50 protein-coding genes and 1 pseudogene (1 of these 51 only partly in view) are annotated in these 57,671 nt (G+C 32.0%); 7 read left to right on the top strand and 44 right to left on the bottom strand.

The genetic code is table 11. From position 1 onward, the window contains the following. Positions 1 to 142, bottom strand: the 5' portion of a protein-coding gene (sfsA, locus tag HNR33_RS07935) for a DNA/RNA nuclease SfsA (protein WP_429082046.1). 563 nt of this gene lie to the left of the window's left edge; 142 of the gene's 705 nt are visible here — the first part of the coding sequence; the start codon lies at positions 140 to 142; its stop codon lies off the left edge, out of view. Between the two features lie 254 nt (positions 143 to 396). Between sfsA and HNR33_RS07930 the strand changes: the two genes are divergently transcribed. After that, on the top strand, positions 397 to 1,311 hold the full coding sequence (locus HNR33_RS07930) for an ABC transporter ATP-binding protein (protein WP_429082044.1): 915 nt from the start codon (positions 397 to 399) through the stop codon (positions 1,309 to 1,311). Continuing rightward, positions 1,311 to 2,546, top strand: coding sequence for an ABC transporter permease (locus HNR33_RS07925; RefSeq protein WP_429082042.1), 1,236 nt, complete (start codon positions 1,311 to 1,313; stop codon positions 2,544 to 2,546). The genes HNR33_RS07930 and HNR33_RS07925 overlap by 1 nt, the downstream gene beginning before the upstream one ends. A 142-nt stretch (positions 2,547 to 2,688) precedes the next feature. Here the strand turns inward: HNR33_RS07925 and HNR33_RS07920 are convergent, their stop codons facing one another. The 6 genes from HNR33_RS07920 to HNR33_RS07895 all read right to left on the bottom strand — a co-directional run bounded on the left by HNR33_RS07920 (position 2,689) and on the right by HNR33_RS07895 (position 6,937). After that, positions 2,689 to 3,228: a DUF5698 domain-containing protein gene (locus tag HNR33_RS07920; protein WP_429082041.1), complete on the bottom strand. Its 540-nt coding sequence runs from the start codon at positions 3,226 to 3,228 to the stop codon at positions 2,689 to 2,691. Positions 3,229 to 3,656: 428 nt separating this feature from the next. Next, positions 3,657 to 4,223, bottom strand: a complete 567-nt coding sequence (locus HNR33_RS07915) for a hypothetical protein (RefSeq protein WP_429082038.1) — start codon at positions 4,221 to 4,223, stop codon at positions 3,657 to 3,659. Further along, positions 4,224 to 5,114 (bottom strand): hypothetical protein, encoded by an 891-nt coding sequence (locus HNR33_RS07910; RefSeq protein ID WP_429082036.1) that lies wholly within the window; start codon positions 5,112 to 5,114, stop codon positions 4,224 to 4,226. Positions 5,115 to 5,260: 146 nt separating this feature from the next. Further along, on the bottom strand, positions 5,261 to 5,950 hold the full coding sequence (locus HNR33_RS07905; RefSeq protein ID WP_429082033.1) for a YjjG family noncanonical pyrimidine nucleotidase: 690 nt from the start codon (positions 5,948 to 5,950) through the stop codon (positions 5,261 to 5,263). Between the two features lie 89 nt (positions 5,951 to 6,039). Next, complete coding sequence (locus HNR33_RS07900) at positions 6,040 to 6,504, bottom strand: DMT family transporter (RefSeq protein ID WP_429082031.1); 465 nt, start codon at positions 6,502 to 6,504, stop codon at positions 6,040 to 6,042. A 10-nt stretch (positions 6,505 to 6,514) separates the two neighbouring features. Then, positions 6,515 to 6,937 (bottom strand): DMT family transporter, encoded by a 423-nt coding sequence (locus tag HNR33_RS07895; protein ID WP_429082028.1) that lies wholly within the window; start codon positions 6,935 to 6,937, stop codon positions 6,515 to 6,517. A gap of 92 nt (positions 6,938 to 7,029) precedes the next feature. Between HNR33_RS07895 and HNR33_RS07890 the strand changes: the two genes are divergently transcribed. Beyond that, a complete protein-coding gene (locus tag HNR33_RS07890; RefSeq protein ID WP_429082025.1) occupies positions 7,030 to 7,719 on the top strand; it encodes a cyclic nucleotide-binding domain-containing protein in 690 nt (229 codons plus the stop codon). A 47-nt stretch (positions 7,720 to 7,766) separates the two neighbouring features. Here HNR33_RS07890 and HNR33_RS07885 read toward each other — a convergent pair whose 3' ends face one another. The 6 genes from HNR33_RS07885 to HNR33_RS07860 all read right to left on the bottom strand — a co-directional run bounded on the left by HNR33_RS07885 (position 7,767) and on the right by HNR33_RS07860 (position 13,633). Continuing rightward, on the bottom strand, positions 7,767 to 8,663 hold the full coding sequence (locus HNR33_RS07885; protein WP_429082023.1) for a transglutaminase-like domain-containing protein: 897 nt from the start codon (positions 8,661 to 8,663) through the stop codon (positions 7,767 to 7,769). Between the two features lie 461 nt (positions 8,664 to 9,124). Next, positions 9,125 to 10,321 (bottom strand): winged helix-turn-helix domain-containing protein, encoded by a 1,197-nt coding sequence (locus HNR33_RS07880; protein WP_429082021.1) that lies wholly within the window; start codon positions 10,319 to 10,321, stop codon positions 9,125 to 9,127. Positions 10,322 to 10,380: 59 nt separating this feature from the next. Then, on the bottom strand, positions 10,381 to 11,310 hold the full coding sequence (locus HNR33_RS07875; RefSeq protein ID WP_429082019.1) for a DUF3795 domain-containing protein: 930 nt from the start codon (positions 11,308 to 11,310) through the stop codon (positions 10,381 to 10,383). Between the two features lie 71 nt (positions 11,311 to 11,381). Next, positions 11,382 to 12,305: a helix-turn-helix transcriptional regulator gene (locus tag HNR33_RS07870; RefSeq protein ID WP_429082017.1), complete on the bottom strand. Its 924-nt coding sequence runs from the start codon at positions 12,303 to 12,305 to the stop codon at positions 11,382 to 11,384. 291 nt (positions 12,306 to 12,596) lie between these two features. Then, positions 12,597 to 12,914, bottom strand: coding sequence for an AzlD domain-containing protein (locus HNR33_RS07865; protein ID WP_429082014.1), 318 nt, complete (start codon positions 12,912 to 12,914; stop codon positions 12,597 to 12,599). Further along, positions 12,908 to 13,633, bottom strand: coding sequence for an AzlC family ABC transporter permease (locus tag HNR33_RS07860; RefSeq protein ID WP_429082012.1), 726 nt, complete (start codon positions 13,631 to 13,633; stop codon positions 12,908 to 12,910). The genes HNR33_RS07865 and HNR33_RS07860 overlap by 7 nt, the downstream gene beginning before the upstream one ends. A 223-nt stretch (positions 13,634 to 13,856) precedes the next feature. On the opposite strand from HNR33_RS07860, the gene HNR33_RS07855 reads away from it, so the two are divergent. Further along, positions 13,857 to 14,429 carry a helix-turn-helix domain-containing protein gene (locus HNR33_RS07855; RefSeq protein WP_429082010.1) on the top strand — a complete coding sequence of 191 codons (573 nt, stop codon included), beginning with the start codon at positions 13,857 to 13,859 and terminating at the stop codon, positions 14,427 to 14,429. A gap of 264 nt (positions 14,430 to 14,693) precedes the next feature. On the opposite strand, the gene HNR33_RS07850 is transcribed toward HNR33_RS07855, so the two are convergent. The 15 genes from HNR33_RS07850 to HNR33_RS07780 form a co-directional block, all read right to left on the bottom strand. After that, positions 14,694 to 15,473, bottom strand: coding sequence for an EFR1 family ferrodoxin (locus HNR33_RS07850; RefSeq protein WP_429082008.1), 780 nt, complete (start codon positions 15,471 to 15,473; stop codon positions 14,694 to 14,696). Between the two features lie 244 nt (positions 15,474 to 15,717). Continuing rightward, positions 15,718 to 16,806 carry a helix-turn-helix transcriptional regulator gene (locus HNR33_RS07845; RefSeq protein WP_429082006.1) on the bottom strand — a complete coding sequence of 363 codons (1,089 nt, stop codon included), beginning with the start codon at positions 16,804 to 16,806 and terminating at the stop codon, positions 15,718 to 15,720. Positions 16,807 to 17,419: 613 nt separating this feature from the next. After that, positions 17,420 to 17,590 (bottom strand): hypothetical protein, encoded by a 171-nt coding sequence (locus tag HNR33_RS07840; RefSeq protein ID WP_429082003.1) that lies wholly within the window; start codon positions 17,588 to 17,590, stop codon positions 17,420 to 17,422. A gap of 73 nt (positions 17,591 to 17,663) precedes the next feature. Beyond that, positions 17,664 to 18,422, bottom strand: coding sequence for an SAM-dependent methyltransferase (locus tag HNR33_RS07835; RefSeq protein ID WP_429082002.1), 759 nt, complete (start codon positions 18,420 to 18,422; stop codon positions 17,664 to 17,666). Further along, positions 18,419 to 18,868 (bottom strand): hypothetical protein, encoded by a 450-nt coding sequence (locus tag HNR33_RS07830; protein WP_429082000.1) that lies wholly within the window; start codon positions 18,866 to 18,868, stop codon positions 18,419 to 18,421. The genes HNR33_RS07835 and HNR33_RS07830 overlap by 4 nt, the downstream gene beginning before the upstream one ends. Positions 18,869 to 18,947: 79 nt before the next feature. Then, on the bottom strand, positions 18,948 to 19,931 hold the full coding sequence (locus HNR33_RS07825; RefSeq protein WP_429081999.1) for a helix-turn-helix transcriptional regulator: 984 nt from the start codon (positions 19,929 to 19,931) through the stop codon (positions 18,948 to 18,950). A gap of 266 nt (positions 19,932 to 20,197) precedes the next feature. Beyond that, positions 20,198 to 21,175 (bottom strand): GNAT family N-acetyltransferase, encoded by a 978-nt coding sequence (locus HNR33_RS07820; protein WP_429081998.1) that lies wholly within the window; start codon positions 21,173 to 21,175, stop codon positions 20,198 to 20,200. Beyond that, positions 21,172 to 22,218, bottom strand: a complete 1,047-nt coding sequence (rsgA, locus tag HNR33_RS07815) for a ribosome small subunit-dependent GTPase A (protein WP_429081995.1) — start codon at positions 22,216 to 22,218, stop codon at positions 21,172 to 21,174. The genes HNR33_RS07820 and rsgA overlap by 4 nt, the downstream gene beginning before the upstream one ends. A 666-nt stretch (positions 22,219 to 22,884) precedes the next feature. After that, entirely contained in the window at positions 22,885 to 23,265 is a 381-nt protein-coding gene (locus HNR33_RS07810; RefSeq protein ID WP_429081994.1) for a nuclear transport factor 2 family protein, read from the bottom strand. A gap of 54 nt (positions 23,266 to 23,319) precedes the next feature. After that, entirely contained in the window at positions 23,320 to 23,592 is a 273-nt protein-coding gene (gene rhuM / locus HNR33_RS07805) for a RhuM family protein (RefSeq protein WP_429081991.1), read from the bottom strand. 399 nt (positions 23,593 to 23,991) lie between these two features. Next, complete coding sequence (locus HNR33_RS07800) at positions 23,992 to 25,467, bottom strand: sensor histidine kinase (RefSeq protein ID WP_429081990.1); 1,476 nt, start codon at positions 25,465 to 25,467, stop codon at positions 23,992 to 23,994. Beyond that, a complete protein-coding gene (locus HNR33_RS07795) occupies positions 25,464 to 26,159 on the bottom strand; it encodes a response regulator transcription factor (protein ID WP_429081988.1) in 696 nt (231 codons plus the stop codon). The genes HNR33_RS07800 and HNR33_RS07795 overlap by 4 nt, the downstream gene beginning before the upstream one ends. A gap of 16 nt (positions 26,160 to 26,175) precedes the next feature. Further along, positions 26,176 to 27,402 (bottom strand): hypothetical protein, encoded by a 1,227-nt coding sequence (locus HNR33_RS07790; RefSeq protein WP_429081987.1) that lies wholly within the window; start codon positions 27,400 to 27,402, stop codon positions 26,176 to 26,178. A 786-nt stretch (positions 27,403 to 28,188) separates the two neighbouring features. Further along, positions 28,189 to 29,283 carry a DUF5643 domain-containing protein gene (locus HNR33_RS07785; protein ID WP_429081986.1) on the bottom strand — a complete coding sequence of 365 codons (1,095 nt, stop codon included), beginning with the start codon at positions 29,281 to 29,283 and terminating at the stop codon, positions 28,189 to 28,191. After that, a complete protein-coding gene (locus HNR33_RS07780) occupies positions 29,270 to 29,836 on the bottom strand; it encodes a sigma-70 family RNA polymerase sigma factor (RefSeq protein WP_429081984.1) in 567 nt (188 codons plus the stop codon). The genes HNR33_RS07785 and HNR33_RS07780 overlap by 14 nt, the downstream gene beginning before the upstream one ends. A 501-nt stretch (positions 29,837 to 30,337) precedes the next feature. Here HNR33_RS07780 and HNR33_RS07775 point away from each other — a divergent pair. Further along, positions 30,338 to 30,634 (top strand): IS3 family transposase, encoded by a 297-nt coding sequence (locus HNR33_RS07775; protein ID WP_429081982.1) that lies wholly within the window; start codon positions 30,338 to 30,340, stop codon positions 30,632 to 30,634. Here HNR33_RS07775 and HNR33_RS07770 read toward each other — a convergent pair. Together HNR33_RS07770 and HNR33_RS07765 are read right to left on the bottom strand one after the other, a co-directional pair. After that, positions 30,609 to 31,172, bottom strand: coding sequence for an HD domain-containing protein (locus HNR33_RS07770; RefSeq protein ID WP_429081979.1), 564 nt, complete (start codon positions 31,170 to 31,172; stop codon positions 30,609 to 30,611). The two genes, HNR33_RS07775 and HNR33_RS07770, sit on opposite strands and share 26 nt — an antisense overlap. A gap of 229 nt (positions 31,173 to 31,401) precedes the next feature. Next, complete coding sequence (locus HNR33_RS07765) at positions 31,402 to 31,950, bottom strand: hypothetical protein (protein ID WP_429081977.1); 549 nt, start codon at positions 31,948 to 31,950, stop codon at positions 31,402 to 31,404. Positions 31,951 to 32,536: 586 nt separating this feature from the next. Between HNR33_RS07765 and HNR33_RS07760 the strand changes: the two genes are divergently transcribed. Together HNR33_RS07760 and HNR33_RS07755 are read left to right on the top strand one after the other, a co-directional pair. Further along, positions 32,537 to 32,695 carry a DNA-binding protein gene (locus HNR33_RS07760; protein WP_429081975.1) on the top strand — a complete coding sequence of 53 codons (159 nt, stop codon included), beginning with the start codon at positions 32,537 to 32,539 and terminating at the stop codon, positions 32,693 to 32,695. Between the two features lie 71 nt (positions 32,696 to 32,766). Further along, positions 32,767 to 33,744, top strand: coding sequence for a helix-turn-helix transcriptional regulator (locus HNR33_RS07755; RefSeq protein WP_429081973.1), 978 nt, complete (start codon positions 32,767 to 32,769; stop codon positions 33,742 to 33,744). Positions 33,745 to 34,139: 395 nt separating this feature from the next. On the opposite strand, the gene HNR33_RS07750 is transcribed toward HNR33_RS07755, so the two are convergent. From HNR33_RS07750 to HNR33_RS07685, 14 genes and pseudogenes are all read right to left on the bottom strand, one after another. After that, positions 34,140 to 34,295: a hypothetical protein gene (locus tag HNR33_RS07750; protein ID WP_429081971.1), complete on the bottom strand. Its 156-nt coding sequence runs from the start codon at positions 34,293 to 34,295 to the stop codon at positions 34,140 to 34,142. 50 nt (positions 34,296 to 34,345) lie between these two features. After that, a complete protein-coding gene (locus tag HNR33_RS07745) occupies positions 34,346 to 34,585 on the bottom strand; it encodes a hypothetical protein (protein WP_429081969.1) in 240 nt (79 codons plus the stop codon). A gap of 315 nt (positions 34,586 to 34,900) precedes the next feature. Further along, the gene (locus tag HNR33_RS07740; protein ID WP_429081967.1) at positions 34,901 to 35,230 is read right to left on the bottom strand and encodes a RidA family protein; all 330 of its coding nucleotides are present in this window, start codon (positions 35,228 to 35,230) and stop codon (positions 34,901 to 34,903) included. 258 nt (positions 35,231 to 35,488) lie between these two features. Beyond that, complete coding sequence (locus tag HNR33_RS07735; protein WP_429081964.1) at positions 35,489 to 35,758, bottom strand: CD3324 family protein; 270 nt, start codon at positions 35,756 to 35,758, stop codon at positions 35,489 to 35,491. Positions 35,759 to 36,480: 722 nt separating this feature from the next. Then, positions 36,481 to 38,958 carry a S8 family peptidase gene (locus tag HNR33_RS07730; RefSeq protein ID WP_429081962.1) on the bottom strand — a complete coding sequence of 826 codons (2,478 nt, stop codon included), beginning with the start codon at positions 38,956 to 38,958 and terminating at the stop codon, positions 36,481 to 36,483. A gap of 3 nt (positions 38,959 to 38,961) precedes the next feature. Next, positions 38,962 to 39,921: an AAA family ATPase gene (locus tag HNR33_RS07725; protein WP_429081959.1), complete on the bottom strand. Its 960-nt coding sequence runs from the start codon at positions 39,919 to 39,921 to the stop codon at positions 38,962 to 38,964. A gap of 327 nt (positions 39,922 to 40,248) precedes the next feature. Then, on the bottom strand, positions 40,249 to 44,682 hold the full coding sequence (locus tag HNR33_RS07720; RefSeq protein ID WP_429081956.1) for a DEAD/DEAH box helicase: 4,434 nt from the start codon (positions 44,680 to 44,682) through the stop codon (positions 40,249 to 40,251). A 233-nt stretch (positions 44,683 to 44,915) separates the two neighbouring features. Continuing rightward, positions 44,916 to 45,119, bottom strand: a pseudogene (locus HNR33_RS07715) (TatD family hydrolase); the annotation flags it as partial. Positions 45,120 to 45,321: 202 nt separating this feature from the next. Next, positions 45,322 to 48,210, bottom strand: coding sequence for a DEAD/DEAH box helicase (locus HNR33_RS07710; protein ID WP_429081955.1), 2,889 nt, complete (start codon positions 48,208 to 48,210; stop codon positions 45,322 to 45,324). A 630-nt stretch (positions 48,211 to 48,840) separates the two neighbouring features. Continuing rightward, positions 48,841 to 50,106, bottom strand: coding sequence for a recombinase family protein (locus tag HNR33_RS07705; RefSeq protein ID WP_429081952.1), 1,266 nt, complete (start codon positions 50,104 to 50,106; stop codon positions 48,841 to 48,843). A gap of 90 nt (positions 50,107 to 50,196) precedes the next feature. Beyond that, entirely contained in the window at positions 50,197 to 51,558 is a 1,362-nt protein-coding gene (gene rlmD / locus HNR33_RS07700; RefSeq protein ID WP_429081950.1) for a 23S rRNA (uracil(1939)-C(5))-methyltransferase RlmD, read from the bottom strand. A 150-nt stretch (positions 51,559 to 51,708) separates the two neighbouring features. Further along, the gene (locus tag HNR33_RS07695) at positions 51,709 to 53,100 is read right to left on the bottom strand and encodes a diguanylate cyclase domain-containing protein (protein ID WP_429081948.1); all 1,392 of its coding nucleotides are present in this window, start codon (positions 53,098 to 53,100) and stop codon (positions 51,709 to 51,711) included. Between the two features lie 131 nt (positions 53,101 to 53,231). Next, positions 53,232 to 55,823 carry a sulfatase-like hydrolase/transferase gene (locus tag HNR33_RS07690; protein WP_429081945.1) on the bottom strand — a complete coding sequence of 864 codons (2,592 nt, stop codon included), beginning with the start codon at positions 55,821 to 55,823 and terminating at the stop codon, positions 53,232 to 53,234. Between the two features lie 315 nt (positions 55,824 to 56,138). After that, a partial coding sequence (locus HNR33_RS07685; RefSeq protein WP_429081943.1) for an S-layer homology domain-containing protein occupies positions 56,139 to 57,671 on the bottom strand: 1,533 nt, incomplete at its 5' end.

Raw genomic sequence — 57,671 nt, 5'->3', positions numbered from 1 at the left:
TAGCTCCTGATGTCAATAATTCCTTGCATCTTCCAGTATTCTTTACATGCACAGTTTCTTCTTTTCCATCTATTAACACTTGTGCAACAAATCTATTAGGTCTTTTTAGGAAAATCCCTTGTATTGGTTTTTTGTATATCATATTTTATCTCCTTTATTTAACAAAAATCTTTTATGTTTATACTTTTTCAGATACCCTATTCTTATTCAAATAATTCTCTATTATATAATATCATTTCCTACGAGTCTGTTTTTTGTAATATACTTCAATTTATATTTTTTTATTTCACAGTTTACATAAAAAGGATAGAATAATCTCTTGATTCATCTAGTTGAATAAATTATTATAATATGTATATTATTGACTATTAAAATCACCTAATTAAGGAGGACAATATGAAACTTGAAGTAAAAGAAATTCATAAGAGTTTTTCTGCTAAAGAGATTCTACATGGCATTTCTTTTTCTGTTGAAAGTGGTAAAGCTTTGGGATTATTGGGAAGAAACGGCGCAGGAAAAACCACTACCATCAGAATACTTATGAATTTATTTAATGCAGATAGCGGTGAAATTCTCTTAGACGGAAAGAACTTTATGTCTCAAAATTATCAAATTGGATACTTGCCAGAAGAACGAGGATTATACCCAAAGAAAAAAGTTATGGAGCAATTGGTTTATTTAGGTCAGCTTAGAGGATTAACTAGTAAAATTGCTAAAGAAAATGCCTTGTTTTGGTTAAATAGATTAGGAGTAGAAGAGTATAAGAATAAAAAACTAGAAACTCTGTCAAAAGGAAATCAGCAAAAGGTACAATTAGCAGGGACATTTCTTTGCAATCCAGAAATAATCATCCTAGATGAACCCTTCAGTGGATTAGATCCTGTAAATTCTCAAATTTTAAAGGATATCATCAGAGAATTAATCAGAGATAATAAATTATTAATTTTTTCTAGCCACCAAATGAACTATGTAGAGGAATTTTGCGAGGAAGTGGCTATAATTAATAGGGGAGAAATAGTTTTAACAGGAAACTTAAAGAATATCAAGAAGCAATATGGTATGAATAGATTAACAATAAGTGAAGTTAGACTTTCACCTAAGGAACTAGAGCATGTTTTTATATCCAAATTAAATAGCATCGCTACAGTAGTAGGCATAAAGAAAAATCATCTTATAATAGAGCTAATGCATAGTAAAACAAAGAATGATTTGCTTAAAGCAATAGTAGGATTAGACTTAGACATTGAGAATTTTTCTGTATATGAACCAACTTTAGAAGATATTTTCGTAAAAAAGGTAGGTGATAGCTAATGAAAGATTTTTTTATTGTATTAAAATTTGAGCTCATGAATTATTTAAGGAACAAAGCTTTTATAATATCTACTTTAGTTATTTGCTTGTTATTAAGCATTGGTTTATCTATCCCTACGATAAAAGATACTTTTTCTTCTAAAAAGTCACAGTCTACAGAGGAGCTAGATAGTACAGTCAAAGCCTATGGATATATAAATAGAGATGGAGCTTTATCAGATACTTCGCCCCTTAAATCAGCTTTTAAATTAGGTAAGTTAGTAGAGTTTGATGATGAAAAGGAATTAGAAGATAGTGTAATTTCTAAACAAATAGAGGCAGGCTATATTATAGAATCTCCTACTAAATATCAGTATATAGTTGAAAACAACGAGATTATGGATTCAAGCAGAGCTTATTTCGAAGAAGCACTAACAGAAACATATAGAATGACTGGTCTTGAAAAAAGAGGTATATCATATGATGAAGTAAAAGATTTGATTTCACCAAATATAGAGTATGATACTAGGATTTTAGGTAAAGATAGTGCTAGTAATTATCTTTATACCTATATTTTGATATTCGGTCTATACTTTATGATCATTCTTTATGGTCAATTAATTGCTACTTCAGTGGCAAGCGAGAAAAGCAACAGAGTCATGGAGATTTTAATTACAAGTACCAATAGCGGCAACTTAATATTTGGAAAAGTTCTAGGTGGTGCTTTAGCTGGAATAATACAATTTGGACTGACTATTCTCACAGGTAGAATTGCATATGATCTAAATTCCGTAGCATGGAATAACAAGCTAGATTTCATCTTTAAAATACCAGGAAATGTACTTCTTACCTTCTTTATATTTGGAATCCTAGGATATCTATTCTATTCATTTATATTTGGAGCCCTTGGAGCCTTAGTTTCGAGAACAGAAGATGTGAGTTCTAGTTCTACGCCAGTAACTATAATGTTTATAGTAGTATTTTTCATTGCAATTATGGGTATGCAAAACACGGAAGGAGTTTTGCTGAAAGTTACTTCTTTTATCCCTTTTAGTTCTTTTATGTCAATGTTTGTAAGAGTATCTATGGGAACTGTTTCGACTGTTGAAGTAATGATTTCTCTATTTATCTTAGCTATATCTACAGTAGTCATTGGGCTTTTAGCTTCAATGATTTACCGCATGGGCACGCTTATGTATGGCAATCCTGTTAAACTAAAAAGTGCTCTTAAATTATTAAAGAAAAACAAGATATAGACTATCTTATATTAGTATCCTTTATAAAACAAAGCCCCTTAGAACGGTTAAAACAAAAAAGCTATACATATATTAATCCTATAGTATAGCTTTTTTACTTTTATGAGAAAGCAAGGTAGAAACAATCCCTTCTTATTTTAGATTAAATAGCCTTAATTCTTGTAGTAGTAATTTTACCTTCTACTTTATTCAGATTTTTAATCTTTAAAGTTGGGTTTGTTATACCGCATTCATCCATAATATCTCCAAGTACTTTGAATTCTTTTCTTCTTATAACCACCTCTACCTTGTATCTTTTATCACCATTGTTTCCTCTAGCTAAAAAGTTATTAACTGTATAGCCTTCTTCTCTAAGTTTTTCTGCTATTTCGATCATCTTATTCTTATTATTTAAAAAAACATCTACCTCTAAAATACCTAAGGCAAGTCTATCTTCGATTTTATTACCTATAAAAACTCCTAATGTTCTCCCTAATGCATATGCGATTGCAAAATGAATCCCTTCTGAACTAGTCACTTTACCAACTACTGTTGCAAAAATAATAGCATCTACAAATACTAAAAAATATACTGGATTCATAATCTTCTTTGCCATCAATATGCTCTTTAATGTTGCCAAAATATTCGTAAGTGCTGTCACTAAGAACAAGCCGATAAGCGTTAATATTATATCTTGTGTCATAAACATATCTCCTTTTAAATTTAAAATTGTACTTTAGTATAATTGAATATATTTGTTTACGTTTTGTTTCTGCAGTATAAGTATTACATAACAAAAAAAAGCTAACATACCATTATGTTAGCAAATATCCTATACAAAATTCGTGAGATCAATCATGTATTTTTTATTTTAATAATTTATGTTGAAAATTCAAGAATAGAATAAATATACTTTCATCATTAAATATTTAGAAATCTCTGATATGGGCTAATGAAAAGCATCTTCATAGTAATTTTGAAGCTAACGATAAGATTATTGTAAAAATAATTAAGATATACATTAATAAAATTTATCCAACTAACAAATGAACCTATTTATTATACCATATATCGAAATTGTTTACAAATTAATTTTTCAAAAGTAACTAATTTCATGAAAAACATTGACTATTACTTCGGATTTGATTTATTTTCAGTATCGGTAACTTTTTTTAAATGATTTATCATAATCATAAACCAGATACGTAGTATAATTGCTGCTATAGCACCAAATATAATCAAATATCCAGCATTAAACGTTAGTACAAAACACAAATATATTTCCATCACTATGAAAAGTATAATGTAAACTCTTATCTTTTTTGTATATTCTTCTGCAATATCCATATATAAATAAGCACTTAAATATTCTACTGATCCTTCAAGAATCTTATATACCATAAGAAGCTCAAAAATCGAGAAAATTACTGGCCAAATTTGTATAAGAATAAAATTAGCTTCTCTGTATCCAATTATAAAAGATGCACTTTCTCCTATAAAAGATAATGCAATCAGCAATCTTGCAAAAGTTTGTGCTTTTTCAAGTGTTTTTGATGGATAATCTTTTAATAAATAGCTTATTCCACTAGAGACTATTATAAACGCGATAAAACTTGGTAAAATTTTTATGGAACCTAGCTTGATATTGAATGTGGCTAGGAATATACCCCAAAAAATCTTTTGATATCCTTTATGCATTTAAATCTCCCCCCTTGCCTTCAAATAAAGTATTATCTCTTTAGTATTAAATCTATGAGGGGAATAATCTATATTATAGATTCTCTGAGTATATATATTTCCATCGTCGTCTTTATAGGTTAGTTTTGGATTAATGTCATAAAATGTATATTGTGACAATATGTCTTTTGGCCTATAGAATATAGAATTAATTGTCAGTTTATCTTCTTCTTTATATTTAACACCAGCGACATTCTTATAATTATCCTTACCTACATTCATATCAAATAAATTTTGTTTGCTTTTTAATAATGGAGAATCCACACCTATAAGAGTAATTGCCTTCTTGACAATAATATCTATATAAGATGTGCCATCAGAAGAGCTTCCCGAACTAGTAAACTCTATGCAATCTTTTGAATTTCTTTCTCTATATAAAATGATATTTCCAAGGTTTACATTCATAATGTCTCCGTTATTAAACTGTACCTTAGCCTTACTTAGTTTTAATTCTTCAAGTGGTTCGTCTATGCTTTGCATGTCCATTGTAATATAAACTTCTCGAACAATATATCTCCCATAAATATTTTCTGAACTATCGTTTGAATTAGAATCAAACATATTAGAAAAATATCCTGAGTGACCATGTTCACTGGCGTAAAATATTAAGTTTGGTACTTCTTCAAAAGAGATATCTACTACTTTTCTCTTATCTGTAAAATTCGTAATATACTTGATAGTAAATGCATCCCACATGTAGTTATCATCATCCATAGGAATATTGCACTCACAATAATTTTCTAAAAACACAGGATTATCTAGCTTCAGATAATAGGCTAAACCAGTACTTAAAATGACTACTAAAATTACAAGAGCTACCCCAATATTTAGTATCTTCCTATTTGTTTCCATCTACATCCCTCATTGATTTTATAATGCATATCTTTTTATCTATTATAACATGTTTCCTAATGATTATTGTAATAATCAAGGGAGCAGGGACTTTTCTACTATACCTACTTAACAATAAATAAAATTGTAAAAAAATCAATTTTTGTCTACATCTCAAGTATATCCTTAAGCTCCATCAAATTAGAAATCTCATAAGTAGGCTTTATTCCAGTTTTATTAACAATTTTATTTGGATTATACCAGCACGTATCTATACCGGAATTTATCCCACCTTGTATATCAGAGGTTAAGCTATCTCCTACTATCAATACCTTACTCTTGTCAGTATGCTTTATATTGCTTAAAGCATGTTCAAATATTTTGGGGTCTGGCTTTGATACCTCAACTTCTTCAGATACTACTATATCCTCAAAGTATTTTGCTATAGTAGATTTTCTTATTCTATTATTTTGAACATCCTTAAGTCCATTAGTAACTATAGTAAGTCTATAATCTTTATGGAGACTTTCAACAAGCTCTATACTATCATCATATAAAAAAGACGCGTTACCTAAATGTTTCATATATAATTTTGAAAACTGTTCCTCATCAAATCCAGCATTTAAGCTGTCTGATAGCCTTTTAAATCTTTCTACCTTTAATTTTTTCTGAGTAATAAGACCTTCTTCAAACTCTTTCCATATAGCCGTATTTATGCCCTGGTATATTTTCAAATGATGATTTTCATCATACTCTATATCATATTCAAGCATAGTGTTTTTAAAAGCATCTTTTTCAGATTTCTTGAAATCAAATAAAGTCTCATCTGCATCAAATATTATAACTTCGTACTTCATAATATCTCCTCCATATAGCTAGTTTTTCCAATTATAACATATATACTTTTTTATTAAAAAGTTTTGGACTATTTAATATTCAAATACCCTTAAGTATTCTCACATAGTTTGAGGCTTTCTTGTTTATACTTGTTATCAACCTTTGCATTAATTATAAGACCTATAAGAAATAATACTCCTCCGATTACCTTGCCTTTTGAAAAAATATTTAAATATATATAATCTATAATCGCACTCGTAAGCATTTGACCTATAAAACGAAGTATAACTACATATACCGTTGGTATTTTAGGAACTACAACGTTAAACAAGCAGGTTGTTAGAACTCCTATAAAACCACCTAAAAAATAGGGTATGGGAACGGACCTTATAGCTGAATACGATGGCATAGCATTTATCATAGTAGCACATAGCATAACAGAGGATATAGAAGCCATTAAATAGTTTATAATAATTCCATTTATCATACCTTCTCTTTGAGCAAGCTTTCCATTTAACATCATGTTTATAACTATATTAATACCGGTTAGAAATGATAAGAGAATATAAAGCATTTTATCCCTCCTACATAGTAATCATAACTATTATTCCAAGTGAAATTATTGAGAATCCTAATATTTTTTCTTTCTTTAACCTATTAGCTGCCATTCCAAACAATCCAAAATGTTCTACCAAGCTAGACAATACAAGCTGCCCAAATAAGCCCACTCCTACAGCAAGTGTTACGCCTATTTGAGGTATGGATATATTGTTTAAGAGTATAGTTATAACACTTAGTATGCCTGGTAAGAATAACATAAGTGGTACTTTTTTTAAATTTGAGAGCCTGTTTTTCTTTATTATGGATATGATTATAATCAACACAAGTCCTAGTACGTGATATATTAATGTACTCATATAAGGTCCTATTTTACTGGCCAGTACCCCGTTTAAAAAAACCATTATGGCAAGTATAGCACCATTTATAAGAGCTAAGTTTTTATACATGATAAATCCCCCTATTCTTTACAATCCTTTATAAATAAATTACTATATTTATATAAACTTGCACATGACATATGTCATGTTTAGGAGGAAAAATGAAAAGAATTTCAAACAATACCCTTTTAGGCCATTATATCGATAAACATAACATTGAAAACATATTGGATAAGGATGTACTAAAATATGCTCAACTTCACTTTTTTGAAAAAGAGGAATATATATTAGAAGCAGAATCTAACCTTGAATATTACTATTTGCTTGTAGATGGAAAAATCAAAATCTCTTATCTTTTTGAAAACGGTAAATCAATGCTTTTAAAGTTCTATAAAGGGTTTAATTCAATAGGAGATTTAGAGCTTTTAAAAAATATTCCTATACTATGCAATGTTGATGCAATAGAAGACACTTATTTGATAGCAATACCTTCAGACATACTCAGGGAAAAATGTCTGGATAACAAAAAGTTTTTACATCATTTAATAAATTCTTTAAGTGAAAAGCTCTATGCAACTATTAATAATAGCTCATACAATTTTGTATATCCCCTTATAAATAGGTTATCTAGCTATTTGATTGAGCATATAACAGATAAAAACTATATAGTTCTGAATTCATCATTTTTAGAAATTGCTCAATTTCTAGGAACAACCTATAGGCATTTAAATAGAACCTTTAAAGAGCTTGAATCGAAATCAATTATAAAATGTGAGGATAAAACAATATATATATTAGATGAGAACAGACTTCGAGAGCTATCTAAAAACTTGTATATAAAATCCCTCTAATACTAAAAAGATATTTCAAAAGCAATATCTGCTTTTTTCGTAACAAATTAAACTAAGGATTCCATGATACATTTTTCTATTTGCAAACTTTCTAGCTTATCTGAAAGAGTATTTTGTGTTAAGTCTCCATAAACTAAAAATTCCGCTATTTCATCCAGGAATGCTAACTCTCGATCCTTTATATCACTATTTTCTCTCCCCATAATTCCCCAACAATCCCATGGCAGCGGTTCTAATTTATTTAGACATAATAGATCACGAATCATATTATCTCGAACAAACCAATTCCCTTTCAAAAGATCACCATAAGTTCCATAATTGTCTGCATTATGCCCCTTTTTTCTACAATTAATCCAAGCTTCACCTCCTGTTATAAAAAACTCATTTTTTACATCATATGGATTATAATTTAGTTCTAGTAATCCTTTAAATAATTCAATAGGTAATAATTCTTTTCTATACTGTATTTGACTCATCCAAGGGTCAACCTTAATCCAACGTTTCTCTGACTTGTCCCAATATTCACAAACCCAGTGATCAAAATACTTCTTTTGAAATGGGTCAAAAAAAGTTGCAAAGCCTGATCTTACTCGAGCTGGAATCTTGTGATTTCTCAATACCGAGCACATTATAAGCGATAAATCTCTGCAATTCCCTAATAAAAGTTTCTCATAACTTCTTGAATTCAATATACTTGAATTGTCTCTATGCGCTATCTTTCCTAATTTTTCTTCAACTCTTCTTATGTTATTATCATTTGAATGCTCTTTTGGAATTGAAACTAATTCCATAGTTGCTAATAAGTCAATTAACGTGATTTTGTGGATGCATTCACACAATTTAGGAATATCTGTAGGAAGCTCAGCAAGCAAGTAATGATATGAGCAAGGGGATGTAATTAAGCCTTGTTCAGAATAATACTGTAATAAACTATCTAATTTCATGACAACTCTCCTTTTTAAAATATAATAGATTTTGGAATTTGTTAGTTTATTATATCAAATCAAACATGACAACATTATGTCGTGTTTGATTGTTCATGTAAAAACACTAAGCATTATCAATCCCTCAGTGACTGCTAAGATATTCTCAATTGCACATGGTATTGACAAAGCTAGAAAAGCTTTAGACGACAGAAAGATATTTCTCAACTTTTATATGAAATGCAAAAGTGAAAAATTAAGTTAAATTTTATATCCTTATTTGCTTTTTCGAAATTTATTATTCCTTCTATGAACTATTTAATGATTTTGTTGTGTCTTTGTATCCCTGGTTCTTGCTATGCCATTAAGGCATTTAATCAATTGTTTTCTCTTTCTTTTTCTCTAGATTTTGGATGAAAAGAAAAGCTCATAGACAGAGTCTATGAGCTTGAAATCATAAAAAATAATACTGATACATGAAGTTAGAAGTTTTGTAATATTTCACACTCTATTTTTATACTTTTGCAGTTATTAAAATTAGCAAATCGCTTAAGACAATCATAAATATCTTTCTTAAACTTGTAGTGGTTTACAATGTCATCTTCAAACCAGAAATTTTTTACGATGAGTTCCTTAAGCTTTTTATTATTTGCTACTTCTATTCTGCCAATAAAGCTATCTCCAAATAACACAGGCAAAACATAGTAACCATATTGCCGTTCAACAATAGGTGTATATATTTCCCACTTATATTCAAAGTTAGAAATCTTCTTTATTAACTTTCTATCCCAGATCATATTATCAAGTGGAGCAATAAATTCTACTCGTTTTACAAAATCCTTATTATTTAATACTATATCAATCAAAGGCTCATCGTCGGATAAACAGTAAAAAATATCTGATATATTTTCAATAACAATTTCTATAATTTTTTGCTCTGCAAGCAACTTCTTAAAGATATTTTTGCGCTCAGGTGATTTAAGACCATCAATTCCAAGCCATGCATCTGATGGTTTATTCCATATCAATCCAACCCCACCAATACGTCTTAAAATTCTCCACTCAAAATATTCCTCTTGAGTTAAATTAGGGTCTTTAGCACTCAAAATCTCTTTAGGGATATACTCATTTGCAAGTGCATAGTATTTAATTGTTCCTTTTTTATGGTGAAGTATTAGTTGACCTCGAAAATATAAGGTTTCCAATGCTGCGCGAGATAAAGTAGTAGGATTCCAAGCCCAATCAACTCGTTCTTTAAGGTTTATATCTTTTGAAGAAACAAAGCCCTTTTCTTTGATAATTGATTTTATGTTGTCTGCAACTGCATTCACTTGATCTTTGCTTCTACCATTTTTTTCGTAGCCAGCTCTCTGTCGGGCAAAATATTTCCAATCATCTATACTGAATATACACATATTCTTATCAAAATAATCTATAAGCTTTCTGTCTATGTACAAAAGCTTATACAGCATATCTTTAGAAAATCCATCCACTCTTGATTGCAACACTAATTCAGCATTTTTACCACACACATCAATAGGATCAAATTGAATACAACCTGCTTGCTTAATATAGTCACAAACACCTTGTTCTTTAACAAACTGATAACTGCCCATTAATCCCTGCTTCAACAGAATGAAGCGACGAGCTTGTTTATTTGTAAGCTTAACTTGTCTCATTTTATTTACCACTCCTAACTTCTTGAGCTAAGGAAAAAACTAAGTGACTTCAATTGTAACTATTTGGTCCTCATAAAGTAATAATCATATGGTAATATAGTATTACTTTGTAGTTCCATAAAACCTCTATTTTTCAGTGCACAAATTCTTTGCTTTATCTCTGGAATGGCCTTTGTAATAATATTCTCAACTTCAAAATCGTCATAAAAATTATCATTTATTACATCAAATATTTCCCCAATAAATTCCTCTTCTTCATATTGTGAAGCAAGATCAAGCCTTAAAATTCCTACCTTACCAGTTTCAGTGAATTCGCACTCTTTTGCAAAAATTTCAATAGTGCCAACTGCCTTCCCTCTTATTTTGTCAATTATACTAAAGCGTACATAACATTGATTTTTATACTCATTAAGCCAGAATCTAATGCAATTTTCCATTTCCTCTAATGATTTAAAAATAAAATTGCTAGTGCAATTATCGCTGTTAAAAACCTTTGCTGAAACAGGATCTGAATAGCATTTAAGCAAATCCTTTGCATCATTTTCCTGCACCAGTCTAAAGACAAATTGTTTACTTTCATAAATTGGACATTTTTCAAAGGAACTTTCTTTTTTTCTTAATAAAAGCAATATTTTTTCTTCATCATCTAAAATATCATAGTCTCCTTTAGTGCCATCTTCTTTATGATAGGAGATGCCATTGTCATAATTCTTCTTTAAATACTCAGCTAATTTGTATACTCCTTCTTCTTTAGCGCATTGTACAAATGCTCTATTGCGCTTATTTTTAAACATTTCCTTATCACAAGGAAATTCCTTGCACTCCCAACAACCATCGATTTTTTTATCTTGGCTACATGCTTTAATTGAACACCCATCACACTTTTCCATACAGCCAGTACATCTTCCTGACTTCCCTTCGTTACAAAGTATGCACACAAGACCACAATAAGCAATACTTTTTTCTATTCTCTCTACTGTATATGTCATAAAATGTCCCCCTCTATAATTAACTTTAGTTATACTATAAAGGAGAATATACGACAACTGTATGTCGTATATTATCTATAAATATCAATAATTTCTTTTGCCTTTCTTAAAAATTCTGTTTTTAGTTCTTCAGGCTCGATTATCTTAATATTATTTCCGTAGTTTAAAAGTATCCCCTTCCAGCCAACTTCATTTGATGGTACACTAAACTCCAGAACGAAATCTCCATCCTCTATGGGTTTAATACTTCCTTTAGGGAAATATTCTTCAATAGATACCCTTATTTCTTTCTTACATAATACTTTTACATCCATATATTTAAGTTTATTTTTCTTCTCATGCTTATGTAGTAACTTATCAAGCTTTTCATGTTTTATAGAGAAATGTTCATCTAGCTTTTTCAAATCACGTATTCGAACCACTTTAAATAACCTGTAATCCTTCTTGTCACGACAATACCCAAATAAATACCATGCATACCATTTGTATATAAGTCCAACTGGTTCTACTAATCTACATGTTTTACTCCCATAGGAGTCTGTATATATAAATTTTATAGTCTTTTCTTCATCAGTAGCTTTTTCAATAGTTTTTAAATTTTTATCTATGTTACTGCCTTCCCTTGAAACGCCAAGATCAAGTCTTATTTTAGATTCCTTGTCTTCATCTAATTTAGAGGCATAAACTATACGTTCCAGGGTTTGTTCGATCTTTTTATTATCATAAGCTGAACATAGCGCTCTCAGCGCAGTTATAATAAATAGATAGTCTTCTGTATTAGTTATTTGTTTTTGAAGCTTAAAGCTGTCAACAATCCCATAACCACCATCAGTTCCCTGTATGGATACAATAGGTATTCCCGCTAAATTCAATGTTTCAATGTCTCGTTGTATAGTTCGAGTCGAAACTTCAAATTTTTGAGCTAGGGTATTAGAATTTACAATATCACGATTTAACAAATATATAACTATTCCAAGCAGTCTATCTATTTTCATTCTCCCACACCAATTCTTTATTAAGATTATCCAATGTTTATATAACTTAGATACTCACATTATATCATTACCATATTTTCTGTTTTATTTAGAAGTGACTCTTGAATAATTTTTCTTTTTTATTATATCATTCTTAAATATCTTAAATAAAGAGTCGGAGAAGACCATTATTGTATATATTTTTTCTATAAAGGAAAATGGCTGCCTCATTTACAATACTAATTTTGAATAACATTTTCTGCACACCTTTCTGTGCTCAACATCCATAGGGCTCTAAAACACTCTTTAGATTTAGGTAAAAAAGTAACGAGTTAGCAATCCGACAATTGCTCCAAACACGACAGAAGGAAGAAACATTTTTACTTTTTTAACCGCAATTGCTGTGAAAAGACAGCCTATAAGAATGGGAAGTGAAATAATTAGCTGTCCATCTACGGGGACAAAGATTTGTTTGATAATAAGTGCGGATATAACCCCAACTGGTACATAGTTAAAATATAAACGTAAAGTAGGACTCATCTCTCGTCCTGACATTATTTCGACGCCTATGATACGCGAAATATACGTTGAAACGGAAAGTAATCCTATTAATATCCAACGACTTAGCATTTTTGAGACCTCCTCTTTAAATAAAGACCAATAATTGGTGCTATCACACCAGTAATAATAATCGTGAACTCATTACCAGGCATAAAATATTCTAACCCAATCGCTAATATTGCAGCAGCAAGCGCGGTAACAATTTCAGGCTTTTCTACAAGACTTGAAATAAGAATAGCTGCAAAAGTAATAGGAAATGCTAGATCTAAACCCCATTTTTGAGGATCAACTTGACTTCCAATTACCCCGCCAAGAAACGAAGAGAGAACCCATGCAATATAAAAAGTACCAACAACAATCCCAAAATAAAGAGGATCTGGCCCATATTTTTTAAACCTTGAGCTTCCCAAAACAAAAGGTTCATCTGACACACCAAAAACTAACAACCACCGCCACTTCTTAGCAGGGGCAAGACCTTCGGCAAGAGCAGCTCCATATAACAGGTTACGCAAATTCAACAAAACTGAGGTAATAAGCACACTTATAAGACTTCCCCCAGCCGTCAGCATTCCAACAGCAACCATTTGTATAGATCCAGAAAATACCAATAGCGACATTGTTACGATACCTAGTAAACTAAAATTAGCTTGAGTTGCAAGTACTCCATAGGATAACCCATATGCAGCAATAGCAATTGCAAGTGGTAGTGCATCCATAAAACCAGTTTTTATCGCTCTTTCTTTTTCATCCATAAAAACAACACCTCCTCGTTTTTTATCGCAGGACATAACTCCCCAAAATAGTGCTAGCAATATAGATATCACTTTCTATATAGAAAACAACAATGTTAATCTGTGGTGTAAAATAGATGCTAAAATGATATAATAAAATTAACTTTTTGTTTATTATAGCATAGAAATTTCAAAACATATATATCAAAATAAACTTTTTGTTAATTATATTATACCTTTTAGTGCAAATATTACAGCTTTGGATTAAAGGAGGAAAAAAATGAACACCGAAAAACCTTGGGAAGAAGAAAATTTGGGAAAGCGTATAGGGACCAACCTTCGTCAATTTCGAACGAATAAAGGAATTAGTTTGGAGTCTTTAGCCAATCAAATTGAAGTAAGCAAATTAACATTAATAAAGATAGAAAGCGGAGAAGCCAATCCTACGTTATCCGTAATGTGGAAAATTGCAAATGGTCTAAATATTCCTATAAGTGCATTATTATCTATCGAATCAAATATCTCTATTGCTCGTAGAAAAGATAGCCTGAAACTGAGCAGCACTAATGACGTACTAGTCGCTGAACCTTTGTTTCAGTCTCACGACTTGTTAGAGCTTTATCGCGGTTACCTACAGCCTAATGGAGAATATGTTTCCGAAGCACATCCACGAGGCGTTGTAGAATTTGTTACTGTTATGTCTGGCCAATTGATAATAGATATAGACGGAAAAACTTATCACTTAGACGAATATGATTCGATTCGTTTTAAAGGGGATCGTACCCATAAGTATATCAACCCCTCATCATCTTTAACAGTTTTACACTTTGTCATCTCTTATAACAATCTTTAAAAAAGTCTGTCACCTTGCATTTGGGGACTCTTTTGCTTTAATTGTTTATCTATAAAATATATCCCCAAATAAATAATTCCCTCAATACAAAAGTATGAAGGAACATAAACCACATTTTAATTCTAGCTCAAAATCCTCTATACTCCTGAGATCAGTATAATTCTTCTCTGACCTTATACTGTTTCAACATGTGTTTTAATAGAAAAATAATACTGCTACACAGAAATCATGGAAGCTAAACCTTCTTTAATTTTAGGCATGATTTTAATTATTGATAGATCCCAATTCTTTTACAGGTACTTCTTTAATTTGAAATACTTTCCTATCTTTCAACGTAAAAGCATTTTTAGGACAAATATTTACACAACGCATACAACTTATACATGACTTCTGTATGCTAGGATATGGAGTTAATTTTATACTAAGGGTAGGACAATATTTGGCACACATGCCACATTGAACACACATTGTCCTATCAACTTTTATTTTACGATTTAATTTTTCCCAAATTAAATCCTCTTTTGAAATATTTCTCATAAGATCAGAAAAAACTGGTATTCTTCTCCATTTTCCCTCCCCATGTATTAATGCTTCTACAAATCTTTTAACTTCAAGTGTAGCTTTAAGATTTTTCTCATCACGCTCTTTTGCTTTTTTTTCTGAAATCAACATATTTGATGACATTTTAAATTCCTTAGCACCAATACATTCATACCCCTTTGCTTTCAGCACTTTCTTAACCGGCCCAACCACTCCACCTGAGAAAGCCTCGAGAGTGTCAAACATGAATATTGGTGTTTTTTTACTTTTTGGCAGTTCGTTAATAAAGTTCCATACTAAAGGATTTGTAGACTGTACTGCAACTGGAAATGCAAGTCCAATGATACAATCAAGCCTCACTTTAGCTGGTTCAATGCTAATCATGTTAATAAGTTCACTTTTATAACCATATATATCAAATTGTTTTATAACTTCTTTTGCAATTCTAAGTGTATTACCTGTTCCTGAAAAATAATATAATTTAATTTCTTTTTTTGCTAACATAGCAACCTCCCTTAGGTATATATTAATTACAAACGCCAAATATGAGTTTACTCATGTATGAGTATACTCATATTATAAATATTTCATTTGAAAAAGTCAATTCAAAATCTAGTAGCCAAACATCAGAAATATTAAATTGTTTTTTTAAGTGCCTTATATAAAAACAAAGGCACCAAGATTTTCATCTCAATGCCTTTGAATTTTCTCTATCTAATTTCTATGATATCCGTGATACAAAGTATGTTCATGATCTGCCGTACTCATCAATCATTATTTGATATTGCAAATCACCAAGTCCATATTCGGGAAAAAGGGACAATAGGTCAGCTATGAGGTCTCCTTTACCTAAATTGGTCTTTATGTACCTTACAATCGGACTTTCTCTTTCCTTATAAGTTAAATACATTTTTATTGCTTGATAAGTAACAGGCATCATTTCTGAAGCAGGCTTTTGATGGCTATATAAAACAGCTTTGTAAATACCCAAGTAGCCATTAATGTCAATTTCAAACGCATCGGACAACATATCGTCAATTCTTTCAAGTGCCATACAGAAGAGAACATCGCCATTATATCCAACTTGTTCGAGATATGCAAGAATTGTAATCAAATTCATCTGACAAAACATATCATCACCAAACCACAAGACAATAATATCAAATTTCTCTTCAAAAAGAGGTCTTAATGGTTCGAGTACAATCTTTCGGTATTCTTCCTCTGTCGTTTTCAATGATTTAACTCTTTTTTCTATAAAAGAATACGAAAATATTTCAGCATCAGTTTCACCCCAGCACATTGCTTCATTAAACGGGACATAGGTTGCTTTTTCTTTGATGAGCTTGTCATTCTTGAATTTTTCAAGCATACAAGAACCGTTGAGAACATGTAGAATATTCACAGGATATTTTGTTTCAATTTTTTCTTGCAGATTTTTAATTGTGTCTTTCATGACTTCATTTCCTCCATTATCATAAAATGAAGAAATGTTTTTTTGATATGTTTCTTGAATCGGCACTTGTGTCTGTCTATATTTATTAGGCGCTATACCGAACATATCAGCAAAGGCACGAGAAAAAGCTTCCTGCGACGAATAACCATATTTTATTGCAATATTAATAATTTTCATATCGGTATTTTTAAGATTTTCTGCCGCACAGGTAAGACGGCGCTTCTTCGTGTAGCTTTTCATGGTGTCGCCAAAAGCCTTATGAAACAGCACAGAGAAATGATACGGTGAATAGTTACAGTGTCGTGCCACATCATTTAAAGAAAGGTCACTTGTTATATTTTCTTCAACATACGAAACTGCTCTTTCAATTTCGGATTGCATCATAAAACATTCCTCCTTTCCATAACAGAATAGCATGATTATGATAATTTGTTTTGATAATAATTGCGAAGATTATTTAATTTTTTTCCCTTATAGAATAGACAATTTTTAATTTACCTATTGCTAAAAGCTCATTTTTACACCTTTCATCATTAAAGTTGCTCGACAGCATATATAAAAAACCTTAAAAATCAGGTCAAAAAACAGCCATTTTCTAGTCTGATTTTTGACCATTTCTTACTTCAAAACTATTATATGTTGTGATTGGAATAGATATTCAACGTTAATTGCTTCATGTATTTATTCATTTCCTCCCTTATTTTCTAATCTTGCCTTTTGTATTCCTATCTTGCTTTTTTCATGTAGCTCTTCTGTAACCTCAATCTTATCTAATTTTTGTTTAATTATCTGCTTCACAAGTTTCAACCTCCTTAGCCTTTTTTCGAAGCTTATTTAATACACGATATAAAATAGATTTTCCAGTTCCTAAAATGGTTTCTAATGTCTCTTATATTTGTTTAAAGGTATAATAATAAAACTTTAAGATAACTGCACCTTTTTCGTCTTCGTTTAATGTATCTATGAGTTCATTAACTGTTAATTTGTGAGGACTATCTTAATCATAAAACTCAATATATTCTTCATAGTCTAGAAAACCACGCAAAAGAGGGGCAAAGGGTAGTAAAAGTAGTAAAGAACAGAAGCTATCCGTGATGTTTTTTCCTTTCTCAATAACTTGTTTAGCAACTTGAACCTCAAATTGCTTACCAAACTTTTTTCCAGACATAAAATACCCCTCCAATAAATGTATCGACTAAATCTAATAGTCTATACGTTTACATGAAGGGGTTCACTATTTACTAAATTCTAAAATCGTCAGCCTGAGCAGAATTTCTTCTTGTAACCATCCGATTCCACCTCATAACTTTGTTATTATGCAGCTCATCATATTTATCCATAATTCTTGCCCATTGCTGCGTTATTCGTACACCATCACCATCCATGTCATCTCCTTCTATAAACTCAAATAGCTTTGTTTTTTCAAAATGCCATCGCCACCATTCTAGTGAATGAAAATAGTAAAAATCAGGCCACCAATTCTTCTCCATATTATCTGGTACTTTTCCATTAAACTCTTTATCTGGTCCCCATGTGACCAAACCAAACTCTCCATTAGGTCTAAGCAGATGTGCCATGTAATCGCTTAAGTATGTATCTGCTGTTCCATAAAATTGAAAAGAATTTATGCAAATGATTGCATCAAAAAAGTTTTTTGCATAAGGCAGATTATGCGCTTCCCCTCTTATTGGGAACACTAAATTTCCTACTCCTGCTTTACTTATACGCTCCCAATTTTCATCCGGACTAACCCAAAGATCATTAGCGAAAACTGTAACTCCGAATTCTTTAGCTAGAAAAATAGATGTCAAAGCTTTTCCACAGCCCATATCAAGTACTCTCATTCCTGGCTTTAGTGTCATAATTCGTGATAATGATTCTACTAACCAAAGACATTGACTACCCATCTTATTTTCATATATCCATTTGGGATCATACTTAGCTGCCAAAGGGTATTTATCATCGATTATTAACTTCATCTTTTCAGCATATGTCATCATTCTTTATTCTCCCTTCTATCAAGTCTGATAGCAAAAGTACACTGTTCATCGCCAGACAATACCGTTTCAATTGGCTCAATCAATACATTTTCGCCAAATAAAGGGGAAAACATGGGCCGATAAAACTCAGCTGCACACTTACAATAATGCTTAGGATAATACTCGGTGGACCTGTTATAGTAATCACAATGACACCGTTTACCAATTAAGTTGTCATTCTCTATGCAGCCTCCACCACTATCACAAGCAAATATCTTTGTAATATAAATTGTATATTCCTTTTCGTCATACCAAATCTTTTTCCCTATAATACGCTGTTTCTCCATTTCGCCAACAAATGACGCTATATCAGATGATGTCTCAAAAATAGCTGCTGCCTGCTTTACTGAATGATCTTTGATTTCACATGGACACACTTTGTTTAAAGTATAATAATGATTATCCAACACATAACCCCCTTAATATTTATAAGTTATCTTGAGTATAAACAATTAAGTATGACAAGTGTATGTCATACTTAATTGTTTACTTATCTATATTATAAATATTAACCATTTCAATAGCCTTTTGTCTTATCAGCTTTCTTAAATGGGGCGGTTCTATTACTTCAACCTGGCTGCCAAAGCCAAGAATCAGTTCAAGTAGCCAATCATCTTCTGGAAAAGTAAAACTTACAGTTGTTGTACCATCTGAATTAAAATGTATTTGTTCTTCGTTGAAGTAATCAACAACTCTTGTCTTCACATCTGATGTGAAATTCAGAACAATATTCAGCATGGGCTTATCTTTGTACCATTCTTCATGGTAATCTAGCATTTCTATAGGAGGAAAATTTCTAGTGAATGAATCTGCCGTCATATTTACCTTATGCATACGCTTTAACTTGAATAACCTGTAATCCTCTTTGATATGACAATATCCATGTAGATACCAAGCAAAGTCTTTAAGTATTAAGGAGATGGGCTCAACTATGCGATGAGCATGTTCACCTTTCGTATTTATATAATCGAAATCTATAACCCTTTTTTCATCAATAGCCTTATTAAGAATTTTGAGCTTGTCTTTATCAGTGTTATTACTGCTCCAACTGCTATAGTCTATATTAATTGAAAATCTATTTTTATAATCACTGTTAAAATCCTTTTTAGTCAACATGCTCTCTAATTTTATTATGGTATTTGAAATTCTTCTGTTATTTATACTTGTATTTAGATTTTTAAGAGCGGTTAGTATCGAGTTGATTTCATTCTCATCTAAAAAGTTCTTGCTTATCTTGTAATTTTCCATAATACCAAAGCCGCCTTCAGCGCCCATGTATGAAACTATAGGAATACCTGCTTGATTAATTGCTTCAATGTCTCTATAAATAGTTCTTTTCGAAACCTCAAAATGCTCTGCAAGCTCTTTTGCATTAACCTGCTTTCTGTTAAGTAAGAGCATTACAATAGCGAGCAGTCTCTCAAGCTTCATAAAATCACCTCTAAAATTATTTTGCGATTTATTATACATGTTTTATGAAGATACGCATATAGAAATATTTTGAAGAACTTGTATGGTACTAGATACAGCAATTAGATATTTATCTGCCATGACTAAGATAATATGCTTTTAAGCTCTGACCCTAGGAAAACTCCGAAAGGAACTAATATAAGTTGCTGAAATATTATATATGTTTCTTCATAACTTCAAGAATAGCATTATATGGGATAATTTTTTAAATATAATTCATAAGAATTTTGTTATATATGCGAAGTTTACTCTTATAACGTAGAAAACTAATTCCATTCATTTTCTAGATATTTATCATAACCAAGTACTCTTTCATCAATTCTTCTGGCATAACTATATGTATAATTATCAAAATATTTGCTCCAAAACCTTAAAGCAGTAGGATTTAAGGTCTCGCAATCAACTCCCAGATATTCCATTCCTTCTTTTTCAGAAATTTCGCAAAGATACTCTAACAGTTGTTGTGCTATACCTTTATTCCTATGCTCTTTATCAACATATGCTCCACAAATATTATAAATATTATCACTCTCAGAAACAAAAGTTTCCGCCTCTGTATCTAATGACATATATCCAATAACCTTATTCTTTTCTTTTGCTACAAATACTCGAATCCTGTCGTTTTCAAACCAATTATCGTACTGAGTTATTTTTGTAGGAAAAAATGCTGGTGAACTACACAAATGCTTTATTAATTCTTTTCTTAATCTTGATATTTCTCTTTTATCATCTTTCCCTAGCTCTTGGAATCTAATGTCTTCATTCAATTCACTTATTTTCGTACGGGTACTCAATTTCATAATGGCGTCACTACATCTAATACCAAATCCGTTCATGACAAAAGATCTTCCAACTTCTTCATCATGAGCATATCTACTTAATGCAAAACTACATACTCCGTCGGCAACCAAGTCTGCTGCAACTTCTTGTAGTAGTTTTGAAGCAAGTACATTTCTATTGTCACCTGAAAATGCACTTCCTCCTAATGGCGAAAACACACCTTTTACATTGCCATGAAATCCATCCCACGGCCCTTCAAACGCTAGGTATCCGATAATCTTTCCGTTTTCAACAGCCACTTTTCCATACTTATTATTAAATAATCTTTGAATAATAATTTCTAGTTCTTTTTCAAAGCTTCGCTTCATTAATTGAGGACATTTTGTACACTCTATACCATATTCTTCAAGTGCTAATACAAGTGCTTCTTCTACATATTTTTGTTCTGTATCTTCAAATTTCATTTTCTATTTTTCCCCCTTTTTATCTTATTTTTCAACATCCCTTTTTTAGTATATACTGATTTATTCTTTCCCCATTCATTTTCATTTGACAGCTGACAATATGTTTTCCATCTTTCTCTGGAAAGTTTTCCCTCTTCAATTGCTTGATTTACTGCACATCCTGGCTCCTTGCTATGGCTACAGTTACGATATTTACATTTAGCAAAAAGTTGAATTATATCCGAAAATGTATCGTTTATGCCATTTTCAACGTACCACATTCCAAGTTCCCTAATTCCTGGAGTGTCAATAACAATTGCCCCTGAAGAAAGTTCAATCAACTGTCTGTGAGTTGTCGTATGCCGCCCTTTAGAATCATTTTCACGTACCTCACTTACTACCATGATTTCGTCCCCTGCGATAGCATTTACAAGCGTTGATTTCCCTACGCCAGAAGATCCTAAAAACACTATAGTTTTTCCTGCCTGTATATACGCATTCAATTGTTTCATTCCGTATCCAGTTTTGGCACTAATAGCAAGAACATCAGCCTTTTCTGATATACTTTTTACCTGTGCTATATAAGTATCTGGATTATCACATACATCTGCTTTTGTCAGAATCACTATCGGTTTTCCGCCACTTTGCAAAGCCACACTAATATATCTTGTTATTCTATTCAAATTAAAATCATGATTCAAAGATGAAAGAATAAATACATAATCAAAATTAGCAGCTATTACCTGCGCTTTCACTGTCTTAACATATCCAACAGCATGCCCTGAAAAATCGGTTCTTGAAAAAGAACTCTTTCGTTCACATATTTCCTCAATTAAAGAATTTCCACTTTCATTATATTGTAGAAGAACATAATCCCCTACTGCAGGATACTCTTTATTCATTTTATCCTTATAAAAAGTACCTTTTAGTTTTGCATTTGTTTCTCCATATCGACATAGTACTTTGAATAATTCTCTCTGCACTTCGCTAACACGCGCTATAATTAAATTGTCTTTTTCTCTTTTCAAAATCGTTTCGTTCTTATAAATTTCTTCAAATCTCACCATATTACCTCCAATTTTTTGCACAAAAAAACTTGCCCATCGACAAGTCCTGTTTATACAGTATTTACAAAAGGGTTGGGTTTCTTCTAGAGCACACGAAAAAAACCATAGTTCCAACGTATACTCAAGTATTAAATTATTGATTCATCACCATATTCATATCTGCCATAATTTAATCAACCCCTTTCGAAATTAAATTGAAAGCTATGTTACCCTTATATTGTATTAAAATGGAATAAAAAATACAAGTGAATTTTTCAATTATAAATTATATAAACATAATTCATTTTAGGTTTTTTACTGCTATTTTCATCTGTTAAATATAACTTGTTCATCTGAAAAAAAGTTTTCTTTTTGTTCTACTTATTGCAACATATAATATCCTATGTTCTTCATTATTAAGTAAACCCCGACTTAAAAGAAATTCTTTTGTCTCTTTATTCTCAATCACCAAAGCATTTTCGTATTCAGGTTCTTTTGACTTATGAATAATTATATGGAGATAAGCTGGCATTTAACGTCGAGCAAATTGAATTATAAGGCTCTGTTTTAAACCAATGTTGATAAATAGTATATATAAAGTGGACAGTTTTAAACTTGCCCACTTTGATATTTAATTAGTATAATTTTGATATTGTGCAATAGACTTAATATAGATAAGTTTCATTATTTTATTGGTTTTCCAATTTTCTTATCTTGTCTCCATTGAGGAGCAGCTCCATCATCACCCCAATATTCATCCAGACTTATTATCTTATCTCCACAAAACCTTATAAATGAAGTAGCGTGAACAGAGACACTCTTATCTGAAAGCCATACTCTTGTAACTGAAATAGCCAAATCATCTATTATTTCAAGTCTCTCAACCTCTCCACACCACTCACCAGGGTATTCGCAATTTGCTATTATATATTCTTCAAGAGTAAAACTTTCATTAGTATTATGCCAATTAATTATTGCATTTGACTCAAAATATGTTTGAAGTTTTATAGGATTTTGTTCAATAACATCTTCCCAAAAATTCAATACTTTTTTCTTAATATCCATATACATTCCCCCGATTTCATTAGATCACTTCTTTCTCGAACTCAAAATCGTTTATTATCGTTTCTTATGCGTCCATTCATGCTCTTCCAAGTAGATATCAAAACCATTCTCTTTCGGCATTTCTAATCGGTGTTGATTAAACTTCTCATATTCTTTAAAAGCAAGTTCTTTCGCCACTTTATGAGAGATACTACCTGTATTGGTTAGAACCTCACGATCATTAAATTCTAGAAAAGCATTAAGTTTTTCTTCCCACTGTTCATTGGTCTGAACTTTATAAATTAAGGCTTTGTGTTTCTTAACCTTTAAAAAAGAGAAATGATTCAAGGCTTAAACCATGATTCTTTTTTCTTAATAATTCTATTTATTTTTCCATTTCTCCTTCCATTTTTTGTCCCTATATCGAACAAACTCTTTCATTACAAGAGTTTATTTTAAAAATGCAAAGAGTTTATTTTAAAATGAAAAAGTTTGTTTTAATTAGACACTTTATTGTATAGTGATACTATAGTCTCCACGTGCCTTGAGGATACAATAATGATGTTGTAGGTAGTTGGTGGTTCCTTGGCGGGAGACCATCTTTTTAAAGAAAGCACCTACAAATCTTGAGATTTGGAATTTAAAAATCCAAGATTTGCTCTCAACATCTTATTAATAATATTTTTTTAACGTTATATGTCTAAAAAATATGTAGCTAGTTTTTAAGACTCTACCTGATGAACAAACTTAATTTTTCCTTCCTTTGTCACTTAATGGAATATTGACCTGAAATACTGTTCCCTTTTCTGAATCTAAAACACCAATTGTAGCATCTTGTTTGACAAGCATTTTTTTAACTAGACTTAATCCGAGACCTGTACCTGATAACTTCTTAGACTTATTCTTATCCACAGTATAAAATGGTTCAAATATCTGTTTCTTATGTTCATCTGGTATTCCAATTCCAGTGTCTGCTATTTCAATCCTGTTGAAATCTTTATTAATAATAGTACTTGTCACATGTATCTCTCCATTTGTAACATTATACTTAATAGCATTATCTATTAGATTGATAAAAATCATCATAAAGCTTTCACGATCCATATATACTTCGCAAGGGTCTAACCTACTGTAAATCTTAATCCCGTATTTGGAAGCCTTCCCACTTAGCTTATCGATAATCTCTTTTAAAAGTGTATGGATGCACAGCTTCTCTCTTTTAACCTCGAAATCATATTGCTGAAGGCTTGATAAATGTAAAATATTCTCCACCATGTTATTTAGCCGCTTAAGTTCATTATTAATAATATTTTTACATTTATCGGCTAAATCTTCATCATCGTCATAAAGGGTCATTAAATCAAGTTGAGCTTTTATAACTGCAATAGGTGTCTTGAATTCATGGGTTATATTACCGATAAACTCTTTTTGTTTCTTCTCCAGCTTTTGAACATGCTCTAACGCTAATTGGAGCTTGGCTTTCTCATCCTTAAGTTCTACAATATTGTCCTGTATCCGCTTTGACATAGTTTGTATGCCTGTGCTTAACTCACCAAACTCGTCCTTACTTTCAATTAGAGTTGCGTTAATATCATATTGTCCTTTTTCAATAAAACGAACGGACTTTTGTAGCCTTTTGATTTTATTTACTATATTTATAAAAAATACTCGCCCAATTAGAAATGTAACAACAATAGATATTAAGCCAAATTTGATAAACAATTTCCAGGTATCTTCATTAAAACTATTCTGTGAGTAAAGATTATATTCTAATTGCATAACACCTATTTGCCCATTAAAATCATAAACGGGTGCTGCATATATTATCTTATCCACAATTTTTTTATATACAATCTGGTTATCCAAAGCCTTGGTAATGATATCCCCATACTCATTTTTTGATTCTTCAAATACCTCGTTACCAACTTGCCTGCCTTGATTATCAAAAATAATTGTATGAATACCTAGAATACGTTCTATTTCAATGGTTAATTCATAAGCCTGTTTAATATAGAAGGTTTCAAAATCTTCAATGTCACTAGTAAGATATCTTTCTCTTATGTATAGATTAGCTGTTTTACTACTTTCTCTTAGATATCTTTCGTATTCCTTTATCTGATTAGAACGAATGCCATTCATTGTTAAAATACTAATAATAACTAAATTAGTTAATAATAGGAAAATAATAAAAATTGTTAGTTTATGTTTTACACTGATTCTCATCCTATATGCTCCAACATTTTATATCCAACTTTAGGAATAGTCTTAATTAATCTACTGTATTTTCCTAACTGCTTACGGATACGTTGGATGTGGATATCCACTGTACGTGTACCTCCATAATAATCCGTATTCCATACTCGATCTAAAATAATGTCTCTTGTAAATGTTATTTTTACATTCTTCATTAAAAAAACCAGCAAATCAAATTCTTTAGCCTTAAGATCAATTTGTTTATTATCCACATATGCGACCCTTTCTAATACATTAACTTTTATGCCATCAACCACTAAGATATTATCATCTATTTGTTCTCTTGATATATTATTATTCTGATTAATTTGTCTTTCAAGAGACCTCACACGTGCCAATAATTCTTGTATTTCAAAAGGTTTAGTAATATAGTCATCTGCACCTAGTTCCAAACCTAATATTTTATCTACCAAAGTACTCTTTGCAGTAAGCATAATAATACCCATATTGGATCTATCTTCAATGTTTTTGCATACATCATAACCATTATATTCTGGCATCATGATATCTAAAATAAGTATATCAGGTTGTTCTTTTCTAATAAGATCAAGTGCTTCTTTACCATCAAAAGCCTTATAGACTTGATAATCTTCACGCTCTAAGGCATAAGCTATTGCATCTGTGATATTTTCTTCATCATCAGCTACTATAATTCTTGTCATTTTCCCACCTACTTATTTAGTCATTCAAAATTACTATTTTACAACTTAGTTCTTCATAAAAATATACCGCTCCTGTACATACAATTTTATTTGATTCTTTATTCCAACATATAGATTTGTAATCACCAAATATAGTTAATTTCTTATCGCTTTTAAAATCATATATATATTTTCTTCTTTCTTCAATAGGATAAATAGCTTCATATATTAACTTGCTTTTATCTGGTGATAATTGAAATCCTCCCACAAAATCATGAGTTTTATCAATCATTTTTACTAGATTACCTTCATCATCTTTTTTCCATAATTCTCTAGGTATCTTATTTTGTATTACCTTTGCTACACCATCAATTTCTACACCATCTTTATAAGGATAATCACGTTTTATAGAACCTTCCTTAAAAGTATTAGTTTTCATATTTAATGTATAGTGTTTTAGATTCAAAGAAACTATTTCTAATTCATCACCTTTAACAGCTAACCTTTTAATATAATTGTTTTCCTTCTCACTTTCATAAAATTCTTTGTGCTTTTCCTTCCAATACTCACTTAATTTTTCTTTCTCTTCTCCAAAATGAACTTCTATATATTCTTCATAGCTATCAAAATAATCTTTTAAGTTGCTAACAAGTTCTCTGGGCAATTGTATTTCAGTTTTTTGTTTACTTGCCATATTATACCTGTAAACTTTAAATCCTTTTGCATAATACATTTGCTCATCTTCAATATATTGAGAACGTATTACATCTTCATCTATTCGTATTAATTTTCCTTCTTTTATATCATAAAATAATAATGCGTACGGTTCTGGTTCCCCTCCTTTACTTATGATACGTTCCTTAAATACAACATAATTTTCGTTTAAATTATATCGACCTAAGCAATCCATTTGCTCATACCAGTATTCAAAACCTTTTTTAGTATCCTTATTATTGGTTATGTTTTTAACTGTCTTATCTTGAACATTGTAAATAGCTATATTTCTAATACCATCTTTAATAGCTACTCCTAATATATTATTATACTCTAACCAATGAAAACCAACAAAATCTTTCACTTCGATAATTTGCTTAATCGCTAAAACATCATTAATTTCTTTCTGCTGATTGTCAAGGACAACAACTTTACCTTCATCCATTCCCTTTGCGTTGATACTACTACATGCGGTTAGACTGGATAGTGCCATTCCTGCTATCAATAATATGGACAATGTTTTCTTTAAACTGAGTTTTACTTTCCTCATCACTTCATTCCTCCTTTAATTTTAGCAAGGTATACATGTATCACCTCTTATCTAAAATTATAAGATTATGATTTTTCTAAACTATATAAAAAATGTTTCTAAGTTGTAACCTTTATTTGAATAATACGGATACACGAAAATACAACACAATGGATATTGTGTTGTCTATTAAATTATACCATTTAAATCCATATTAACAACAATGGATAACTCTTTCTTCATAGCAATCGCATAAAAATTAACTTTAGCTTAAATTTCTCATTAGCAATTTTAAAAATAGAATACTTATTACTCAAAATTTAGCAATATTAAAGGCCTAAGAGAAATATCCGTTGATATCTTCTTAAGCCTCTAGATTATATTTTTATCATTGTTTATTCTGCTGTTTAATTTTTTCATTTTTCTTCACCAACACCAGTTGATAAAGAACCTATTTATAACATGTCTACTTTTTCTAAGTACGCACTACAATGCAAATTTCAAGCTCTCCAATAGGCACTTTATTCTTGAAATCTCACCCATTTATCACAAACTTAAAATCCTCTAAAACCCTTGTAAATACAGCTATTTTATAGATTTTTTCCTTTGTATTCCTACAACGACCTCCACATGAGTTGGGGCGAGGATAATGATACTAAAACACAGAAATGTGGGGTTTTGAGTAAAGGTAACCCTCCTTAGTTAAAAGGGGGGTTAATCCTATACTTCTTCTATGCAATTTCAATAACTTTATAATAAAATTTTGCATCAATATAAATCTCTTCTTAAATCAATTATCATATTTATCTACTTATTTAAAAATATTGTAAATTCTTCTCCAACTTGTTTATAATCATTACTCTCTCTTCCACTCTTTTTTGGTTGTTTTGCAGCATAAGGTGCTAAAGTAATAGATGTAATTTCATCAGATAAATTACCATGGATATTTTGATATTTAAATATTAAATTCGTTCCATCCATACGAGATAACCCAAAAACAACTTCATTTCCTAAATTATCCTGACCCTTAAAATCTATTACATAAAAATCTTCAGATCTATTTTCAACTTCACCAAATATTTTTTGATTTACAGGATTGTATCTAAATTCTTCTAGGGTATAGTTTGTATTATCTATATTAAATGAATAATTTATCGGTAACGAATAAGTGTGTTCTGTTAATTCATTGCCATTTGCAGTAAATTCAAACTCCCATTTACCTTTTATCTCTTTTCTTTCTATCTCTTCTCCTTCTTTTAGTTCTTCTATTCTATCACCTATATAGTGATAACTTATATCCTTTAGCACAATTTTTATATCTACATTTTCATCTGTATCAATTTCTTTTATATCAACAGCATATGTTGCAAAGAATAGAGTATTAGAATCGTCAATTGCTCCAGCACTTCCACTTGCCCCATAATTTCTTAGCCTCTTTCCATTAATAAATATATCATAATCAAAGTGAAATCCATCCATTGGTTGATTAGTATTTGCAATAGTACAGAAAATCAGCTCATCTTTATCTATAATCACATCTGTTAATTTAATTTCTACTCCTTTATTCTCTACTACTTGATCCACTATATTTGCATAAGGTTTAATATTTCTTTCAATACCTAAAGCTTTACCTATAGAATAAGATATTTCTAAAATTTTTGATTGAGTAGCAGCATAAACATTTCCACCTAAATTCGTTTGATTTACAGTAATTGCTGTAGCTAATGCTAGCGCAGCAGCAATAGCAGTTACTTTTTTAAAATTAAATTTTTTCTTATTTCTTTTTCTAAAATTAGCTTTCAATTTTTGTTTTTCTATATCACTCAACTTCTCTTTCTCATAATCTTCAATATTAGAATCCACTTGATTTAATAATTCATAAATACTTTTAGAGTCCTTCATTTTTATAATCTCCTCCCAGCTTAATTTCTTTATGAATTTTTTTTCTTATCCTTGAAAGCCTGTTATAAAGAATAGATTTACTAAGCCCTGTATCCTTAGATATTTCATCCATTTCCTTATCTTTTAAATAACGTTTTTCTAAAATTTTTCTATCCTCATCTGATAGATTTTGAAGCATTTTTTGAGTTTCTTCACTTATTTCATTTTGTAGAATTTCTTTTATAAAATTATCCTCTACAGTAATATTGACATCCTCTATGTTCGTAGTTTCTAAATCCTTTAGATATTTCCTTGTATAATCAATAGATTTATATTTTGCAATTCCTCCTATCCAGTTTTTAAAGCTGGATTTTTCAGGATTATAACTATGAATGTTTTCCCAAATTGCAAGTAAACAATCATTCATACATTCTTCATAATAATCCATAATATAAAATAGATGTTTTTTCAAAACTGTTTTTAGAATCCAAGCATAGTTATCTATAACATATTCCAGGGCTTTCTCATCTCCCTTCTTCATTTGCTCAATAAAATTTTCTTCTGTTATTTCCAATGACGCCACCTCGCTTAAATTAACATCCCTACATGTAGATTTTTATGCCTTCGCTTAATACTTCGTAATAACAAAATGAAATCTATCAATAATCTAAAATATCTTGGAAGTTAATTAAATATATCTCAATAAAGTTTTATAACTATTGAATTAACTACTTCTATTAAAAATTCATATATGTAGATTTTTTCTCTATATAATATCCTAAATACCACCACGGAGAGAGTGCGTTCCCAGGGCATGGAACTGCACTCTATTTTTGTCAGTATGAAATTAAAAAACTACGTCAAGAAAATGCAGAGCTGAAAAAGGAACTGGATATGCTAAAAAAATACCAGGCCTTCTTGAAGCGAAAGAACAAGTAAGATTTCAATATATTAAAGACAACCGAGATTTCTTGAACATCAAGAAGGCCTGCAAAACACTGGGAGTTTCAAGAGCTGGATATTATAAAAATATCTAAATCATAAACCATCCAAACGTGATCTAGAAAATGAATCATTGAAGGAAGTAATCAAAGAAGTTTTTGATGAAAATAAAAGTAGGTACGGATCTATTCGTATAGGAAAAGTATTAGAACAACTTGGAATTCATATAAACCGTAATCAAATATCTAGATTAATGTGTGAAATGAATCTATGTCCTAAAGGAACCAGATACAATTATAAAAAATACAGTCAAAAAAATAGAGGTGAGGAAATATCTAATCTTCTTAATCAAATGTTTGTTACTAATACCAAGTCATGTATTTTTATGTTATCTATTTCTGCTTTTATTTTGCTTCTTCAATCTTTTTGATCGTATCTTCACGGACAGCTTGTCTTAAAGATTTCAGATAATCGGAAAACGCAACCTTATCATCTGAATAAGTCAAATTGAGGTCAAATTCTTTCGGAATCCAAGTAGACAAGTCGGACAAATTGTGCTGAATCAATGCTTCAAGACCATCAATAGCTTTATAGATTTGAGCTTCAACTGTTTTTCGCTCTGCCATTTCTTCATAAAGTTCTCGCATTTCTACTGCATACTTTTCCGGCAAGGAAGAAACCCAGTTATACAGCAGATTTTCTTCGGTCTGCTCATGGGTTTGGTTCTTTTCAAAAGTAGGAATATCCCCAGTAAAACATTCTCCCAAGTCGTGAATAATGCACATTCTGATAACCTTATCCATATCAGCTTCGGGGAACTCACCCCTCATAAAGAAGGCCATCAATGTCATCATCCAACTATGTTCTGCAACACTCTCATGTCTGCCTTTGGATGTAAAGCAATGGCGGGTTGTATCTTTCAGCCTTTCAGCAACAAATAATGAGTCCAATAATTTTCTTGCGTCCATATCAAATCCCCCTAAAAATTCAAATTTGCCGAACTGCTAAATCTTCCTACAAACTTGCATTTACTTTCAATTCAGCATCACGGCTAATAAACATTTGAGTATATTTCAGTCGTGTTGGTTAGCCTATTACACATCCATTTTATCACTCAACCTTAAATAATCAATGCTATCCACACAACCCTACAAAATCATAAAAACATCTATTCTGTACACGCTATATCTTCTATATCTAATTCGTATACATCCGTTCTGGAAGCTCAGTCCAAAATGAAATAAGAACATTATAATATTCAATAAAATCTTCGTCTTTTATTTGTAACGTGGCTTCCAACAAAGTTGAGTGGTATAATGACAACAAATCATATTTTCCAATACCAGTATCATGCTCAAAATAGTCTGATCTCATTTGCCTAAGTTTTTGTTCAGAATCACCTTCAGAATGTTTAATTACATTTACAAGAGCTCGTAATTCTTTAATCTTTGACCAGCATTGCAAATTTTCGAATGGTTGTTGATGCCACTCAAATACTTCCTTTGAAAACGAAAAACCTTTTTTTATATCAGATTTATCGTACTTGATTCCTTCACTAAGAGTTTCATGATATACGAAATAGAATAGCTGTTGTTCCCAGACTTGGCGCATACAACTAATCCACATGCTAATATTACAATACTGGATTAAAGAAAATATTTCATATTTCTCAAAAGCTGCTTCTTGAACAGCATCAACATAATCAGAAGGATCAATTATACCATCTTCGCCACAAGACTGACTCATCAAATCGTCCCACAGTTGATCCTGATAAGTTTTTGCTTCTTTTTCTGCATTGGCAAAAACAGGCTGAATTCTCTCGCAAAAGAGTTCTTTGATTTCTGTTAAATTCTTTATATATTTATCTCATAAATCTTTGTACAAATACAATTGAGACTTCATGTATATGCTCCTTATTTCTTAAAATAATAAAACAATTATTTTAATTGTATATCTTTTTCCTAATATTTACAACATTAAAACGTCATATTAGACACAATTTGACAGAATATTTAGAATTAAAATAGCAAAACCGCCAACAATAAAGTCCTCAACACTTTAAGGACTTTATTCAGACCAGAGCTCCCGTTCCTTTTTAATCGCTTTTCCTAAAGGCTTGAAATCGAGTTTTCTTTCGTCTTGGTACATTCTTATATCACCCTACCTTATTTTACATTTCGGGTGGCGATATAAGAACGAAATTAGATTTTATGTTATATAGTATTTGTTTTCGTGTTTCTTGGGTATAAATTTGTGATTATTCGCTATTCCGTATATACTGGATTTATATCGTTTTAGCGAAAGTATGATAATTGATATGAATTACATTTCTGTGAAAGCTGCCTCCGAAAAATGGAGCATATCGGAACGACGGATACAAAAATTATGTAAAAAAAGCCTCATTGATGGTATTGAAAAATTTGGTCGGGCATGTCTGATACCTAAAGGTGCAGAAAAACCAAAAGATGTAGAACTTAAAAGAGGAAGATGAAATAACAGCAAGTAAAATCAAGCAGTAATCTCTCTATTCCTTTATAATAAATGTAGGGTGATTGAAACGAGGTGAATGGACAAATGTACGAGTGGCAGAAACAAATTCAAATAATCGTTGATGAAATTGACAAATGTATTAAAAATTATAATGATGAAGCCTTGACACTACGCTTTCTTTCTCGCAGGCTGGGTTATTCCGAATTTTATACAACGAGAAAATTCAAAGAAATATCGGGTATGCAATTTAGGGTTTATCTGCGGCATAGAAAATTAGCCTTTGCACTAAAAGAGGTTCGGGATAGTGAAAAAAGCATTTTGGATATTGCTTTTGATTATGGTTTTTCATCACATGAAGCTTTTACCAGAGCTTTCAAAGGAACATATGGTGTAACTCCAAGTGAATACCGAAAAAAGCCTAAGCCTGTCGTTCTTCGTACAAAAATAAACCCTTTCGACCGCTACTTTTTAGAATTGGGAGAGATTGGTATGATGAAATCTACAGATGATGTTAAAATTTATTTTGTAACCATTCCCGCACACAAATTTTTGCACATTAAAAACTATGAGAGTAATGGGTATTGGGATTTTTGGCAAAAGCAAAGTCTTATTCCGGGACAGGACTGCGAAACAATTTGCGGCTTACTCGATAGTATCAAGGGTAAATTGGATGATGATGGTGGGAGCGAATCTAACGGCGGCAGCGGTCAGATTATGGCGTACATTAATGACCCGGACGGCAGACTCTGCGATTGGGGTATTCCACGTACAGAGTGCTATGGTGTACGACTTCCTTTTGATTATAAAGGCGAAGTACCACCACAAATGCTTATGATTAATGTTCCTGAAGCCGAGTATATTGTTTTTGAACATGGGCCATTCGATTATGAGCAGGAAAATCGTAGTGTGGAGGAAAAGATTGAAAAGACAATGGCAACTTTTGATTTTGCAGGCACTGGTTACTGCTTTGATACTTCCCCCGGTAGAATAATTTACTTTTATTTTAATCCGGAACGGTTTTTTAAGTATATCAGACCAGTCCGAAAGTAAATAAAATTGACTTCCTATCCACTATACAGACGCTAATGAAGAAATCAAATAGAACATTAAGTAAGTACACACTTGTCACCATAACAACGGTAATAAAAAAACCGTTGTTATGGCGACAGGGTAGCTATGCGCCTGTACAAAATACAGTAGCCTAACGGCGGTTTTGAATAACAATTAAAGCCGCCGTTTTCTTTTTTTGAAAAATGAAACACAGATGGTGTATTAAACTCACCCTTTTTTTAGGATATGGCGGTATCAAAGAAGGTATCGCTATGTCCTTTTTCATTTTTGTGTTATCGCAAGTGGTAAGCGATTAAAAAAAGTAATGAACTTGCTCAAAACCATTATGGTCTGTTAGGTGAAATACACCAGTACCAAACAGGAAATAAACCACTTTATAATCCAAAAGTCGGTTTGCCCCATCTAATTTCCGCTTCCATATCAGGATGACTGGCAAGAATAATTCCCATAAGCTTGACTGCTATTTTTTGAAAGCATTCCGGTTTTTGCGCTAGAGATGTATTGATTTCTTTGCCACTATTTGAATTCATTGTTTTATCCCTTCTGTTCCCAAACAGGTAACTATCCTTTTTGATGCACGCTACACTGCTGTACTAAAGCAATCTTTTATCAGATCTGTATATTCAATTTCATCTGCCTTTAGTTTCTCTTTGAAACAAAAACAATCATTAGGGTTACCTCTGCTTTTAACCTTTTCTACACAACCATTACAAATCTTAATACCTCCTTCACAATTAAAATGATTATTAATGACTATTCCACTTCTTCTTTGAGGAAAATTAGGCGTCAGTATATAAGCTGTTCTATTCCTCCAAGTCATGTACCATACATAAAATATCTTGACATTGTTCTCAGTCCTTTCTTTTATTTTGAAATAAAAAAGAGGCGAAACCTATCGATCATAAGTTGACCGAAGACTTCGACTCTTTAAGTTTCTTTATTTAGTTTTAGATTTATATAAAATAAATGCACCAAGACTTTTTATCTCAGTGCATTTATATTTTTAACATAATTTAATTTTTTATGAAGGTATATTTCTCTAAAGAAACAATTATATTTAATGACTAATGATAATTAATATATAGATAACCAAAATATTAATGGTGTAAATTAATTCAACTCTATACTTCAATCATTATGTATTGTTTTCTACAGCTGCTACTGCTTCAATTTCTACCAATTGATTTGTATATCCCAATACTGTAACTCCAGATAAGATGCTTGGAACATCATGATTACCAAACTCTTTTCTTATTGTTTCCCATGCAGTTACTAAATCTGACTGTTCGTGAGAGGCTACAAGAACTCTGGTATATACTACGTCTTCCAAAGTAGCCCCACAGTCCTTCAGTGCTTCCCTCAAATTCTCTACACAAAGCTTTGCCTGAATCTCATAATCACTCTGGTTGAGTACTTCTCCGTTTTTATTAATGGGACATGCCCCCGCCAAAAATAATAAGTCCATTCCTGAAGGTATACGCCCAGCATAAGCATAATCTACTGGAGCTAAATTTGTAGAATGAATTAATGATATTTTTTTATTCACTTTAATTCTCTCCTTTTGTTATAATATCTATGAGAAGAATTACAAATTCATTTTTAAAATGAATTTTATCTTCAATATCATTTTAAGGCTTCTACATTTTTTAAGAAAGATAATAATCATTTCTATATCATCTTTTACACAAAAGCTACCACACATTATAATAGTGGTAGCTTTAACCTACTTATCTTTTTTATATACAATTTTCTTAATACTACTATCCGAAAGAAAAAATTCTTCAGCTAGGTTGCTAATTGATTGCCCACCTATATATTGGTTTAGAATTTTTTCATTTCTGGCTTTTAGATAATCTCGACTTTTAGATTTTTCACCCCATCTTTTTCTCTTTTCAGGAAGGGAAGGGATGTATACATATTCACCTTGGATATACTTTTGAATCTCTTTAACTAAATCATCTGGTAATATTCTATCAATTCTTACATATCTCATAAGCTCACTTCCTTAAATTTATTATTTAATTAAGGAAACAAAGCCTGTATATGTATGAATTTATTTATCAAAAGCGACTAAATATCTATCCCTGTGCAAATTGTCGCCCAAACTCATACCTACAGACTTTGCACAGAGCATTTCAATCATTTTTCTGTCCATGAGATTAACATTCATGATATCACACTCCTTATTTGTATTAAATCAGTTATATTCTTTATTAAGTGAATACGCAATTCATTACTTATATTCAATAATAGTATATAATTCATCGATCAATTTACTAACTCAAATTTTTCATTTAATTCCTGTCATCACTCAATTTATCCTATGTCATCTATAAATCACCCTAAAAACAGGAGTCAAAATTCGGTGTTTTTTTGCTCATTTTTTGCTTCAAAATCGTCCTCAAACCACTATATGTTGTGGTCAACCCCTATTATTTCTCCTCCGAACCACATTTCGTCATCAGAATTATACTCTCAACATGCCTTGTTGCTGTAATTCTGATGACCATTGAACCTGATCCCCCCTTGATGGCAGGTATATTTTCAGCGATTCCAATACTCAAGCTTTACTTTTTATAAAATAGCTCTTTTTCTGCTTACAGCTACAGCATTCTATCCCCCCTATCATAGACGTGGGGTTATTGTTGATATAAAAAACGCCGTAGGGATTTCCTGCAGCGCAATATTAATTGAATTTATTGATATAATAACTCTTTAGATAGCTTCAATATCTATCTCAACAGCATTTTTTATTTCAGTTACTATTGGTGTATACAAGTCTACATCTATTTTAGGGGTAGAAAGTGAAACTATCATAGAATACCTAACTTTACTATCATATTTACCCAAATAAGCACGTTCACGCCACCAACCAACAATGGGGTAAACAGCAATAAAATTACAATCGCATAAATCAACCGCACTTAGTTCACAAAAGTCAGAATGAATCGAGCCCACATCCCTGTTATCTGAACCTAAGTACCATCGTTCACTACCACTACTACCTTCGCCTTTATCTTTCTTATCTTCCCCACGCATCTTAACATTAACACGCTTTTTAAAATCCTCAGGAGTTTCGTTAGCGTTAATAACATCAAATCTAAGTCCACAGGATGGATACCTATATTTATCTTTCCAACCAACTTCCCCAGGTCCAGGCTCAATAAAATATGATAAAGTAACTTTTAGCGTAACTGGCACCTCACCGAGAGAGCGAAGTTGTTCTTTAGGCCAAGGTAATTTATGAAAGTGCATTTCATTCATACTATTTTTTCCGAATGGTTGCAATTCACCTTGAACTATAAGATTTACGCTATTGTTCATACACTGAATAGCTTTTTGTAAATCTGGAACACCATATCCACATGTTCTAAGTAGACGCCTACGGCCTTTTGTTTTTGTGTCTTCAATACAAAATTGTTTTTTCATTTTATCTGTCCAACTAGCTGAATGAATAATAAGTGCACGTATTGTTTCGGGCCAAGCATTAGGGTATTCTGCTAAAAGTTGTGCTCCCATCCATGCAGCCTGTGCAGTAGCTGAACTGGTTCCCCATGTAATAGAAAACTGTTTCAATAAAGGACGGTAGTTTGTCGTTAATAATGACAAATCTGTACATTCTGTAAAATCAAATCCATTAGTGGCCATATTGCCACCATCAAGGAGTATTTCTGGTTTTATTGGCCATTTACTACTCCAAGTTTCAGAGGTTGAGCTATATGGAGAAAGTTCACCAGCATCAGCCACAGCAGAATAGTCTTTATAACTTGAATCAGAGATAACAATACTTTGAGAATAAGCACCAACAGTTATGGCATTCCATGCTTGTCCTGGGCTTTCGATGCTATGTAATGTACTTGAATCGGGATAACCAACTTTTGTAAGTTCATCAGGATAAACATTACCTGAACTAATAAAGAATAACCTTTTTTCACTTTCCTCATCTGCAGCAGAAGTTATGCTGTCAATAGATGCAGACCAAGAAGTCGGGCTACCATCTCGTGTATTATATTCTGGAGAGGTCACTGCCATACAAAGGATTCGTTTAGTATTAGGATTGGATATTTCCGCCAAGGAAACAGCTTGTTCTGTTATTGCCCCATATAACTCATATGGATTTGCACCTTTAGGAGGCAAAATCTTCACGGACTCTACCTTTTGTGGGATAAAAATATTTCCGGTATCTTCTAAGGCTTGTCTTAAATCTCTATATAATGCAATACCAGCCATTTCTGTTCCATGACCTTGGTGATCCCCAGTTCCCCATACCGATTTTACCGCTTGTACACCATCCTCTTGAATGGCCTTATTCAGTAGAGGATGGGATGAAGTGAGCCCAGTGTCCAATAAACAAATTGCTACATTATCATTCTGAAAATGGGTTCTTTCTAAGAGTTCATCGATCCATTCTTGTTGTTCATTATTAGATAGTTCTTCAAAGAAAGTTGTAGCCTCCTGTGCCCGTCTTATTTCCGCAATATATGGACATGTACTTATAAATACTTTTAATTGTTCTTCATTTGCTAACACAAGCTTAACAATACGCTCAGGAAAAATAATTCGGTTATCGTCTACTCTAATTTGATTTTGTTTGCAAATCTCCAAAAAGTTTATTTCTGATTCTTCCCAAGCTTTAGATTCTTTATCGCTATAATCATAACGTAACCATACCTCACACCAAACAGGGGTGGAAGTTGGCATGGTCTTTTTTTCACCAATCCAAAAAGAATCTAGCATAGCTAACTTAACATCTTCAATACTTCCAATTAAATCATTATTTTTGGGGTTACCAGTATGTGTTTGTTCAGTAGCATAAGCTTCTACTTTGTTAATAAAATAAGATTCTTTTCCAGCAGGGATATATACAGTCGCTTTAATTGTGTCAGATTCGCTGTCCTCCTGAACGTTTAAAAGGCGTATACCTTGCTTTCGATTTTCTAAGCTCTTAATTGCCAAATCATGTTGTGAGGCACTTGAAAATTCAAGGTATACGCCTTCTTTATAGCGAATTGCAGCAGCCTGCTTTTGTGTAATTGCAGCTTTATAAGAATTCTGTAGTTTTGTTTGAATTAACTCTGCATGAGATTTGACATTTCTTTTTGGGTAGGACGACCCTCCCATTTGAGGTTTTGACACATAAGGCATAGCTTCTGCCGTATTAGCAAGAAAAATATTCTTTTTATCTACAGCCATTCACTATGCCTCCTTTTTTCCATATATAGTATGTCGTTGCTTGACTAAATCTATCACCTGATGTTGAGATATAGGAGTTCCACTTAGTATAGAATCCTTTATAGCATCTTCACATACACGAGATATTTCTGCCTGGCTAAGACCGTCAGCAACTTTAATAAGTTGATTTGTAATTCCGAACCCTTTATCATATGATTTTAACCTATAAACAAATAATCTTTCAATTTCCTTATCTGTAGGCAATGAGTAATGGAGAACATCATCAAAACGTCTGAATAATGCCTGGTCCAGCATTTTAGAGTTGTTTGTTGCGGCAATTATTATACTATCAGATGAATCCTGTTCAATAAATTGAAGAAAAGAGTTCAATATTCTACGCATTTCACCAACTTCATTATCTAAACTTCTGTCTGCACCGATAGCATCAAATTCATCAAATAAATAAACTCCGGTCATAGTTTCTATACTATCAAATACTTGACGTAGTTTGACACTTGTTTCACCCATGAATTTGGTGACAAGTTTATCCATCTGTACAGTATAAAGGGGAAGTGTTAATTCGGATGCAATTACAGAAGCAGTTAATGTCTTTCCAGTTCCAGGACTGCCCTCAATTAAAATTTTGCGTCTATTTGTCAACCCATAAGAATATAACTTATTCCTATTTTTATACTCGTTTAAAATTCTCTTAATCCTATCAGAAATGTCATCGCTAACGATTAGCTCTGACAGACTATGCGAAGGAACGCTCAGTTCTAACATAGGATTTTGGGAATTTAACTGCACGATACTTCCACGTTTTGTTCCAACCTTGTCAATAAGCGTTTTTAGGTCACGAGCCATTTTGTCATGTCCTAATTTTGCTTCATGGGCAGCAATTTGCAACACAACGGTTTTGAATTTTTCATCATTATGGTCAATATATGCTTTAACTAAACTTTTTATTTGTTCCGCGGTTGCCATAGAAATCACCTCCCATATAATTATACTTATACATAGTATATGATACTCTCTTAATAAAAAACCGTCAACAAATTTTTATGGAAAACAGCTCTCTCAACTGCGTATGCATTGAAAACATTATCTGTAGGTGTAACGTTCTTGCAATATAACATCATGTAAAACTATTGTATGGGAGGAAAGTGCAGATTCATAAATAGTACTTCCCAGTGATATATAATAAAAAATGCTATACATTTTCTCCACTCTAAAATAATCTTTCGCTCCAATTAAAGATTATAATTCTACATCCAATTTTCTTATCTTCTTTAATTTATAAAAAGCATACTCCTACAAACTCTTCCCTACAGTAGTTTTCGAGAATTCATCTCTAGTAAAAAGAATACAAATTAAGGCTTCTACCTTATCCCATCCAAAAAAGCCTGGGTGACAACAAGTATTCCTTAAATCCCTGAAATCAGATAGATTCCTGTAATATATGTCCCACCATCTTTTATCGCATAGCTCATTATGATACATTGCCTGCCTCTGAGCCAACTGTTCCCGATTACTTTCTTTCTTTAAAACCTGTGTAAAGACTCCCACCATCGCCTTTTCAGGACGTATCTGGGATAAATTGTTTCCATTAACTTTTATGGTTGGAAAAAGTCGCTGAAAACTGGGCAGAAGACAATCTTTTAGTTGTAGCTCCATTGCTTTACACAACATGATTCCACTGCAGGAGTAATCCATATCATCTAATTCATATCGTTCTTTAAGCAATGCAAAAAGAGAATAGAGTTTTAATCCCCAGATAAGCTTCTGCTTTATCTTTGGCTCAATATGCTGCAGATAAATCGACGAAAGTCCCAATTTGCCTAATTCTTCCTCTGACAAATGATTCTGGTCCTTCCATATATCAGAAATTGCCTTCAAAAAGGTATTGACCATGACATCGCTAATCTCGTCTTCCACCTGGAAGGCCTCACTTGAGGGTACCTGCTTCAGCAATGATTCTACTTGATTTTGGTTCGCCTCCAACTCTGGATGTTTAGCAATTTCATGTAATACACGGATAGCATAGCTGTCCATAATGCATTTTACTTGCTGCATTACATAAGAATGTTGCCAAACCATATAATCTCCTATGATATACAAGCGATACTTGGCTCTGGTGGCTGCAACATTTACAATGTTTGTATTTACCCACCGAACAGCAGAAAGTGCATTTTTATCACAACCAAGCAAAAAGATTACCTCATCGGCCTCCTTACCCTGAAAAGTATGAACCGTACCAATATGGGTTCCTGCCCAATCCTGAATACGCTTATTATTACGGTATTCGGGTAATTTACTTAATTCTTTCTTGAGACCATCTTTTACCGTGGTGAAAGGAGTAATCACATACAAACTCGGTATTTCCTCAGTTTTTAAAAATGCTTTCAAAATTAGTTCTATAGCCTTTTGCCCTTGTGTCTTCACATAATGATCTTTACCGCTGCTACTATTCTCAGTACCACATACGTTAATCCAACGGGAACTTTCCAAACAAAAGCGTGCTTCCTCTTCTGGTTTTGGCTTCTGGGTTTGCTGCTTCATAGTGTTATCATAGGAAATGGCATTCGATATTTCATACATAGGGCTAATACATCTTCGGTGTACTACCAGCGGGCATCCGACCCATGTTTTATCATCACCCGATGAATCTGTGTAGTATGTACCAATAGGATTAATACGGTCTGCAAATTCCTGAACAGAATGTGTCTTTGACTGATACAAACTGTTTTCATTATTACGGATAATCTTTTTCATTGTATCCATCTCTGCAGTAACGACAGGCTCTACCTGTTTCGGATCACCCACAACAATAGCACGCTGGAAGCGGTACAAGGCCCCCAATGCCATTTGTGGCTGTGCCTGACCTGCTTCATCAATAATTAACAGACCAAACTCTCCTTGTTTCTTAATATCAGAAAGCATACTTCCCACAGATGCAAAAGTAGTGGAAAGGACTGGCGTTAATAAAAAAATAGTATTTAATAATGGGCCAAAACAGTTTCCCCGGTCTCTCGTAGAAAAGGTTGCCAACTTTCCTTCATTATCTTCAATCAAGCGCCACATCAAGGCAAGATTTCTAATATTATAGAAACAGGACTTGGATGCCAAAAGAAAATTCTTATGCACTTGCAGGGCAAGATAAAACAGTTTTTCTCTCTCTCGATTATATTCAACAGTAAGCCATGGGTTCAACACTTGTGCTTTGGTATTCTCCTCTTCCGATTTACTGTCATACATTTCCCAAAACGATTCATCCAAAACGGTCATCTGATGCAAAATATTCTCCGTATTTTTTGCAGATTGTAACAGACTCTGGTACTCCATCTGCGCCCGCTCAATCGCATCCTTCACATCATTTATCGACTGATCTCTTTGCTTTTTTTCATCTTCAGCTGCCTTTGTTCTCTTGATAACCTCTTTATGCTCCCTATCAAACTGTTGTACCTGTAAGGACAGTTCCTTACAAAGTTTTTTCTGTTCTTGCATTCGCCCAAGAACTTGATGTAAGCAATCACTATGTTCCTTGTACAGACTTTCTATGGAAGATAGTTTTGCATACTCTTCATCAATCGTTTTAGTAAGCATACCGACTTTTCCGATTAGTGCAAAAAACCAATCTTTTATGCTGCGCCTACCTTCAAGTGCCATGATTTCTCTGCGAATATCTTGAATTTCACGCTCTAAGTCACGTATAAGAATTGATTGATGTTCTTTTTGTGTCTGCAAGGAGTCTACTGTTTGAATCGCTCCCTGCTCCAAATCTACAACTTCTTGCTGTTGGCCCTCCAATGCTATAGCCCGTTCTTGAAGTTGTTTGATGCACTGCTGATTTTCGTTAATTGCTTCCATCAAATGAGCACATTGCTGTGTAAGCTCAATTTTTTTCTCCTGAAAACGTCTCCTTGCATGGCTAACAGTCCTAATACGATGCTGTATTTCTTCCACTATGTCAAGTTGCTCCTTGAACTGCCCTGCAGTTTCTTTGTACTTTTTTTTACGCTCTGCGATTTTATCGTTTGTGCCAAAGTCCTTGATATATGGAAGCAACACCTTTTGAGCATAGTGAGTTATATTGCTTGTCTTACCAAAAGGTGCCGATATAATTCCCCATCGACTATGCTCTGTTTTTATCTTTGAATCCAACATATCATTAGCATATTTCGAGAAATAAATATCTGAATATGATTCAAAGCAGAATTGATTTTGCTCGTCATTCCAGATTTTATGCTCTTCTGTGTGAATGACTTCCTCTTTATCAAACAGCCTCCGCACATCGTCCAACCCGCTTACAACAGCTGGGTTATCCTTCTCATCCGACAGTAGGCCCTTGCACAGAGCCGTTCCGTCCGGCAGCTCTTTTGTAATATTTTCAACCGCTGCATTATTGCAAGAAGCAACTAACATTCCATACTTTTTGATGGCATCATCTTTCAATTCATAATATACACTATGATAATTACTGTATCCATTTTTGGATTTGTCACCATCTTGAAAACGTTTTTCTGCAAATGCCTTATCCGGGTCATCATATGCTACCAGAAGTCGAGCTCTCTCTACAAGATTTCCTGCGATAATCTCCTTTAAAAGTGTAGTCTTCCCTGTACCAGGAGGTCCATTGACTGAAAAAATGGTTCTACCTATTTCCTCTGGATGCATACCAAAATTAATAGCTAACTGCTGCATAAATGCCGGCATATATTTAGAAGGCCATTTACCAATTGGTGCCATAGAGATATCAAAATACTGATTAAAAAAGTCTTGTCTGCCAGCCATGTCACTTCCATCCCAGCCTTTACGAATATCTATCCGTTTAGAGAAGTCTATCCATTTAGTTTCAGGATATTCTTCTGCGTAAGCTCCTACAATATAATCAATGAACGTCTCTTGTGCAGAATCTTTACCGCTGCTGGGACTGCGTAAGATATTACTATTGAGAATCATGTGCAAATCATTCGTAAAAAAGCTATTACTTAAATCACTAAAATAAAGGGAATCACTATCTTTGGCCTTGTCCTCTTCTGATTGGTATCTTTTATATATCACAACACCTTCCGTTATCACTAAATCATCACTTCCGAAGAGCGAGAAGATATATTTGCTTACAACAGAGTGACACAGTTGTTGTAGTAATTCAGAAGAAAGTTCTTTTCCTCTACGTTTTCCATCCGCATCACTATACATCAGTTGTTCTTCCATTAAGGACATATCTGTACTGTAATCATTTAATGAAAGCAACTCTGCCAAGTTTTCATTGTTGATTTCACCTTTATGATGTTGTAAGCGCAAAATTCCCCAAATCAGTGGAGAAATACTGAGACTCTTTTCAATATAAATACCCTGAGAATCACATTTAAGTCCAATTAAACAAATTTTGCTATGGTCCTCCTCAACCGTATCATCTTTTAACCCAAATTTTTGCTTAAGATATTTGTCACATTTTCCTCGACTCACCTTACCCATGCAGATACAAATTTCATCCGATATTTCTCCATGATTTGAATAGATCTGAGCGTCCTCTTCAAAAGCCATAGTTGGACTTTTCTCCCCTGGAAAAAATGAATGATATAAAGTGATCTTCTTATACCAATTTATTTCGCCTTCTGCTACCCTTTTGTTACTTTCCCGATTTTCTCTACTTTCCGCAGGAAAATTAACTTGATCAAGAAACTCAATCAAATACCAATATTTCAAAATTTTAGCTGCAAAATCATATTTATTAATACCCATAGTAGTCCCCTTTTGTAAATATATATTATTTACAATTAATGTTATTATACATTTACGTTATATATTATGTGGCTGCTTTTTTGTGTGAAAAAAGTATAATCGTATCCACATGCCTTTAGTAGATAATAATGGTATCATAAAGATTTATTGATTCCTTATGGTGTATACAATTTACAACTAAAACCAGTAATTTCTTGCAATACTATAAAAGAACTTTTTTAAAATTAATAATTTTAGAAATATCTTCCAATTAACAGATTTCTTGTTTTAGCTAAATAAGCATATATTTCATGTACAAAAAATAAATCGTATCTATCTCTTAAGCCATGCGTAAATGGAGCATCACTCTCTATCAGTATTTTATCTACTGGAATAGTATCAATTATCCTCTTGCCAGAAATGCTACGAACCATTTGTTGGTTTATAGAAAAATAATAGCCTCTTTCAAGTGCAAAACCTTAGGGACACTTCTCAACTTTTTTATCATTATTTCAGTTTCGATAAAAGACATGTTTACTTTTTCAATTTTCAAAATGCTAGATTCCTGCAAACTATCATTTTTCTTTAAATCAAATAATAAGAATGTTAATGCTCCAATTTTTTCGACTGTATCTCATAGCAATTTATGATATAAACAATTCAAATGCTCCCCCATATTAATAGCTTCTTAACTTTTCCAGAATTATTTATATAATAGTGAGATGCCGCTAATATACGTTGAATTTTATCAGGAATTGGTTTGTTAGGGCATATCGATGGTTGTACAATTATTATTTTACCAACCAATTGCTTATTTTGTTTCATCGTAATTTTGAAAGTATCATAATCACCATGAATAAATTGACAATGTCCGCTTCGTCTTCTATCTGCAATTTTTTTAATAAATCCAGGTTTAGTTTTAAGCCAAATCGTTGATTTCACAGCTTGTCCTGCAACTTCATATACATCATTGACACTATTATTGTATGTTGTCGCTGACATTTTCTTCACATGGTAAAGCACCACTTCAAATGTAAATTCGGTTTCCTGTATTGTAATAAAATCTGCCATTTCACTACTCGAATGATCATATATAATGAACTTGTTATTCGCATCATTTTTCAGTATTTCTTCTACTGTTGTTTGTATTGAAATCTCTGTTGGATGATGGATAGAATCATTGACCTCTACACTTCTATCAGTTCCATATTTATCCCAATCAATTCCAATAATATTATCTGACGTATAGACAATTGCTTCCGGATTACCTTGAAACTGTTCAATCCCTTGTATTAGAATATCATCGGTTGTTTTAAATATTAGTGGATATTCATTGAGATAATCAGCAAGTGGCATTACACTTCTTCCATCTATAAGCCTAAACTGAGTATTCATTGACGAGTAGTTTCCATTGACGTCACAATCAATATACTCGACTTCGCCCTCATGCCTAAATTCAATTGTTATGGTATTCGGCACTATTTTAATTATCCTCGGAGGAATGTCTGTTAAAATACTTTTGAAAATACCTTCAATTTCCTCTTTGAGTACCGGTGCAGAGCTATATGTATCTGCTGAATAATCACATATAAAAATGTTCTCTGGATATTTTTGTAATGGTGTCGGCATAGGTAAAAAATCAAAATTTGTATTCGTCTTAACCTTCATATCTGCATTGACAATCTTTTTACCATTAAAGTCGCACCATTTTACAAATTGTGGAATTGACATGTATGAGCTGCTCCACATTTTGGATCCACTGCTATATCCAATAGTGATTTCACTTTCGTCAGTCGATGCCTTGCAAAACACATGCCCTGGCGAGTATAACTGTCCCGTTATTGGATCTATAGCAGAACTAACATCAGAACCAGCTGATATTCTATAAGATTCACCCGATTCTACATATCGATTTTGCATTCCTGAATTAAATATCTCAAACCCATTAAGTTCTCCTAACACGCGATTCATCTGATATTTTGGAATTTTACTATAACTTCCAGAAAAGCTTTTCGCAATTGAATCGTATACTATTTTTGTTTTATTTTGAGAATATATAAACAATAATCCACATTCTTTTTGATAATGAACTATATATAAAATATTATTAATGTCAAGAATACTATCATTTGTTATCCATTTTGGTGTAGAATTTTCTTTTCCAATCCCAATAACAGTATTATCATTTTCATTAATTAATACTTCTTCTGTGACATTACACAGGTCAGGAAATTTTGCGGTTATATCAAATTCAGATACTTTTAATATTTTTGCATGGCAATTCGGTCTAATACTATGTAGAGAAATCTCTACCACACCATCATTTAATGAGTTATCAATTTTTCTAAATGTTTTAAAATATTCTTTTGTCTGCTCTTCCTCTTTTGTTCTGTTCTCACTCAAATCAATAATAATATCCTGCCAAATAGCTTCATTTGTATATAAAGCTTCATTTTCAATTAGTAACTCATTATCATTCATAGCAATAAACTTTGCTGTTCCAATATTATCGCTATTAGTTCTAGCAAACCTGCCAATAAACTGCAATGTACTCGCCAAAGACTTATGTGGTGAATGAATTGCTGCAATTTTTAAGTTAGGAAAGTCAAACCCTTCGCCTAGCATATCTACACAAATAATTCCATCGAGTGTTTTATCCTTTAATTCATCGATATATTTTTTTATTGTTTTGTTACTCATAGAGCTGTCAATGCGCTTTAATACTAATGAAGTTTCCGATAAGTATAGTTTTTCTAATTCCTTTGCACTGTCCTTTGTGTTCGTTCTAACCATCAGGTAATGATCATATCCTAATTGTCTATCAGCATAAAAAACTCTCTCTGCCTTTTTTGCAATTAAATAATCTTTATTCGGTGCCTCATTTATTGGAATATATTCAATTTCTCCGAAAATCCCGTCGCTATAAGCCATCGACAATGGATAAGAATAAATCATTTCACCTTTTATTTCTTTTTTATCTAATCTAAAAGGGGTAGCCGTAAAAAGTACTTGCTTCGCCCAATTAATATTTATGAGAATTTGTTCCCATGTTTTTGCTGGTACATGATGAGCTTCATCTATGAGTACAACATCAAATTTTTCACGAATTCCTTCAGTTATGGAAAGTGATAACGCACATTTTGGTGTCGCGACCACAACATCTGCATTACAAACTGATTCATAATGTTCTTCAGAATACATGTTTTTCAGTTCAAAAATATTGGGCTTTTTAACATTATTATTTAAAACTGTTGCTTTACATAATGTTCTTAGAGAAGCGAAATCCTCAAATATCTGTCCTCGCACCATAACGCTTGGAGTTACGACGAGTGCTTTTTTACCTTCCAGAACATAAGGAGACATCATAAGTACTGCAGTTTTCCCTGAACCAGTAGGCATCACAACAATAGCTGACTTGCTTCTAGGAAGTGTAAAATAAGATGAAATTGCATGAATAGCACCAATCTGAGCATTTCTTAATCCTGGTAAAGAGTCCGACACTTTTACATATTTTAAGTTTTTATACTGCTTTTTAAAATAACTATCCACACTTCTATCCTCCTAGAATTTTAAAATAATTATCATTAATCACTATTTGTAACTCATAATAATTTCCTCATGTAAAATCATGTCAACCTTCTCAAAATAGACACTTGATGCATATTCATTTAGGAAGAACCCCAAGCGAAGTTCAAGCCAATAAATCCGATGTTGACAGTGACACTTTCAAATTTCACATTTAATAATGCTTGTTTCATTCTTTTAAACATCATACAGCATCCCTCCTTTATTAACTTTGCTAAGTTTGGTTGGTGGTTCCCCAAGAATTGATCCTTCCTGAGTGAAAATATAACTAGCTTCGATGAATGATTTACACTTCAATAGCAACCAATATTTCCTTCGATTTCTTAATTTCCTTTAAAGTCAGAGCAATTCCCTTACCCAACCTTTTACAGATTTAGATAGTACATCAATATCTTATTTTATTTCAAATTTAATATCTTTTTTCGCTCTTATTTTAGAAAATGACTTTTCAATCACTCTTTATAAAAATCTCTTAAAGGAGATAATGAGATAAATAATATTGTTACCATAATTGTATATCCTTTCCTGATACTTTTCAACATGTACTTATTTTTTTAGACAATAACTTGCAGAATATTTAAATATCTTACTATCTCACATTTTATTCTGTAAGAGCTTAATGCTAAATGCACTTTCATCTTTACATCGGATTTCTAAATTTTTACTAAACACAAAAATACGTTCAACTTTATTCCTTCCAATCTCTTCATTATAACCGATATTCCCGCAAATCTTTTCACCTAAGACATTTTGAATCCATTTTTCATCTATAGTGGGGGAATGGGAGCAGCTTTCTTTACCCTTTTCGATTCTCGTTGCACACCGCCAAACAACTTTACCTCTTTCAGTTCTCCTTCTATATGAAGCACCACAGTCTCCACACACAAGAAGATTTCCCAAAAGATATTTACCATTATATTTGCTGGCGCTGGATTCCACTGTGCCATCTTCTTTACGGACTAACCTTGCACGTCTAGACATTTCTTCTTGAACCTTATCAAATACTTCGACAATAATAATAGCTAGATGACTATTTGTTATATAGTAACGCTCTCTTTGACCAACATTCTTACTTTTTTTACCTGTTATAAAATCTTCTGTATAGGTCTTTTGCAATAGAGAATCACCCTTATATTTCTCGTTCTTCAGTATCTTTTGAATAACTGCTGTTGCCCATGTTTCTTTGCCTGTAGCAGTTTTAATCTGATGTTCTTCCAGATATTCTTTTATTTGTTGCAGTGTACTACCTTCTAAGTACAGCCGATAGATTTTCCTTATGACTTCGGCTTCTTCAGGTACGATTATCCATTCATTATTAACGTTCTTGTAACCCATAGGCATCTTGCCGACAAAATCATCACCTTTTTCAAATTTACGTTTGTATCCCCATTGAACATTTTCACTTAAATTTCTGCTCTCCTCCTGTGCTAAAACTCCATTAAATGCGATATCTATTTCTTTTTCTGCTTCAAGTGAATTTAAATTTTCCTTTTCAAAATAGATATTAATACCTTTTGCCTTTAAACTTCGGATAATAGTTAACGTATCTAACACATTTCTGGACAATCTACTGATAGACTTGGTAATTATATAATCAATTTCACCACGATATGCCTTTTTAAGCATAGAATCCAAACCATTCCGTTTCTCTTTTCTAAGCCCACTTTCGTAATCATAAAATACACCTGCGAAATCCCATTCTGGATTTGTTTGAATTAACTCAGTATAATATTTTATTTGAGTATCAATGCTACTTTTCTGAGTTTCTCGCTCTGTACTAACTCTGCAATATGCAGCAACCTTTAATTTCCCACTATTTTTCAAAGAGTTCTTGGCTGGAATAAATATAATCTTCTTCATAAAAATATTCTCCTTATTAATTTTTTCAAAGAAAAAGAGCGCAAAAGCAAATCGCTCTTACGCTCATGGTTTATTATTTATTTTAAATTATTAATGTCCTTGATGTTGCAACAGGACTACAACTTCTGTATGCGGCGTATGCGGAAACATATCCATACATTTTACCTTTTTAACCTTATATCCTCTTTCTTCAAATATAGGTAAATCTCTTGCTAGTGATGTTGGTTTACAGGATACATATATAAACTCTTTTGGTGCAAAGTCTATTATCTTGTGGATAGCTTTTGGATGTATGCCGTCTCTCGGCGGGTCAAGTATAATTAAATCTGGCTTATCTGTTAATTCACTTACTTTTTCCATAACATCTCCAGCAATAAATGTACAGTTATCAAGATTATTAAGCTTTGCATTTTCCTTTGCCGATTCTACTGCTTCTTCAACTATTTCTATACCTATAACCTTTTTAGCTTTAGGAGCCATTATTTGAGCAATAGTTCCCGTACCACAATATAAATCAAATATAATTTTGTCTTTTTCTGCTCCTGCAAAATCTCTTACTATAGAATAAAGCTTTTCCGCGCCTAATGAATTGGTCTGAAAAAATGAAAATGCTGAAATTTTAAACTTAAGCCCTAATATTTCCTCGGTAATATAATCCTGTCCAAATACTATTCTAGTTTCGTCACTTTGAACAACATCGGATAAGCTGTCATTTATAGTATGTAAGAATCCTACTAATTTACCATCTAGCTCGATATTTGCAATTGCTTTTACTAATTCACTTAGTTCTAACTCTGTTTGTGAGCTTGTAACTAAATTAGCTAACATTTCTCCAGTTTTTACAGCTTTTCTCACAACTAGATGTCTAAGAATTCCCTCATGCCTCTTTTTATTATAAAAAGTTATATCCTTATCTTGAAAGTATTTTAATACGGTAAGAAGAACTCTTTTAAAATCTTCATCAACTATCTGACAGCCTTCCACAGTAACTATCTCATAGAATCTGCCTTTTTGATGAAGCCCTAATGCTAAATCTCCACCTTTTACTACATCTCCAAAAGAAAATTCCATTTTATTTCGATATTGGTACTCTAATGGACTTGACTCTATATCTAAAAACTCATAGTTTTCTATTCCTGCTTTATCTAATAATGATTTAACTTGATTCTGCTTTAATTTGAGCTGCTCATCATATGGAAGTGTTTGATAAGCACATCCGCCACACATACCAAAATGTACACACGAAGCCTCTTTTTCTACAGGAGAGCTCTCTAGTACTTCTAATATAGATGCTTCAATTTTATCTCTTCTCTTCTTTGTTATTCTGACTTTAACCTTCTGTCCTTGTATAGCACCCTTTACAGTTATCTTTTTATCTCCAACCTTTGCAATCCCCTTATTAGGAAAAACTATCTCATCTATATATACTTCTAAAATATCATTTTTTTTCACTATTTGAACCTCCTAAAGTTATAAACTCAACGAATACTTACAATTAATCATCTATTTTATTATAATGCATTTCTATCATATATAATAGGGTCTACATATTGCTAAAAAATATTATAGGGCCTAAAATTTAGACCCTATGTGCTCAATATGTCAGCTATTTGCTGCTTTGTATTTTTCATAGCTAGTTCCATGACTTTTGGCAAAGTACATTGCATTATCAGCGTTATTTATCAGCTCGTCCATATCATTGCCATCATCAGGATATATGCTTATTCCTATACTTAACTCTACATAAAAGGTGTGTCCTTTGACAGTAAAGCTTTGTGCAAATGCTTCTTCAACTCTATTTGCTACTCTTACAACCTCCTCTTCTGCGATACAATTCAGTAATATGATAAATTCATCTCCACCAATTCTATATATAGTGTCTGTCTGTCTAAGAACTGATTTTAATCTGTTTGCAACTTCTTTTAATAATAAATCCCCTACGATATGACCTTTTGTATCATTTACTAATTTAAAATTATCAAGATCTATAAACATAACGCCTAGTTTTTGCTCCTCTGTTCTGGCCTGCAGTATAGCTTTTGAGAAATAGTCATCTAATAATGAGCGATTTGGTAATCCTGTCAGTTGATCATGATATGCCATATGCTTCATTTCTTCTTCACTGCTCTTGCGTTTTGTTATATCAAGAATAACACCATCTAATCTTACGACTTTACCATTCTTGTCCAATTTCGGTATTATACGATTTTGTAACCATTGTATCTTACCCTTTGAATTAACTATACGATATTCTATTATCCTTGACTTCCCTATCATAAGGTCTGAATAGGCTTTGTTAAGCTCATTTATGTCTTCATAATAAACTATTTCCTTCCAGAAACCTATGTTTTCCTTAAAACAACTTATAGGGTATCCACATAACTTTTCTATTCCTACTGTAAAATCAATTTTTTTGTTAGTTACATCTACATACCATGTTATGATATCAACATTATCTAGAACTTCTTTTAATTTTTGCTCACTATCCTGCACTTTTGATAAAAGCTTTACTGTGAACTTACTTGTTTCCCTTAAGAACATGAAAACAAATAAAGTAAAGGCTAATAAAAATACTATATCTTCGTTGTCAAAGTCTACAAAGGTGGTATAACGAAATTTATTAAATAAATATATTATCATACTTATTGAGTACAGGCCTGCTAATAATGTAACTTTATTGTCCAAGTAAAATATAGAAATAAGAAGTCCCACCCAAACCAATAAGACATTTATTATAAATGGGTATATATTCAGTATTATAAAAAAGTATCCAAATACAGATGTTATTATTAAATACATAATAAGCCTAGGAGATATTCCTTTCCATACAAGAAAAGAAATTATTGAAGCTAGTAAAAAACCTATAGGTGGAAATGTATCTATTGGTTCTCCATAAAATACAATATTTAAAGCATTTGTTAAAATATAAAATCCCCATAAAAGCTTTAATACCAGTACATTACGTTGATGAATTAGGTCCTTATAGTTATCCATATTTATCAACCTCTTCAAAATATATTCATTCGATATGTTCAGCTTATCATTTGATTCTCTCTTTGTAAATAAATTACAAACTTTTAATTTTTAGAACAGCTAGACAAACTTAACTCGAAATCCTTTTTTTGTTAATAACTCTTATTCTTTTCTGGAACTAAATCATCAGTGTAAAATCCATTGACTTCATTTTTTTCAAGCTCTTGCTTTAACTCTTTGTCATTAATAGTATGTGCGTAAACAAAGACATTTTCTTTGTTAAGCTTGCGTGGAAGCTCAGTCTTTGCTCTGTCGATAGGCATTGTAACCGCAAATATGTTTTGTCGTTTAACAAAGTCTAATATCTCTTCATCTGTATAGTTAGACATATACAGTGTTAGTATAATGTTTTTATACCCCATTCCTTGCACTGGTATATATTGATCCATAGAATATATTTGTGGAATAAATTGATCCACTACATCAGGATATCTTTCCTTTATTAATTCCAATGCATCTACATTATCCTTCTTAATATCAGTAACAATATATGCATCCTTATGCTGTCTTAGCCATTCAACCAAATCTTCTATAGTCATTTGAGTAAGATTTTTGATCATATTAAAGTTTTTAAATTCATCTGTACTATATCTTTTTTGCTCAACTGAAAAGGCTTGTTCTACATATCCCTTCCAGTCATGAATCAATGCAAGGCTATTGTCAGAAGTCCATTCCATATCTAACTCAATAAGTTTAAATCCATTATTATAGCTCTTAGCTAATGCCTCTTTGGAGTTAGTATATGATAAACCCTCTACTCTACCTCCTGCATGAGAAATGTAAATTTCAGGCTTGACACGTCTTCTTCCTTCATCTTTTTTATCTGTTATATTTTTGTTTTTAACATATTTATCTAATATGTCATTAGATAATATATAATTAGATTTGTTTATTTGATCTATTGCCTTTTCGTAGTCATTTCTACAGTCTTTTAAGTCTACTTGTTCTCTAGTGTCGATATTCCAAGCCCTACTATGCTCAAATATACCATCTCTAGACATTGAATAAATAACGTCATTATTTATATATGAGCCTTTAAGCATGTATGTTTGCTGTGCCACAAAGCCATCAATAACATTGTTTAAATCTTGACCAAACATTACTCCTTTTTTATTTTGGATATCAAGTAAATTCAATATAGTAGGTAAAAAATCTATTTGACCTCCCACGATTGAATTTTGCTCCTTGACCTCTGTTCCTGGAATATGAATTATTAAAGGAATTCTCATCATCTCGTCAAAATCGTACTCGTAGCCAAGATATTCTGTCATTATTCTTTTATTATCCTCATCTGTGCTTGATAATCCGAAATGGTCCCCATAGATGCTTATAATAGTATTCTCATATAATCCTTGTTCCTTTAAATCTTGTATAAACTGTCCAATTGCTTCGTCAGTATAATGTATTGACTGAATATAGTTACCAAACAATGTATCTTTATGTTCATCCTTTAACTCTATCTTTTGATATTTCTCTGGCATCTCAAATGGGTGATGACTTGTTAGTGTCACTAAAAATGCATAAAAAGGAGATTGCATTTCTTTTAAATGTGGTAATGATTGTATGAAAAAGTCTTTATCATTTAACCCTAATCCTATAGCTTCACCTATTGTATAATCACTTTCACTAATAAAGCTATCAAACCCCTGATAAGAATAAGCTTTATCACGATTCCAAAAGGAACCTTTGTATCCATGAAGTGCTTTTGTACTGTATCCATTTTCCTTTAATATCCATGGAAGTCCATAATACGTGTTATCAAAATACATAAGATATGTCTGTCCATCCATAGCAGGATAAAGCGAATTGTGTGTTACAAACTCAGCATCAGAAGTATTTCCTCTACCAAGCTGCTGATAATATCTCGTATAATATATACTATCTTTTTCTATTAATTTATTGAGGTTTGGTGTTATTTCTTGTCCTTCATAATAATTGTTTATAACGAAGTTTTGTAATCCTTCAACTTGAATAGTAATAACATTTCTATTTTTTGCGATACCATTTAATCTACTTTCTTTGCTTAATTTATGTCTATATTCATTAAAAAGTTCATCAATATCATCTATATCGTTATCTTCAAAAGCGGATACATATATATCATTTATATGATAAGTAAAAAACTCTTGCATAGATAAGTTAATGTCTTTATTAAAATCATCTATAATTACTACTGATGACAGTAACAAAATAGCTACAGCTCCCATAATAACAAATCTTCTTTGTATATCTAGTTTAAAGCTGTAATTACTATCTTTAAATATCAATTTTTTTCTTCTTAAATAATAATAAATCCATATAGGTATGATATCTATAATCATAAGCATGTTAATAGGCTTTAATACGTATCCAACGCTTTCGCCTACTGCACCAAGCTGAGATATTTGTTTTATTACTACAATGGAAGGTAGTTGATTAAAATACGTATAATATACAGTATCAACTAGCATTATTATTGATATTAAAGAATAGGTTATTAAAACGATTAAGCTACGTTTATTAGAACTTAATGTATTAGCTATTGATATTACTAAAACAATATATCCTGTACTGATTAGTCCCAAAATGAAGTTAAAGCTTTGATTATCTATAAGCTTATTAAATATGAGCACTTTAATCAAATAAAGAGCTAAAAATACTAACCCCTCAACTGTAGCTAATCTATATTTCTGATTTATTTTCATACTCAACACCCCTAATTTTCTTGGTTCATATTATACTAAAATAGTCCTATATTATTATAGTATAAAAATAATATATCTACAACGCATTACATATTATGTAAACATATAAAAGTCAATTCTAATATTTCCTAAACCATCGATACCTTTTTATTTCTGAAAAATATTAAACAAAAACTTTAAAAGGCGGCAGATAAAATCTGCCCCCTTTCATTATATCGCTCTTGTTTCTTTTTTCAACCACTCTTTTTCTTTTTCATTTAGGTATGGAGATAAAGTTTCATAATTGAATTTAGAATCTAGCGTGTCTATTTTTAACTATATCAATTTAGCTGTTTTAAGCATTCTTCTAATTAAAACTGCAGTTTCAGCTCTTGTAATATTCTGATGAGGTAAAATATTATTATTTGTTCCGATAGCTATCTTACTGTCTAAACAAGCAGCTACAGATTCTTTAGCCCATGTAGATACTTGCTTTCCATCATTAAACTTTGCTAGCAATGTATTCTGTACATCCGCAGATAATTTGTTCTCTAACTTTGCTATCTCCATAGCTTTTGAAAGCATTGTCATTGCTTCTTCTCTTGTAATTTTATCCATTGGCTTAAAGGTCCTATTATAGCCTTTTACTATTCCTCTCTCATAAGCAATGCTTACTGCATCGAAATACCAAGCACTGCTAGTTACATCACTAAATACTTCCTTTCCTGTACCAGGTCTCATAAGTCCTAATGCTTTTACTATGACTGAAGCAAATTCTGCTCTTGTTATATATTTATTTGGACTGAAGGCTTCTTTGCTCACACCATTTATTACAAGCCTTGAACCTAAATCATTAACATCATCCTTTGCCCAGTGTCCTTCCATATCCCTAAACGATAATTCATTCCATATTACTAAATATGTACTATTAGTCAAGCTGTTTATCTTTGCATAATATTTGTCATCAACTACTATTATTGCTGTAGGAACATGGGAGAAGGTACCATCATTATTTAAAACTACACCTGTAGTTATTTTAGTTGGATTAATGCCATCAGGTATTGCAATTGCTCTTTCTACATAACCGTTAAATTTAGAGACATCAATTGTTTTTGCTCCATTTGTGCAGGTTATGTCAAAGTCTACAGGTCTTACAACCATTTGATAGCCATTTTTTTTCGCTGTATCCTTTACAAATTTAACTGTATCCTGAGAACAAGCAGCAATTTTTATATTAACTTTTATGTCCTTTAGTTTAATCTGATCGCCTATTTGTGATGAAACATCATTAATATTTATCTCTGATACAGGTAAAGTATAGGTAACATTACCTGCTTTTATTTCAAGCACAGTCTCTTTTGATTCCATATTCTTCGCAGTAGTACCATTTAATTGTACTACAACAACATCAGAATTTCTTTTAATTGGTATTGTTATTATACTGTTATTGCCTTCTGCTTCCAATCCCCTTTGAATTTTCTTATCATCCAAAGTTACTGTTGTTACTGTTTTACCTCCAACCGTAGTTGTTACTAAAGTTGCTGCACTTTCCACCTTTCCGTTTACAATAATACTAAAAGAATTATCTTGCTTTGGAGTAGACGGTGATGAATTTGGTTTTGGATCTGGTTTTGAATCTGGATTATTCGTTATTGTTATATCTTTTGTCCCATATACATCTTCACTTACTGAAGTTGCTGTTACTCTTACTATTCCATTTTTTACTGCTGTTAATAATCCTGATGTATCTATTGTTGCTTTTGTGGTTGCACTTCCGTTTATTTCTGTTACTGCCCAGGTTACTGACTTGTCTGTTGCATCTGTTGGCAGTACTTCTGCTATCATTTGTAAGGTTCCTTTTGGAGTATC

The organism is Brassicibacter mesophilus, assembly GCF_050433385.1.
GTDB classification, from domain to species: domain Bacteria; phylum Bacillota; class Clostridia; order Tissierellales; family Proteiniboraceae; genus Brassicibacter; species Brassicibacter mesophilus.
The sequence above is the reverse complement of the archived record's forward strand: the minus strand, read 5'-3'. Positions and strand labels throughout refer to the sequence as shown.

Coding starts and splice junctions, on each gene's coding strand:
- HNR33_RS07930 (WP_429082044.1), top strand. CDS start 397: ATGAAACTTGAAGTAAAAGAAATTCATAAGAGTTTTTCTGCTAAAGAG.
- HNR33_RS07925 (WP_429082042.1), top strand. CDS start 1,311: ATGAAAGATTTTTTTATTGTATTAAAATTTGAGCTCATGAATTATTTA.
- HNR33_RS07920 (WP_429082041.1), bottom strand. CDS start 3,228: ATGACACAAGATATAATATTAACGCTTATCGGCTTGTTCTTAGTGACA.
- HNR33_RS07915 (WP_429082038.1), bottom strand. CDS start 4,223: ATGCATAAAGGATATCAAAAGATTTTTTGGGGTATATTCCTAGCCACA.
- HNR33_RS07910 (WP_429082036.1), bottom strand. CDS start 5,114: ATGGAAACAAATAGGAAGATACTAAATATTGGGGTAGCTCTTGTAATT.
- HNR33_RS07905 (WP_429082033.1), bottom strand. CDS start 5,950: ATGAAGTACGAAGTTATAATATTTGATGCAGATGAGACTTTATTTGAT.
- HNR33_RS07900 (WP_429082031.1), bottom strand. CDS start 6,504: ATGCTTTATATTCTCTTATCATTTCTAACCGGTATTAATATAGTTATA.
- HNR33_RS07895 (WP_429082028.1), bottom strand. CDS start 6,937: ATGTATAAAAACTTAGCTCTTATAAATGGTGCTATACTTGCCATAATG.
- HNR33_RS07890 (WP_429082025.1), top strand. CDS start 7,030: ATGAAAAGAATTTCAAACAATACCCTTTTAGGCCATTATATCGATAAA.
- HNR33_RS07885 (WP_429082023.1), bottom strand. CDS start 8,663: ATGAAATTAGATAGTTTATTACAGTATTATTCTGAACAAGGCTTAATT.
- HNR33_RS07880 (WP_429082021.1), bottom strand. CDS start 10,321: ATGAGACAAGTTAAGCTTACAAATAAACAAGCTCGTCGCTTCATTCTG.
- HNR33_RS07875 (WP_429082019.1), bottom strand. CDS start 11,310: ATGACATATACAGTAGAGAGAATAGAAAAAAGTATTGCTTATTGTGGT.
- HNR33_RS07870 (WP_429082017.1), bottom strand. CDS start 12,305: ATGAAAATAGATAGACTGCTTGGAATAGTTATATATTTGTTAAATCGT.
- HNR33_RS07865 (WP_429082014.1), bottom strand. CDS start 12,914: ATGCTAAGTCGTTGGATATTAATAGGATTACTTTCCGTTTCAACGTAT.
- HNR33_RS07860 (WP_429082012.1), bottom strand. CDS start 13,633: ATGTCCTGCGATAAAAAACGAGGAGGTGTTGTTTTTATGGATGAAAAA.
- HNR33_RS07855 (WP_429082010.1), top strand. CDS start 13,857: ATGAACACCGAAAAACCTTGGGAAGAAGAAAATTTGGGAAAGCGTATA.
- HNR33_RS07850 (WP_429082008.1), bottom strand. CDS start 15,473: ATGTTAGCAAAAAAAGAAATTAAATTATATTATTTTTCAGGAACAGGT.
- HNR33_RS07845 (WP_429082006.1), bottom strand. CDS start 16,806: ATGATGCAATCCGAAATTGAAAGAGCAGTTTCGTATGTTGAAGAAAAT.
- HNR33_RS07840 (WP_429082003.1), bottom strand. CDS start 17,590: ATGTCTGGAAAAAAGTTTGGTAAGCAATTTGAGGTTCAAGTTGCTAAA.
- HNR33_RS07835 (WP_429082002.1), bottom strand. CDS start 18,422: ATGATGACATATGCTGAAAAGATGAAGTTAATAATCGATGATAAATAC.
- HNR33_RS07825 (WP_429081999.1), bottom strand. CDS start 19,931: ATGTATAATAAATCGCAAAATAATTTTAGAGGTGATTTTATGAAGCTT.
- HNR33_RS07820 (WP_429081998.1), bottom strand. CDS start 21,175: ATGAAATTTGAAGATACAGAACAAAAATATGTAGAAGAAGCACTTGTA.
- HNR33_RS07810 (WP_429081994.1), bottom strand. CDS start 23,265: ATGGATATTAAGAAAAAAGTATTGAATTTTTGGGAAGATGTTATTGAA.
- HNR33_RS07800 (WP_429081990.1), bottom strand. CDS start 25,467: ATGAGAATCAGTGTAAAACATAAACTAACAATTTTTATTATTTTCCTA.
- HNR33_RS07795 (WP_429081988.1), bottom strand. CDS start 26,159: ATGACAAGAATTATAGTAGCTGATGATGAAGAAAATATCACAGATGCA.
- HNR33_RS07790 (WP_429081987.1), bottom strand. CDS start 27,402: ATGAGGAAAGTAAAACTCAGTTTAAAGAAAACATTGTCCATATTATTG.
- HNR33_RS07785 (WP_429081986.1), bottom strand. CDS start 29,283: ATGAAGGACTCTAAAAGTATTTATGAATTATTAAATCAAGTGGATTCT.
- HNR33_RS07770 (WP_429081979.1), bottom strand. CDS start 31,172: ATGGACGCAAGAAAATTATTGGACTCATTATTTGTTGCTGAAAGGCTG.
- HNR33_RS07765 (WP_429081977.1), bottom strand. CDS start 31,950: ATGAGTCAGTCTTGTGGCGAAGATGGTATAATTGATCCTTCTGATTAT.
- HNR33_RS07750 (WP_429081971.1), bottom strand. CDS start 34,295: ATGAATTCAAATAGTGGCAAAGAAATCAATACATCTCTAGCGCAAAAA.
- HNR33_RS07745 (WP_429081969.1), bottom strand. CDS start 34,585: ATGACTTGGAGGAATAGAACAGCTTATATACTGACGCCTAATTTTCCT.
- HNR33_RS07740 (WP_429081967.1), bottom strand. CDS start 35,230: ATGGACTTATTATTTTTGGCGGGGGCATGTCCCATTAATAAAAACGGA.
- HNR33_RS07735 (WP_429081964.1), bottom strand. CDS start 35,758: ATGAGATATGTAAGAATTGATAGAATATTACCAGATGATTTAGTTAAA.
- HNR33_RS07730 (WP_429081962.1), bottom strand. CDS start 38,958: ATGGCTGTAGATAAAAAGAATATTTTTCTTGCTAATACGGCAGAAGCT.
- HNR33_RS07725 (WP_429081959.1), bottom strand. CDS start 39,921: ATGGCAACCGCGGAACAAATAAAAAGTTTAGTTAAAGCATATATTGAC.
- HNR33_RS07720 (WP_429081956.1), bottom strand. CDS start 44,682: ATGGGTATTAATAAATATGATTTTGCAGCTAAAATTTTGAAATATTGG.
- HNR33_RS07705 (WP_429081952.1), bottom strand. CDS start 50,106: ATGAAGAAGATTATATTTATTCCAGCCAAGAACTCTTTGAAAAATAGT.
- HNR33_RS07695 (WP_429081948.1), bottom strand. CDS start 53,100: ATGGATAACTATAAGGACCTAATTCATCAACGTAATGTACTGGTATTA.
- HNR33_RS07690 (WP_429081945.1), bottom strand. CDS start 55,823: ATGAAAATAAATCAGAAATATAGATTAGCTACAGTTGAGGGGTTAGTA.